This is a genomic window from Streptomyces daliensis, from assembly GCF_054782395.1.
Window position 1 is genome coordinate 50211 of sequence record NZ_BAAGSO010000054.1, and the last position, 57671, is coordinate 107881.

40 protein-coding genes and 1 riboswitch (1 of these 41 only partly in view) are annotated in these 57671 nt (G+C 72.2%); of the genes, 10 read left to right on the top strand and 30 right to left on the bottom strand.

Annotated features, from left to right (window positions below; all coding sequences use genetic code 11):
- Positions 1–15: 15 nt before the first annotated feature.
- From ACYVOO_RS11195 to ACYVOO_RS11205, 3 genes are read right to left on the bottom strand one after another with little or no spacing between them, the layout of a single operon-like run.
- A complete protein-coding gene (locus ACYVOO_RS11195; protein WP_461015500.1) occupies positions 16–1245 on the bottom strand; it encodes an alkaline phosphatase family protein in 1230 nt (409 codons plus the stop codon).
- Between the two features lie 23 nt (positions 1246–1268).
- Positions 1269–1871, bottom strand: a complete 603-nt coding sequence (locus tag ACYVOO_RS11200; protein ID WP_453346677.1) for a DUF5998 family protein — start codon at positions 1869–1871, stop codon at positions 1269–1271.
- A 28-nt stretch (positions 1872–1899) separates the two neighbouring features.
- Entirely contained in the window at positions 1900–4905 is a 3006-nt protein-coding gene (locus tag ACYVOO_RS11205) for a bifunctional acetate--CoA ligase family protein/GNAT family N-acetyltransferase (RefSeq protein WP_461015501.1), read from the bottom strand.
- A gap of 142 nt (positions 4906–5047) precedes the next feature.
- On the opposite strand from ACYVOO_RS11205, the gene ACYVOO_RS11210 reads away from it, so the two are divergent.
- Positions 5048–5332, top strand: coding sequence for an HPr family phosphocarrier protein (locus tag ACYVOO_RS11210; protein ID WP_453346679.1), 285 nt, complete (start codon positions 5048–5050; stop codon positions 5330–5332).
- A gap of 102 nt (positions 5333–5434) precedes the next feature.
- Here the strand turns inward: ACYVOO_RS11210 and ACYVOO_RS11215 are convergent, their stop codons facing one another.
- The 4 genes from ACYVOO_RS11215 to ACYVOO_RS11230 all read right to left on the bottom strand — a co-directional run bounded on the left by ACYVOO_RS11215 (position 5435) and on the right by ACYVOO_RS11230 (position 10360).
- On the bottom strand, positions 5435–6136 hold the full coding sequence (locus ACYVOO_RS11215) for a GntR family transcriptional regulator (RefSeq protein WP_461015502.1): 702 nt from the start codon (positions 6134–6136) through the stop codon (positions 5435–5437).
- A 187-nt stretch (positions 6137–6323) separates the two neighbouring features.
- The gene (locus tag ACYVOO_RS11220) at positions 6324–7148 is read right to left on the bottom strand and encodes a M23 family metallopeptidase (RefSeq protein WP_461015503.1); all 825 of its coding nucleotides are present in this window, start codon (positions 7146–7148) and stop codon (positions 6324–6326) included.
- 15 nt (positions 7149–7163) lie between these two features.
- A riboswitch (cyclic di-AMP (ydaO/yuaA leader) is annotated at positions 7164–7321 on the bottom strand.
- Between the two features lie 256 nt (positions 7322–7577).
- Complete coding sequence (locus ACYVOO_RS11225) at positions 7578–8948, bottom strand: M16 family metallopeptidase (RefSeq protein ID WP_461015564.1); 1371 nt, start codon at positions 8946–8948, stop codon at positions 7578–7580.
- A 41-nt stretch (positions 8949–8989) separates the two neighbouring features.
- Complete coding sequence (locus ACYVOO_RS11230; protein ID WP_461015504.1) at positions 8990–10360, bottom strand: M16 family metallopeptidase; 1371 nt, start codon at positions 10358–10360, stop codon at positions 8990–8992.
- A 258-nt stretch (positions 10361–10618) separates the two neighbouring features.
- On the opposite strand from ACYVOO_RS11230, the gene ACYVOO_RS11235 reads away from it, so the two are divergent.
- Positions 10619–13069, top strand: a complete 2451-nt coding sequence (locus ACYVOO_RS11235; protein WP_461015505.1) for a DNA gyrase/topoisomerase IV subunit A — start codon at positions 10619–10621, stop codon at positions 13067–13069.
- A gap of 233 nt (positions 13070–13302) precedes the next feature.
- Here the strand turns inward: ACYVOO_RS11235 and ACYVOO_RS11240 are convergent, their stop codons facing one another.
- On the bottom strand, positions 13303–14538 hold the full coding sequence (locus tag ACYVOO_RS11240) for a CobW family GTP-binding protein (RefSeq protein WP_461015506.1): 1236 nt from the start codon (positions 14536–14538) through the stop codon (positions 13303–13305).
- A gap of 186 nt (positions 14539–14724) precedes the next feature.
- Between ACYVOO_RS11240 and ACYVOO_RS11245 the strand changes: the two genes are divergently transcribed.
- The 3 genes from ACYVOO_RS11245 to ACYVOO_RS11255 all read left to right on the top strand — a co-directional run bounded on the left by ACYVOO_RS11245 (position 14725) and on the right by ACYVOO_RS11255 (position 18305).
- Complete coding sequence (locus ACYVOO_RS11245; RefSeq protein WP_461015507.1) at positions 14725–15774, top strand: sucrase ferredoxin; 1050 nt, start codon at positions 14725–14727, stop codon at positions 15772–15774.
- A 362-nt stretch (positions 15775–16136) separates the two neighbouring features.
- On the top strand, positions 16137–17852 hold the full coding sequence (locus ACYVOO_RS11250; RefSeq protein ID WP_461015565.1) for an ATP-binding protein: 1716 nt from the start codon (positions 16137–16139) through the stop codon (positions 17850–17852).
- A 210-nt stretch (positions 17853–18062) separates the two neighbouring features.
- Entirely contained in the window at positions 18063–18305 is a 243-nt protein-coding gene (locus ACYVOO_RS11255; protein ID WP_461015508.1) for a DUF6411 family protein, read from the top strand.
- 125 nt (positions 18306–18430) lie between these two features.
- Here ACYVOO_RS11255 and ACYVOO_RS11260 read toward each other — a convergent pair whose 3' ends face one another.
- The 3 genes from ACYVOO_RS11260 to ACYVOO_RS11270 all read right to left on the bottom strand — a co-directional run bounded on the left by ACYVOO_RS11260 (position 18431) and on the right by ACYVOO_RS11270 (position 23328).
- On the bottom strand, positions 18431–20029 hold the full coding sequence (locus tag ACYVOO_RS11260) for a solute symporter family protein (protein ID WP_461015509.1): 1599 nt from the start codon (positions 20027–20029) through the stop codon (positions 18431–18433).
- On the bottom strand, positions 20026–20475 hold the full coding sequence (locus ACYVOO_RS11265; RefSeq protein ID WP_461015510.1) for a DUF485 domain-containing protein: 450 nt from the start codon (positions 20473–20475) through the stop codon (positions 20026–20028). The genes ACYVOO_RS11260 and ACYVOO_RS11265 overlap by 4 nt, the downstream gene beginning before the upstream one ends.
- Before the next feature lie 729 nt (positions 20476–21204).
- Complete coding sequence (locus ACYVOO_RS11270; RefSeq protein ID WP_461015511.1) at positions 21205–23328, bottom strand: DNA gyrase/topoisomerase IV subunit B; 2124 nt, start codon at positions 23326–23328, stop codon at positions 21205–21207.
- A 450-nt stretch (positions 23329–23778) separates the two neighbouring features.
- On the opposite strand from ACYVOO_RS11270, the gene ACYVOO_RS11275 reads away from it, so the two are divergent.
- Positions 23779–24009 carry a DUF7455 domain-containing protein gene (locus ACYVOO_RS11275; protein WP_461015512.1) on the top strand — a complete coding sequence of 77 codons (231 nt, stop codon included), beginning with the start codon at positions 23779–23781 and terminating at the stop codon, positions 24007–24009.
- 288 nt (positions 24010–24297) lie between these two features.
- On the opposite strand, the gene ACYVOO_RS11280 is transcribed toward ACYVOO_RS11275, so the two are convergent.
- The 7 genes from ACYVOO_RS11280 to ACYVOO_RS11310 all read right to left on the bottom strand — a co-directional run bounded on the left by ACYVOO_RS11280 (position 24298) and on the right by ACYVOO_RS11310 (position 35806).
- Positions 24298–25128, bottom strand: coding sequence for a S1 family peptidase (locus ACYVOO_RS11280; protein WP_461015513.1), 831 nt, complete (start codon positions 25126–25128; stop codon positions 24298–24300).
- 239 nt (positions 25129–25367) lie between these two features.
- Entirely contained in the window at positions 25368–26972 is a 1605-nt protein-coding gene (locus ACYVOO_RS11285) for an RNA polymerase sigma factor (RefSeq protein WP_453346691.1), read from the bottom strand.
- Between the two features lie 837 nt (positions 26973–27809).
- On the bottom strand, positions 27810–28799 hold the full coding sequence (locus ACYVOO_RS11290; RefSeq protein WP_453346692.1) for a FadR/GntR family transcriptional regulator: 990 nt from the start codon (positions 28797–28799) through the stop codon (positions 27810–27812).
- A 210-nt stretch (positions 28800–29009) separates the two neighbouring features.
- Positions 29010–31244 carry an ABC transporter ATP-binding protein gene (locus ACYVOO_RS11295; RefSeq protein ID WP_461015514.1) on the bottom strand — a complete coding sequence of 745 codons (2235 nt, stop codon included), beginning with the start codon at positions 31242–31244 and terminating at the stop codon, positions 29010–29012.
- 176 nt (positions 31245–31420) lie between these two features.
- On the bottom strand, positions 31421–32176 hold the full coding sequence (locus ACYVOO_RS11300; RefSeq protein WP_453346694.1) for an NUDIX hydrolase: 756 nt from the start codon (positions 32174–32176) through the stop codon (positions 31421–31423).
- Positions 32177–32339: 163 nt separating this feature from the next.
- Positions 32340–34532 (bottom strand): glycogen debranching N-terminal domain-containing protein, encoded by a 2193-nt coding sequence (locus tag ACYVOO_RS11305; protein WP_461015515.1) that lies wholly within the window; start codon positions 34530–34532, stop codon positions 32340–32342.
- Between the two features lie 113 nt (positions 34533–34645).
- The gene (locus ACYVOO_RS11310; RefSeq protein WP_461015516.1) at positions 34646–35806 is read right to left on the bottom strand and encodes a DUF4192 domain-containing protein; all 1161 of its coding nucleotides are present in this window, start codon (positions 35804–35806) and stop codon (positions 34646–34648) included.
- Between the two features lie 478 nt (positions 35807–36284).
- Here ACYVOO_RS11310 and ACYVOO_RS11315 point away from each other — a divergent pair, with 478 nt between their 5' ends.
- On the top strand, positions 36285–38489 hold the full coding sequence (locus ACYVOO_RS11315; protein ID WP_461015517.1) for a RecQ family ATP-dependent DNA helicase: 2205 nt from the start codon (positions 36285–36287) through the stop codon (positions 38487–38489).
- A gap of 79 nt (positions 38490–38568) precedes the next feature.
- Positions 38569–39180, top strand: coding sequence for a hypothetical protein (locus ACYVOO_RS11320; protein ID WP_461015518.1), 612 nt, complete (start codon positions 38569–38571; stop codon positions 39178–39180).
- Between the two features lie 366 nt (positions 39181–39546).
- Here the strand turns inward: ACYVOO_RS11320 and ACYVOO_RS11325 are convergent, their stop codons facing one another.
- The 7 genes from ACYVOO_RS11325 to ACYVOO_RS11355 form a co-directional block, all read right to left on the bottom strand.
- Complete coding sequence (locus ACYVOO_RS11325) at positions 39547–40164, bottom strand: hypothetical protein (RefSeq protein ID WP_461015519.1); 618 nt, start codon at positions 40162–40164, stop codon at positions 39547–39549.
- Between the two features lie 89 nt (positions 40165–40253).
- Entirely contained in the window at positions 40254–40931 is a 678-nt protein-coding gene (locus tag ACYVOO_RS11330; RefSeq protein ID WP_461015520.1) for a ribonuclease HII, read from the bottom strand.
- 160 nt (positions 40932–41091) lie between these two features.
- Positions 41092–43056 (bottom strand): DUF4153 domain-containing protein, encoded by a 1965-nt coding sequence (locus tag ACYVOO_RS11335; RefSeq protein ID WP_461015521.1) that lies wholly within the window; start codon positions 43054–43056, stop codon positions 41092–41094.
- A 210-nt stretch (positions 43057–43266) separates the two neighbouring features.
- A complete protein-coding gene (locus ACYVOO_RS11340; RefSeq protein ID WP_461015522.1) occupies positions 43267–44322 on the bottom strand; it encodes an ADP-ribosylglycohydrolase family protein in 1056 nt (351 codons plus the stop codon).
- A gap of 38 nt (positions 44323–44360) precedes the next feature.
- Positions 44361–45020: a histidine phosphatase family protein gene (locus tag ACYVOO_RS11345; protein ID WP_453346703.1), complete on the bottom strand. Its 660-nt coding sequence runs from the start codon at positions 45018–45020 to the stop codon at positions 44361–44363.
- Between the two features lie 16 nt (positions 45021–45036).
- Positions 45037–45645, bottom strand: coding sequence for a YdbC family protein (locus ACYVOO_RS11350; RefSeq protein ID WP_453346704.1), 609 nt, complete (start codon positions 45643–45645; stop codon positions 45037–45039).
- A 111-nt stretch (positions 45646–45756) separates the two neighbouring features.
- Positions 45757–47238, bottom strand: a complete 1482-nt coding sequence (locus ACYVOO_RS11355) for an amidase (protein ID WP_461015523.1) — start codon at positions 47236–47238, stop codon at positions 45757–45759.
- A 137-nt stretch (positions 47239–47375) separates the two neighbouring features.
- On the opposite strand from ACYVOO_RS11355, the gene ACYVOO_RS11360 reads away from it, so the two are divergent.
- The gene (locus ACYVOO_RS11360; protein WP_461015524.1) at positions 47376–48062 is read left to right on the top strand and encodes a TetR/AcrR family transcriptional regulator; all 687 of its coding nucleotides are present in this window, start codon (positions 47376–47378) and stop codon (positions 48060–48062) included.
- Between the two features lie 191 nt (positions 48063–48253).
- Here the strand turns inward: ACYVOO_RS11360 and ACYVOO_RS11365 are convergent, their stop codons facing one another.
- Both ACYVOO_RS11365 and nrdR read right to left on the bottom strand, forming a co-directional pair.
- Entirely contained in the window at positions 48254–51142 is a 2889-nt protein-coding gene (locus ACYVOO_RS11365) for a vitamin B12-dependent ribonucleotide reductase (protein WP_461015525.1), read from the bottom strand.
- A gap of 132 nt (positions 51143–51274) precedes the next feature.
- Positions 51275–51820 carry a transcriptional regulator NrdR gene (nrdR, locus tag ACYVOO_RS11370; RefSeq protein WP_461015526.1) on the bottom strand — a complete coding sequence of 182 codons (546 nt, stop codon included), beginning with the start codon at positions 51818–51820 and terminating at the stop codon, positions 51275–51277.
- 472 nt (positions 51821–52292) lie between these two features.
- Here nrdR and lexA point away from each other — a divergent pair, with 472 nt between their 5' ends.
- On the top strand, positions 52293–53087 hold the full coding sequence (gene lexA, locus ACYVOO_RS11375) for a transcriptional repressor LexA (RefSeq protein WP_461015527.1): 795 nt from the start codon (positions 52293–52295) through the stop codon (positions 53085–53087).
- A gap of 153 nt (positions 53088–53240) precedes the next feature.
- On the opposite strand, the gene ACYVOO_RS11380 is transcribed toward lexA, so the two are convergent.
- The 3 genes from ACYVOO_RS11380 to ACYVOO_RS11390 form a co-directional block, all read right to left on the bottom strand.
- The gene (locus tag ACYVOO_RS11380; RefSeq protein ID WP_461015528.1) at positions 53241–55379 is read right to left on the bottom strand and encodes an ATP-dependent DNA helicase; all 2139 of its coding nucleotides are present in this window, start codon (positions 55377–55379) and stop codon (positions 53241–53243) included.
- Positions 55380–55525: 146 nt separating this feature from the next.
- Complete coding sequence (locus ACYVOO_RS11385) at positions 55526–57304, bottom strand: IucA/IucC family protein (protein ID WP_461015566.1); 1779 nt, start codon at positions 57302–57304, stop codon at positions 55526–55528.
- Positions 57305–57497: 193 nt separating this feature from the next.
- Positions 57498–57671, bottom strand: the end of a protein-coding gene (locus ACYVOO_RS11390; RefSeq protein WP_461015529.1) for a GNAT family N-acetyltransferase. 669 nt of this gene lie beyond the right edge of the window; the window shows 174 of its 843 coding nt (coding positions 670–843); its start codon lies beyond the right edge, outside the window; it ends in the stop codon at positions 57498–57500.

Here is a 57671-nt window from a genome sequence, read left to right on the forward strand (position 1 = left end):
TGGGGACGAGGGCGCCTACGTACGGACTTCGAGCAGCGGGACGAGCTGTTCCGCGGCCGTCGCCGAGCCGTGCATGCCGACGAGCGCCGACTCCTTGGGCTCCCGCTCGGTCGCCACGACGGCGGCGTCGCCGCTCATGGCGACGACCACGTCGCCGAGGCGCGCGTGCACGCGGTCGTCCACGTGCGGCCCGAACCAGCCGAGCGCGACGGCCTCCTCGCGCGTCGCCACCCACGCCTGGTCGGCCAGCACCTCGCGCCAGACCGTGTGCACGTCCCTGGCGGCGCCGGGAACCGCGTACAGGTGCCGCATCCGGCCCTCGCCGCCGAGCCGCGAGATGCCCGCGTTCAGCTCCCAGTCCGCGTCCACGTCGAAGCGGGCCTCGGGGGTGTCGGGGACGTCCACCATGCCGTGGTCGGCGGTGATGTAGAGCGCGGAGCGCGGCGGAAGCTGCTCGGCCAGCCGCTGCGCGAGCCGGTCGACGTACATGAGCTGGCCGCGCCAGGCGTCAGAGTCGACGCCGTGCCGGTGGCCGTTGCCGTCGAGGTCGGCGTAGTAGGTGTAGACGAGCGAGCGGTCGGCCGCACCGAGCCGTTCGGCCGCCAGGTCCATGCGGTCCTCGCCGCTGAGCCTGCCGTAGAAGGTGCCGCCCGACAGCGCGATCTGCGTCAGCGGGGTGTGCTGGAAGTGCGGCGCCGACACCTGGCAGGTCTCGATCCCGGCGGCGTCGGCGAGCTGGAAGACCGTGGGATACGGCTGCCACGCGTGCGGGTCCGTCCACGGCTGCCAGCGCAACTGGTTCATCAGCTCGCCGGTGGCCGGGTTCAGCGCCGTGTAGCCGGGCAGGCCGTGCACGCCGGGGGCCAGGCCCGTGCCGACGGAGGCGAGCGAGGCCGCCGTGGTCGAGGGGAAGCCCGAGGTGAGGGGGGTGCCGGTGCCGTTGACGGAGCCGGGGAGCAGCGAGGTGAGGAAGGGCGCCTCGTCCGGGTGCTGCCGCAGGATCTCCCAGCCCATGCCGTCCACGAGGAAGACGCAGACCCGGTCGGCCGGGGCGAGTGACAGCCCGGCCGTCATCCCGGGCACGCCCTGCCCCGCGGTGACCGCGGGCAGCAGATCGGCGAGGGAGCCCGCGCCGTAGCGGGGCACGGGGGCCGTGCGGGGGTCGAGCGGTGCGGGCTCGTCGTGATCGCCGGGCTTGTCGGGCTTGTCGGGCCAGGGGTGACCTGCTGTGGCGGGCTGTGCCATGTCCGGTGGGGTGTCCCCTCGTCTCACTGGGGCGGCCCGGCGCTGGTGGAGGCGGCCGTCGCCTCCGAGAGCGCCTGGGCGAAGGCAAGGGTCTGGCGGACGGTGTCGGGGCCGTCGGCCGCCTCGCTGACGCGCAGCGAGAGGTCGTCGGCCGTGGTCGAGCCCGTGTAGCCGTGGTCGGCCTCGCAGTTGGGGTCACCGCAGGTGGCGGGCTCCAGATCGAGGCGGGAGACGGCGCCCCAGCCGATGGTCAGCACGACCTCGCGGGGCAGGGTGCCCGGGGTGTACGACTCGGGGTTGGCCACGACGCGGGAGAGGACCACCGAGGAAATGCGCGACACCTTCACCGACTCGGTGGACGTCGTCGCGTACGGCGAGGGCGAGGTGCCGTCGGCCGGCTGCTCGTCGGTATGGCTGACGATGAAGCGGTTGCCGGTCAGTACGAGGACCGTGACATGGCGGCGTACCTCGTTGGAGTCGAACGTCGTCTCCTGGTGCACGAGGTAGGAGGCCACGGGCTCGCCGCCCACCGCGGCCTCGACGGCCTCGGCCACGAGAGCCGGGTAGTATCCGCTGCGCTCGATCGCCGAGCGCAGCCCCTTGGTCGTCGTACCGGTCTTCGCCATGAGTGCCATCCTACGGGGCCACGGGGCCTCAGTAGGCGGGCAGGCGGCGTGGCCCCTGGTCGCTGCGGCGCTGCGGCTCGGCCACGCGGACCGAGGCGCCGAGGACGGTGAGGCCGCGCGGGGCGACGACCACGGGTTCCAGGTCGACGGTGACGATCTCGGGATGGTCGTCCAGCAGCCGTGAGACGCGCAGCAGCAGCTCTTCCAGCGCGCCCGTGTCGACGGGCTGCGCGCCGCGCCAGCCGAACAGGATGGGGGCGGTGCGGATGGTCCGTATCAGCTCCGCCGCCTCCTTGTCGGTGACCGGGACGAGCCGGTGCGCGGTGTCGCCGAGCAGTTCGGAGGGCGGCCCGGCGAGGCCGAAGGAGAGCACGGCGCCGATGGCCGGGTCGACGGCCGCGCGGATCACGGTGTCCACGCCGCGCGGCGCCATGGCCTGGACGACGGGGCGCAGTTCCTCCGGCTTGCCGAGCGCTTCGGTCAGCTCGGCGTAGGCGCGGCGCAGCCCGTCCTCGCCCGCGATGTCGAGCCGAACGCCGCCCAGGTCGGCGCGGTGGCGCAAGTGCGGCGCCGTGGTCTTGAGCGCGACGGGGTAGCCGAGGTGCCGTGCGGCAGCCGCCGCGTCGTCCGGGGTGGGCGCGGGGCTCGTGGGGTGGACGGCGACGCCGTAGTACGCCAGCAGCGCGGCGGCGTCCTCCGCGCCGAGGGGCACGCTGCGGTGCCGCTCCTCGGTGGTGGCCGACACGGTGGTGGGCCGGGCCTCGCGGGGTCCGGCGGCGGGGAGGGCGTCGTCGGCGGGGACGGCGTGGGGGGCGGCGGGGTCCTCGCTGGAACCGGCGCCCGCGACGGGGGCGGGGGCCGTACCGGAACCCGCGACGGGTTCGGAGGCGGAGGCCGCCCCCGAACCGGGGACCGCGACGGAAGCGGAGCCGGAGACCGTACCCGAGCCGGGATCTGCGTCCGAACCGGAGCCCGGTTCGGAACCAGGGCGCGGCCCCGAACCGGAAGCGGCGCCGGCCCCGGGGCCCGCATCGTCCCGCGCGGCCGGTGCCGCGCTCCGGGCCGCCGCGCGGGCGATGAGCGCGGACGCCGCGGCCTCGTCCACCTCGTACTCCGGCACCCGCCCCGGCGCCGCCGCCTCCTCGCGCCAGCGCGCGTACCGCACCGCCTCGGACAGGGCGCGCGCCGCGCGTTCGGCCGCCGGGTAGCTGGGGATGCCGCGCTCCGCGAGTGCCGCGTCGAGGCCCTCGATGGCGAGGTGGACCACAGCGACGGGCTTGTCCGCGCCCTCGGCCGTCTCGCGCAGCGCGTCGGCCAGCTCCCCCACGGGCGTGTCCCCGACCCAGGGGATGGCCGTGACCACGACCGTGTCCGTGCCGGGGTCGGCGAGCGCGTCGGACAGGGCGCGGCGGAAGTCGTCGGGGGTGGCGGACGTCGTCAGGTCGCGGACGGGCAGCGGGCGCAGGTCGTCCGTCAGGCAGGCGTCGTAGGTGAGGAGCGCGAGGGACTCCGCGTTGCCGAGGATGGCGACGCGGGGCCCAGCGGGGAGGGGCTGGCTGACCAGGAGGATGCCCGCGTCGAGCAGTTCGGTGACCGTCTCGACCATGATCACTCCGGCCTGGCGCAGCAGCGAGGTGACGGTCGCGTCGGGGGTGCGGGAGGCGGGCGCCGCGTGTCCCGGCGGGGGCGCGCTGCCGCTGTGCCTGGCGCCCTTGACCACGACGACGGGCTTGCGCGCCGCGGTGCGCTTGGCGAGGCGGGTGAACTTGCGGGGGTTGCCGATGGATTCGAGGTAGAGCAGCGCGACGCCGGTGCCGGGGTCGTCGTCCCAGAACTGGAGCACGTCGTTCCCCGAGACGTCCGCTCTGTTGCCCGCCGAGACGAAGGAGGAGAGGCCCATGCCGCGCCGGTGCAGCCCGGTGAGCAGCGCGATGCCGATGGCGCCCGACTGGGTGAACAGGCCGATGCCGCCGCGCCGGGGCAGCTCGGGCGAGAGGCTCGCGTTGAGCCGGACGTCGGGCGCGGTGTTCATCAGCCCGAAGGCGTTGGGTCCGATGATGCGCATCCCGTACGAGCGGGCCAGCCGCACCAGTTCGCGCTGCTCGTCGCGCCCGAAGTCGGCGGAGAGCACGACCAGACCCTGGGTACCGTGCTCGCCGCAGTCCTTGACGACCTGGGTGACGGTGGCGGCGGGCACGGCGACGACGGCGAGGTCGACGGACTCGGGCAGCTCGCCCACCGAGCGGTACGCGGGGACGCCGCCGAGCTCCGTACGCCCCTCGGGCAGCGCGGTGTTGACCGCGTACGTGCGGCCCGCGTACCCGGCGGCGCGCAGGCTCTCCAGGACGGCGCGGCCCGCGCCGCCCGGGTTGCGGCCCGCGCCGATGACGGCGACACAGCCGGGTGCGAGCAGCCGTCCCACCGAGTGGGCCTCGGCGCGCTGCTCGCGGGCGCGCATCACGGCGAGGGAGCGCTCGGTCGGTTCGAGGTCGAAGGTGAGGTGGACGGAGCCGTCCTCGAAGCTGCGCTTCTGGGAGTAGCCCGCGTCGGTGAACACCTTGATCATCTTGTTGTTCGCCGGCAGCACCTCGGCGCTGAAGCGGCGGATGTCCCGCTCCTGGGCCACGGCCCCGATGTGCTCCAGCAGCGCGGAGGCCACGCCGCGGCCCTGGTGGTCGTCGCGCACGAGGAAGGCGACCTCGGCCTCGTCCGCTGGCGCGGAGGCGGGGCGTCCGGTGCCGTCGATGCGGTCGTAGCGGACGAGGCCGATGAACTCGCCGCCGACGGTGGCGGCCAGGCCGACGCGGTCGACGTAGTCGTGGTGGGTGAAGCGGTGCACGTCGCGGTCGGAGAGCCGGGGGTAGGGCGCGAAGAAGCGGTAGTACTTCGACTCGTCGGAGACCCGTTCGTAGAAGCTCACCAGCCGCTCGGCGTCGTCCGGTGCGATGGGCCTGATCCGGGCCGTGCCGCCGTCGCGCAGGACGACGTCGGCCTCCCAGTGGGTGGGGTAAGCGCGCTCCGACGGGCTCTGCATGGGGTCAGGGTAGGACCTGTGAGCCGGGCTCGCGCCCGTACGTGCGACAGTGCAGGCTGAGGGGGCACGGGAGCAGCTCGCACCGCGTGCGAGACTGGTCTAGACAACAGTTCACAAGCGTCACGATTCGAAGGGCTTCACCATGGTTGAGCGCCGCGTCACCGTCGGCTGGGCCGAGGGCCTGCACGCCCGCCCCGCCTCGATCTTCTGCCGCGCCGCGGCTGCTGCGGGCGTCCCGGTCACCGTGAAGAAGGGCGAGGACGGCACGCCGGTCAACGCCGCTTCCATGCTGGGCGTGCTGGGTCTCGGCGCGGAGGGCGGCGAGGAGATCGTGCTGGCTTCCGAGGCGGATGACGCGGAATCCGCGCTCGACCGTCTGGCGAAGCTCGTCTCCGAGGGCCTCGAAGAACTCCCGGAGACCGTCTGATTCGCACCGTCTGATTCTCTGCCCTCAGTGGCAGGAAAAGAGCAGGAGGAATTCACGGGCACACGCCTGTGAATTCCTCCTCTTCTTTGTATACGGGGAGTGTTAAAGAGAATCGCGCGCCGTGTTTACGGAAGGTTTCGTACTCCTCACGGCCGCTTTGCGCGCGACCCCTTTCGGTACCGGGCGGCGCAGCCTGTGGAGCACCGCGGAACGCTCCACGTGCTGGGCCGTCAGCGCGCGGGCCCGCTCGGCGTCGCCACGCGCCACCGCGTCGACGATGGCGCCGTACTCCTGCCAGACGGTGGCGGCCTGCGCGGGCACGTCCACCGCGTACACCCACGTGATCTTGCGCCGGAGCTGGGTGAGCAGCGTCGTCAGGCTGGGGCTGCCGGACGCCTGGGCCAGCGTCTCGTGGAACCAGTCGCCCAGGGAGCGCAGGTCGGAGAGGTGGCCGCGGTCCACGCGCTGCTGGCCGAGGCGCACGAGACCGCGCAGCACCTTGAGGTGTGCCTCGGTGCGCCGCTGCGCCGCGCGCGCCGCGCCCAGCGGCTCCAGCACCGCGCGGATCTCCAGCAGATCCGCCGCCTCCTGCTCCGTCGGCTCGGCCACGCAGGCGCCCGCGTGCCTGCGCGTCAGCACGAAACCCTCGGACTCCAGCGTGCGCAGCGCCTCGCGCACGGGGACCCGCGAGACTCCGTAACGCCGCGCGAGGAGTTCCTCGGTGAGCCGGGCGCCGGGCGGAAATGCCCCGCTGACGATGTCGTCGCGGATTGCCGTGCAGACCGCGTGCGCGGAAATTCGCATGACTCGAACTGTATTGCAGCCACGTCGAATTTCCGATGGCGAGAGTTCCCCTCACGTGAATACGGCGTGAAAAGGACCCCCGGCCATGTGTCGGCCGGGGGTCCTGATACTCACGGATGCCGCGCGGAGTCGGGTGCGGCACCGGATTGGGCGTCGGGTGCGGCGCCGGATTCAGATTCGGATTCGGTCAGATCTTGACGCCGTGCTGGCGCAGATAGGCGACCGGGTCCATGTCCGAGCCGTAGTCGGGGCCCGTACGGGCCTCGAAGTGGAGGTGCGGGCCCGAGGAGTTGCCGGTGGAGCCGGAGAGGGCGATCTGCTGGCCCGAGGTGACGGACTGGCCGACCGAGACGCCGATGGACGACAGGTGGCCGTACTGCGTGTACGTGCCGTCCTTGTGCTTGATCACGATGTTGTTGCCGTAGGCGCCGCCGTCGCCCGCCTCCACGACCTCACCGGCCGCGACGGACTTGACCGGGGTGCCCTGGGCCGCGTGGAAGTCGATGCCGGTGTGGCTGCCGGAGGACCACATGCCGCCGCCGGTCTGGTAGCCGGTGGAGACGTAGGAGTTGTCGACGGGGGCGACGTAGCCGTTGAGCGCGGCGCGCTTGGCCTCCGCCTTGCGGGCCGCGCGCTCCTTGGCCTCCTTGGCCTCGCGCTCGCGCTCCGCCTTCTCGGCCGCCGCCTTGCGCTTGGCCTCGTCGGCACGCTTCTTCGCCTCGGCCGCGGCCTTCTTGGCGGCGGCCTCGGCCCTGGCGCGCTCGGCCTCGGCCTGCTGGGCCTCGGCCTGGTCGCCGACGGTCGCGGCGAGGGAACCGCCCAGGTCGATGGCCTGGGTCAGACCGGTGTCGGTGACGGTGGACGCCTCGTCGTTGGCGGCGAGCGCCGGGGACGCGACGGAGCCCACGACGCCGACAGCGGCGAGGCCCGCTATGCCTGCGGCGTTGACGCCCGCACGGCGACGGGCACGACTCTGCCCACGATGCTTACCGGTGGCACGGATGAACGCCATGATCTGGCGTGACTCCTTTCCTTCCTTCTCGCCTACCGGGTTAGCTGACGGGTTCGGAGCAGGAAGGTCTCCTACGGGCGCCTCGTACGGGAGGCGTCCGATTCACCCCAAGGGACGTGTGGGTCCCCGGCTCCCCTGGCTCGCGCCGTACGGGGACTCGGCGATCACTGTCCGTCGGCCGCGGCGCGGTCACTTCTGACGAACAGCGGCCACGACGCTAAGACGGGCATCAGCACGGCGCCAAACAGATCCCGTCTTTTGTCGCGCATGCCACACCCAACACCGGGGCAACACCGGCCAAATCAGACAGGGAAAACGGACATGACGCCGCGACATGTGGAGGGCCCGTGAACAGTCGGCCGACTGTTCACGGGCCCTCCATCACATTCCGGGCGGCTCCGGCGGCGTAGCGCCGGGCGGCGCGGCGCCTCAGGTCCCGGAGACCACGCTCACCTCGCCGATGCCCAGCGCCCGCACCGGCTCCGCGATCTGCGAGGCGTCACCCACCAGGACGGTGACCAGGCGGTCGGCCGGGAAGGCGTTCACGACGGCCGCCGTGGCCTCCACGGTGCCCGTCTCGGCCAGCCGCGCGTACATCCGCGCCTGGAAGTCGTCCGGCAGATACTGCTCGACCTGATCGGCGAGGGTGCCCGCGACGGCGGCGGCCGTCTCGTAGCGCAGCGGGGCGACGCCCACGAGGTTCTGCACGGCGACGTCCCGCTCCTCGTCCGTGAGGCCCTCGGCCGCCAGGGTGCGCAGAACCTGCCACAGGTCCTCCAGCGCGGGCCCCGTCACCTCGGTGGCGACCGAGCCGGAGATGGCGAGCATGGCGGCGCCCGTGCCCTCGGGCGCTGAGCGCAGCACCTGGCCGAAGGCGCGCACCCCGTAGGTGTAGCCCTTCTCCTCGCGCAGCACGCGGTCCAGCCGGGAGGTGAGGGTGCCGCCGAGGCAGTACGTGCCCAGCACCTGCGCGGGCCAGACGCGGTCGTGCTTGTCCGCGCCGATGCGGCCGATCAGCAACTGCGTCTGCACGGCGCCCGGACGGTCCACGATGATCACGCGGCCCGTGTCGTCCGCGGTGACCGGCGGCACGGGGCGGGGCTCGGCCGTCGATCCGGTCCAGGTGCCGAGGGAGTCGGCCAGCGCCTCGTCCAGATCGACGCCTTCGAGGTCGCCGACGACGACGGCGGTGGCCGTCGCGGGGCGCACATGTGCCTCGTAGAAGGCACGGACCGAGGCGGCATCGATACGGGCGACCGACTCCTCGGTGCCCTGGCGCGGCCGGGACATGCGGGAGGCGGCGGGGAACAGCTGGTGGGAGAGCTCCTTGGCCGCGCGGCGGGCCGGGTTGGCCAGCTCGTGCGGGATCTCGTCCAGCCGGTTGTTGACCAGCCGCTCGACCTCGCCGTCGGGGAAGGCCGGTGCGCGCAGCGCGTCGGCGAGCAGACCGAGCGCCTTGGGCAGCCGGGAGGCGGGGACCTCCAGGGAGACGCGCACGCCCGGGTGGTCGGCGTGCGCGTCCAGGGTGGCGCCGCAGCGCTCCAGCTCGTAGGCGAACTCCTCGGCGTCGTGCTTGTCCGTGCCCTCGGACAGGGCGCGGGCCATGATCGTGGCCACGCCGTCAAGGCCCTCGGGCTCGGCCTCCAGGGGGGCCAGGAGGTTGACCTCCACGGCGACGACCTGCTGGCCCGGGCGGTGGCAGCGCAGCACCGTGAGCCCGTTGGGCAGCGTGCCGCGCTCGGGCGCGGGGAAGGCCCAGGGCCTGGGGCTGCCGCCCCGGGGCTGGGGGTGGAGATCCATGCTCGGGCCTGGCCTCTCTGCGGGGGTGGTCGCGGTGTCGCTCACTGGCCGGGCTCCTCGTCCTGTCCGTCCTCGGCGTTCTCGTTCTCGGCGTTCTCGGCGTTCTCGGTGGCGGGCGCGGTCGGCTCGTAGACCAGCGCGGCGCGGTTGTCCCTTTGCAGCCGCGCCGCCGCCACGGACCGCACCTCCTCCGGCGTGACCTCCAGGACGCGGCCCACGGCGCTCAGCGCGAGCTGGGGATCGCCGAACAGCACGGCGAACCGGCACAGTTCGTCGGCGCGCCCGCCGACCGTCGCGAGCCGGTCCAGCCACTCGCGCTCGAGCTGGGCCTGTGCCCGCTCCATCTCCTCTGGCGTCGGCCCCTCCTGCGCGAAGCGGCTCAGCTCCTCGTCCACCGCCGTCTCGATGGCGGAGATCTCCACGCCGCTCGACGCCTTGACGTCCAGCCAGCCCAGCGAGGGCGCCCCGGCCAGCCGCAGCAGCCCGAAGCCCGCGCCGACGGCCAGCCTGTCGCGCCGCACCAGGCGGTTGTGCAGGCGGGAGGACTCGCCGCCGCCGAGGACGGTCAGCGCGAGGTCGGCCGCGTCGCACTCGCGGGTGCCGTCGTGCGGCAGGCGGTAGGCCGCCATCAGCGCGCGCGAGGGCACCTCCTCCTCGACCACCTGCCGCTGGTCCCCGCCCAGCGTCTCGGGGAGGGAGCCGTCGCGCGGCGGCTGCTTGCCCTCGTGGCCGGGGATGGAGCCGAAGTACTTCTCGATCCAGGCCAGCGTCTGCTCCGGATCGATGTCCCCTACGACGGAGAGCACGGCGTTGTTCGGCGCGTAGTACGTACGGAAGAAGGCGCGCGCGTCCTCCAGGGAGGCCGCGTCCAGATCGGCCATGGAACCGATCGGGGTGTGGTGGTAAGGGTGGCCCTCGGGATAGACCATGGCGGCCAGCTTCTCGAAGGCGGTGCCGTAAGGCACGTTGTCGTACCGCTGGCGGCGCTCGTTCTTGACGACGTCACGCTGGTTCTCCAGCGATTCCTCGTCCAGCGCCGTGAGCAGGGAGCCCATGCGGTCGGCCTCCAGCCAGAGCGCCAGCTCCAGCTCGTGCGCCGGCATGGTCTCGAAATAGTTGGTGCGCTCGAAGCTGGTGGTGCCGTTCAGCGAGCCGCCGGCGCCCTGGACAAGCTCGAAGTGACCGTTGCCCGTCACCTGGGCCGAGCCTTGGAACATGAGGTGTTCGAAGAGGTGGGCCAGCCCTGTGCGGCCCCTCACCTCGTGGCGGGAACCGACGTCGTACCAGAGGCAGACAGCGGCGACCGGGGTGAGATGGTCCTCGGAGAGCACCACGCGCAGGCCGTTGGCCAGCCGGTGCTCGGTCGCTGTCAGCCCGCCGGTGGCAGGCGGGGGCGTGGCCATGTGACCCATGTGCCTGGAGTCCCTTCGCTCGCGGGAGTTCGTGTCGCGTCGTGTGAAGCGGTTCTGTCACTGTATGCAACCGCACGGACAAGGTGCGAAGTTCCCGTACCGTACGCCCATGAACTGGGCTCTCCCACCCGTCACCGCCGGGTCGGGGAGCCCGTTGTCAGCGGCGCGGTCCACAATGGTCGGCGTCGTATCCGCCAGGCCCACAGCGGGTGTCCTCACACCCCCTAGCCCGTACGTACCGAAGGAGCCGCAGCCGCGATGGCCCGCCGCAGTACGAAGACCCCGCAGCCGGACGACTTCGAGGAGCGGATCCTCGACATCGACGTCGTCGATGAGATGCAGGGCTCCTTCCTCGAGTACGCCTACTCGGTCATCTACTCTCGCGCCCTCCCGGACGCCCGTGACGGGATGAAGCCGGTGCACCGCCGCATCCTGTACCAGATGCACGAGATGGGGCTGCGCCCCGACCGCTCGTACGTCAAGTGCGCCCGGGTCGTCGGCGAGGTGATGGGTAAGCTCCACCCGCACGGTGACTCCGCGATCTATGACGCGCTGGTCCGCATGGCCCAGTCCTTCTCGATGCGGCTCCCGCTGGTCGACGGCCACGGCAACTTCGGTTCGCTGGGCAACGACGACCCTCCCGCCGCCATGCGGTACACCGAGTGCCGCTCGGCGCCCGCCGCCGGTCTGATGGTCGAGTCGATCGACGAGGAGACGGTCGATTTCGCGCCCAACTACGACGGCAGCGAGGAGGAGCCGGTAGCCCTCCCGGCCGCGTATCCGAACCTGCTGGTGAACGGCGCCTCGGGCATCGCCGTCGGCATGGCGACGAACATGGCGCCGCACAACCTCGGCGAAGTCATCGCCGCGGCACGGCATCTGATCAAGCACCCGGGCGCCGATCTGGAGACGCTGATGCGCTTCGTGCCGGGGCCCGACCTGCCCACGGGCGGCCGGATCGTCGGCGTCGAGGGCATCAAGGACGCGTACGCGAACGGCCGTGGCTCCTTCAAGATGCGCGCCACGGCGACGGTGGAGCAGGTCACGCCCCGCCGCAAGGGCCTGGTCGTCACCGAGCTGCCCTTCACCGTCGGCCCCGAGAAGGTCGTCTCCAAGATCAAAGACCTGGTCAACGCGAAGAAGCTCCAGGGCATCGCGGACGTCAAGGACCTCACCGACCGCGAGCACGGACTGCGCCTCGTGATCGAGATCAAGAACGGCTTCCACCCCGAGGCCGTGCTGGAGCAGCTCTACAAGCTGACGCCGATGGAGGAGTCCTTCGGCATCAACAACGTCGCGCTGGTGGACGGCCAGCCGCTCACGCTGGGCCTCAAGGAGCTGCTGGAGGTCTATGTAGACCACCGCTTCCAGGTGGTGCGGCGGCGCAGCGAGTTCCGGCGCACCAAGCGGCGGGACCGGCTGCACCTGGTCGAGGGCCTGCTGGTCGCGCTGCTCGACATCGACGAGGTCATCAGGATCATCCGGTCGAGTGAGAACGCGGCCGAGGCCAAGGCGTCCCTGATCTCCCGCTTCGGGCTCAGCGAGATCCAGACGCAGTACATCCTGGACACCCCGCTGCGGCGGCTCACGAAGTTCGACCGCCTGGAGCTGGAAAGCGAGCGCGACCGCCTCAAGGCCGAGATCGAGGAGCTGACCCGCATCCTCGACTCGGACGCGGAGCTGCGCAAGCTGGTCTCCTCCGAGCTGGCCGCCGTCTCCAAGAAGTACGCGACGCCGCGCCGCACCGAGCTGCTGGAGTCCGCCGGAGCCCCGGTGGCGTCCGTGCCGCTGGAGGTCTCGGACGACCCGTGCCGGGTGCTCCTCTCCTCGACGGGCCTGCTGGCGCGCACGGCGAACGGCGAGCCGTCCTTCGACGAGGCGGCCAAGCGCGTGAAGCACGATGTGATCGTCTCGGCCGTCCCCGCGACCACGCGCGGCGAGGTCGGCGCGGTGACCTCGGCCGGACGGCTGCTGCGGCTGACCGTCGTGGACCTGCCCCAGCTCCCCGAGAGCGCCGCGTCCCCGAACCTGTCGGGCGGGGCGCAGATCGCGGAGTTCCTCACCCTGGAGGCGGACGAGAAGGTCGTCTGCCTCACCACGCTCGACGAGTCCTCTCCCGGCCTGGCCATCGGCACCGAGCAGGGCGTGGTCAAGCGGGTGGTGCCCGACTATCCGTCCCACAAGGAGGAGTTGGAGGTCATCACCCTCAAGGACGGCGATCGCATCGTCGGCGCCGTCGAGCTGCGCACGGGCGAGGAGGACCTGGTCTTCATCACCGACGAGGCGCAGCTTCTGCGCTATCAGGCGGGCCAGGTCAGGCCGCAGGGCCGCGCGGCGGGCGGCATGACCGGCATCAAGCTGACCGGCGAGGCCAAGGTCATCTCCTTCACCGCCGTGGACCCCGCCGCGGACGCGATGGTCTTCACCGTCGCCGGTTCGCGCGGCGCCTTCGCCGGGCTCACGGAGGCCACGGCCAAGCTGACGCCCTTCGACCAGTACCCGAGGAAGGGCCGGGCCACGGGCGGGGTGCGGTGCCAGCGGTTCCTGAAGGGCGAGGACTGCCTGACCCTGGCCTGGGCGGGGCCCACTCCCGCGCGGGCCGCCTCGAAGGCCGGCGTCCCCGTGGAGCTGCCCGAGGTGGACCCGCGCCGCGACGGCTCGGGCATGCCGCTGGCCAAGGCGGTGGCCGTGGTGGCGGGACCGGTGTAGTCCCGTCCGGGCCTCCGGTCCGGGTTCCGGTCGCGGGCCGGGGCCGGGGCGGGGGCCGGGGCCGGTGATGTGACGGGCCGGTGATGTGACGGGGTCGCGCGGGGCGGGTTCGCACGCGTGACGGGGCCGGGGGCGCGCTGTTCGGGTGCGCCCCCGACGCGTGCGGGGGCGGCCTGTGCGGGCGCGGTGCTCCGGGGGCCGGGGCCGGTTCGGCGACGGGCCGGTATCAGCAGTCAGTAGGAGGACGGGTCGTCCGGGTCCGCGATGGAGGGCACGTCGTCGTCCGCGTCCGGCGCGTCGGTGTCCGGCGCGGCGTCCTCTCCGTCGGCGCCGGGGCCCGTGCCGCCGTACGGGTCCTCGCCCTGTGGGTCCGGTGCTTCGACGGGCTCCGTGTCGACGTAGCGCAGGACGCCCCACATCGCCTGGGGATCGGCGCCGTCAGCCTCCGTGCCCACGTCCGCGCACAGCGCCAGCTCCTTCCGCAGCGCCTCCGCGTCCACGCCGGAGCCGATCATCACGAGCTGCGTCAGCCGCTCCTCGTCCCGCTCCCACTCCGAGGGGGCGAACCGCAGGAAGCCGCCGACGGCGTGCACCGTGTACTTGCGGCCCGGGTCGGCCGCGCCGAAGTCGACAAAGCCCTTGATCCGGTAGAGGCCGGAGGGGCGGCTGTCGAGGAAGGCCAGCAGACGGCGGGGGTCCATCGGTGCGGCCGAGCTGAACTCCACGCTCTCGTACGCCGCGTGCAGGTGCCCGGAGTGGTCGACGTGACCGGTCCCCTCCCCGGACGCTTCCGCTTCTGCTTCCGCTTCCTCGTCGACGGCCCCGTAGAGCAGCTCGTCGAAGGAAAGCTGCTCCACGGGAGGACGCTCGCGCCGCGCCGGTTCGAAGAGCAGCGCGGGGTCGACGCGCCCGTAAGCGGCGGAGACCACGGGCGTCCCCGGACTCAGCTCCTCCAGCGTCTCCGAGAGGGCGCGGCGCTCCTCGTCGGCGATCCGGTCCGCCTTGTTCAGCACCACCAGATCGGCGGCGCGTACGTGACGGTCCAGTTCCGGATGGCGCTCACGGGTGCTGTGGAACTCCGCCGCGTCGACGACCTCGACCAGCCCGCCGTAGACGATGTGCTCGCTCCCGCTCGCGAGGATCATGCGGATCAGCGTCTCCGGCTCGGCCAGCCCGCTCGCCTCCACGACGACGACGTCCATGCCGACCGAGGGCCGGGCCAGGCGCTCCAGCACCTCGTCCATGTCGCTGGTGTCGACGGCGCAGCACAGGCAGCCGTCGCCGAGCGACACCATGGAGTCGACCTGTCCCGCCACGGTCATCGCGTCGATCTCGATGCTGCCGAAGTCGTTGACGATCGCACCGATACGGGTGCCGCGGCTGTTCCGGAGCAGGTGGTTCAGCAAGGTGGTCTTGCCCGAGCCGAGGAATCCCGCAAGGACGATGACCGGAATCCGCCGTGTGGCCAAAGTGCCTCTCCTCGCTACTGCCCCTGGCTGCTGTTCCTCTGTTCCTCGCCGCTGGAACGGCTGTCGATCGTAGCGGAACGGGCAGCGCGCTGTGCTCCGGGCCGCACGTCTGACCGGGGACGACGCCGCGACACCCCCGTCCCGGATCGCGGAGGAAGCGGGGTCGCGGAGGTTAGGCTCACCTGCGTGAGTACGTGCGCGACCGCCTCCCGGGACCTCGCCGAACCGGTGGCGGCGACCGCCGCCACAGCCCGCACCTGGCTGCTGATCGAACAACCGGGCCCGTGGGGCGGCAAAGCGCTCACCGAGAGCCGTCTCGACCCCACGCTGGGCGGCGGGCTCGAAGCGGCGGCGGGGGCGCACGGGGCGCGGGTGGCGCTCATCCGGCGACCGGGCCGGCACGCCGACCGGCCGGGCGGCCGGCGCCGGGTCTTCCTCGCCCACACCTCCCCCGGCAACTCCTGGGTGCGGACGGCCCTCGTCGGACAGCACGGCGCGGGTGCCCGTACGCGCGCCGACGGGCCGGGGGCGGCGGAGGAGACGGACGCGGACGCGGAGACGGGCACGGACACGGGCATCGACACAGGCAAGGGGGTGGGCGTGGACATGGCGGCGGCCCTGCGCGGACTGGACTTCGCGGCCCTCTCCGCCGGGGAGCACGGCGGCCTGTGGGCCCCGTACACCGGCGATCCCCTGGCCCTCGTGTGCACCAACGGCAAGCGCGACCGCTGCTGCGCCCTGCTGGGCCGCCCCCTGGCCGCCGAGCTGGCGGCCTCGGGCCTGGGCGACGTCTGGGAGATCACCCACATCGGCGGCCACCGCTTCGCGCCGACGCTGCTGGTGCTGCCGTACGGATACGCGTACGCCCGTGCCAGCGCCCGTACCGTCAAGGGCGTCCTCGGCGCCGTACGCGACGGGCGGGTGGTGACCGAGGGCTGCCGGGGGCGCTCGGCCTGGGACAGGCCGGGGCAGGCGGCCGACCTCGCCGTACGGGAGCACGCGGGCGAGCCCAGTGCGGACGCGCTCACCGTGCTGCGGACGCGGGGCGACGCGCCGCGCTGGAACGTCACCGTCGGACACACCGACGGGCGCGTCTGGCGGGTCGCCGTGGCCGCCATGGACGACGGTCTGCCCGTGCCCGCGGCCTGCGGCGCCGCGCCCGGGGCTCCGGAACGTATGCACGTCGAGGACATCACCCTGGTAGCGGGCCAGGTCACAGCGCGGCCCCCGGTCTGAGGGTTACGGTTCCCCGCACCCACGAGACCTCTACACCGCTCACGTCCTCTCACAGCGCACGGCACGTCCCTGTACGCCGCCCGGGGCGCCCGCCCCCCTCCCCTTGCCCCCTCGCCCCTCCCCACCGCCTCCGTGAGGAAGCCCGTGACCGCTTCAGCCTCGGACGGGCCCGCCCCCGTCGCCGTCCCCGTCGCCAGTACGCAGCGCCGACTTCCCGGCCGCCGGGCCGTGGCCCGCACCGTTTCCGGGCGGCGCGGGTGACGCGGCAGCCGCTCCGGTGGAACCGGCTGCTCCGGTGGGCCAGGACCGCCCGGCTGCCCCGGATCCGGTGGCCGCAGCGCGTCTTCTCGCAGGTGCTGCTGATGCAGCTCGCCATCGCCACGGGCGTGACCGCCGTCGCCACCGGCCTCTTCCTCGCCCCCCTCAGCTCCGAACTGGACGACCAGGCGATGGACCGCGCCCTGGCCATCGCGCAGACGACCGCCGTACAGCCCGGCCTCGCCCACGACCTGACGTCCTCCCCCGGGCCCTCGCCAGACGGCCCCGTACAGCGCAAAGCGGAACGCATCCGCAAGGCGACGGGCGCGGGCTACGTCGTCGTGGTGGACGAACGCGGCATCCGGTGGTCGCACGCCGAACCGGAACGCGTCGGCGAACCCGTTTCCACCGACCCCAGCCGCGCGCTCGCAGGACAGGAGGTCCGGCAGATCGACAAGGGCACCCTCGGACGCTCCGCGCGCGGCAAGGTGCCGCTGCGCGACGCGGACGGCGAGGTGGTCGGCGCGGTGTCCGTCGGCATCGCGTACGACAGCGTCCGCGATCGGCTGCTGGGCCAGGTGCCGGAACTGCTGGCGTACGCGGGAGGCGCGCTCGGAGTCGGCGTCCTCGCGGCGCTCCTCGTCTCGCGCAGGCTCCAGCGGCAGACCCATGACCTGGCGTTCTCCGATATCTCCGCCCTGCTGGCCGAGCGCGAGGCGATGCTGCACGGCATCCGCGAGGGCGTCGTCGCGCTGGACCACCGGGGCAGGATCCGGCTCGTCAACGACGAGGCCCAACGGCTGCTGGAGCTGCGTCCCGAGGACACCGGGCGGCCCCTGGAGGAGGCCCTGGGGCACGGCCGTACGGCGGACGTGCTGGCGGGGCGCGCGACGGGCACGGACCTGCTGGCCGTCAGGGGCGGCCGGGTGCTGCTCGCGAACCGGATGCCGACCGACGACGGCGGCGCCGTCGCCACCCTCCGCGACCGCACCGAACTGGAACTCCTCGGCCGCGAACTCGACGGCTCCCGCGGCCTCATCGACGCCCTGCGCGCCCAGGACCACGAGCACGCCAACCGGATGCACATCCTGCTCGGCCTGCTCGAACTCGGCCTGCACGACGAGGCGCTGGACTACCTCAGCGAGGCCGTCGGGGTGCGCAGGGCGACGGCGGAGCAGATCGCGGAGCGCGTGCACGACCCGCTGCTGGCAGCGCTGCTGGTGGGCAAGGCGACGGTCGCGGCGGAGCGCGGGGTCGCCCTGCGGATCGCGCCGGACAGCGCGCTGCCCGACCGTCTGGTGGACCCGCGCGAGCTGGCCTCCGTGGTCGGCAACCTCGTCGACAACGCGCTGGACGCGGCGGCAGGAGCGCGCGACCACGGCCACGAACCGTGGGTGGAGGTGGAGCTGCGCGCGTGCGACGTCACGGAGGCGGGCGTCCCCGTGCCGGTGCCGGTGCCGGTGCCCGTGCCGGTGCCGGTGCCCGGGGAGGAGGGTGGGCCCGCTGATGGGCCGGCGGGGGCGGACGCGGCCCCGGACGGTGCGGCCACCGGTGTGACGCTGCGGGTCGCCGACAGCGGCCCCGGCGTCCCCCTCGAACGCCGCGAACTCGTCTTCGCGGAGGGCTGGTCCACCAAAGACCCGCCCGCACACCGTCAGCGCGGGCTGGGACTCGCCCTGGTGCGCAGGCTCGCCGAGCGGCACGGCGGCAGCGCGCACGTGGGCGAAGCGCCCGGCGGCGGGGCCGAGTTCACGGTGGTACTGCCCCAGGCCCTCCAGCCCCCGCGCCCCCCGGAGACCGAGGCCGAGACCGAGGGCTGACGCCGGAGACCGCGGACCGGCAAGGGCACCGGCACGGACCACGGGGCCGACGGGCCGGGCCCGTTGGCCGTTTCCCTCACGGACCCGGCGCGGCCCCGCACTCCGTTCTCCGCGCCCCACCGCGCGCCCCGTACACCGTCACGCGCGGACTGGAAGACGCGCCCATGGGTACCCGAACGGCCCGAACCCACCCGAAACGAGGGAATCCCTGTGATTGTCGTCGGGATCGTCGCCGTTTGTATCGTCCTCGCCGTACTCGCCTTCCTTCTGCCCCGCCTCTCCCGCCATCCGGAGCGTGGCACTCAGCGCTCGCTCGGATTCGGCACGCGGGCGGCCAGCAAGGCGCCAGGCCCTGCGGGGCGCCTGCTCAGCAAGCCCTTCCGTACCAGCTCACGGGCCGTCAGCCGCAGCGGTTCCGCGGGCCGCCGGGCGCGCTGGCGCCTGCACCGCTGACACGCGGCGCGCCTCGATGCCCACCGCACGACGACGGCCCGGGCGGGGAACCGGACCACACCGGCTCCCCGCCCGGGCCGCGTAACGTCGCCCGTCACACCGCCGCCCATCGCACGCCGCACCCGTCACACCGCACCCGCGCCCGTCAGCGCCCGCACCTCCGTCTCGGCGTACCGCGCCTCGTCGGCGCGCTCCCGCGAGGTGACCGTGCCGATCCAGCCCGCGAGGAAGCCGAGCGGGATGGAGACCAGGCCGGGGTTCTCCAGCGGGAAGAGCGCGAAGTCGAGCCCGGGGAACAGCGCACCGGGCCCGCCGGAGACGACGGGTGAGAGCACGACCAGCGCGATCGCCGGCACCAGCCCGCCGTAGACCGACCAGACAGCACCCCGCGTGGTGAAGCGGCGCCAGAAGAGCGCGTACAGCAGCACCGGCAGGTTCGCCGACGCCGCGACGGCGAAGGCGAGCCCCACCAGGAACGCCACGTTCAGCTCCTGCGCCAGCAGTCCCAGCCCGATCGCGACGGCCCCGATACCGACGGACGCCACACGCGCCACCCCGACCTCGCGGTACGCGCCACGCCTGCCGCGCTTGCTCAGCGAGGCGTACAGGTCGTGCGCGACGGAGGCCGAGGACGCCAGCGTGATGCCCGCGACGACGGCCAGGATCGTCGCGAAGGCCACCGCTGCCACCAGCGCGAACAGCGCCGCGCCACCCGACGAGCCCGCGCCCCCGCCCAGTTCCATGGCCAGCAGCGGCACGGCGGTGTTGCCCGCCGCGTTGGACATACGGACCGCGTCAGGCCCCACCAGCGCGGCGGCACCGAACCCGAGGACGATGGTCATCAGATAGAAGCCGCCGATCAGTCCGACCGACCAGACGACGGAGCGGCGCGCGGCCCGGGCCGTCGGCACCGTGTAGAAGCGGGAGAGGATGTGCGGCAGCCCGGCCGTGCCCAGCACGAGGGCGAGGCCGAGGCTCATGAAGTCGAGGCGGTGCGTCCAATCGCCGCCGTACCGCAGTCCCGGCGCGAGGAAGTCCCGCCCGTGGCCGCTGCGTTCGGCGGCGCTGGACAGCATGGCGCCGGGATCGCCACCGAAGCGGACAAGGACGAGCGCCGTGAGGGCGAGCGCGCCGCCCATGAGCAGCACTGCCTTGACGATCTGGATCCAGGTCGTCGCTCGCATGCCGCCGCACGAGACATAGACGACCATGAGCGCACCCACTCCGACCACGGTCCAGGAGCTGGCCACACTGCTCGTACCGCCGCCCAGCAGCAGCGCCACCAGACTGCCCGCGCCGACCATCTGAGCGACCAGATAGAGCACCGAGACGGTGACGGAGGAGAACCCGGCGGCGATGCGCACGGGGCGCTCGCGCATGCGGGCCGCGACGACGTCCGCCAGGGTGAAACGCCCGCAGTTGCGCACGAGTTCCGCGACGAGCAGCAGCACGACCAGCCACGCGACGAGAAACCCCACGGAGTAGAGCATGCCGTCGTAGCCGAAGAGGGCGATGAGGCCGGAGATGCCGAGGAAGGAGGCCGCCGACATGTAGTCACCGGCGATGGCGAATCCGTTCTCCATCGGCGAGAAGAGCCGCCCCCCTGCGTAGAACTCCTCGGCCGTGCCGTGCCTTCTGCGTCCGGCCCAGCTCGTGATGGCCAGGGTGACGGCGACGACGGCGCTGAAGAGCAGCAGCGTCAGAGTCTGGTGGCTGCCGCTCAACGCTCCTCCCCCGTGGTGCTCGTGTGACGTGCCATGTCCTGGGTCTCCCACCGCAGTTCGAGCGCGAGCTGATCGCGCCGCAGCCGGGCGTGCCGGGCGTAGGCCCAGGTCAGCAGGAAGGTGGACGCGAACTGCGCGAGCCCCGCCACCATCGCGACGTTCAGCACCCCCGACACCGGACGGGCCATCAGCCCCGGCGCCACCGTCGCGGCAATCACGTACGCGAAGTACCAGACGAGGAAGGCGGCGGTGGCGGGCCACACGAAGCGCCGGTAGCGACCGCGCACCTGCTGGAAGGCGGCACTGCGCTGGACGGTGAGATAGACGGCCACGCCCGGATCGTGCGCGGTCCCCTGACCGGACACGGTGTACGGGCCGTCTCCCCCGTACCCGTCGCCGCTCGGGCCTCTGCCGTCGCCGCTGTCGCTGCCCTCCCGCTCCGTCAAGTGACCGTTTCTGCGGGCCCGCCGGACGGAGCGCGGCCCGTGCCGCCCCGCCTGGTCACGGCCACGCTCAGGGCCCGGGGCGGGAGCTGTGACGGGACCGGGGACGACCGGCGTGGTCTGCTCACCCCGCTCACCCCGCTCATATCGCTGAGCGTATGACCGCCCACTGGGCTGTTCGTGGGGTTGTTCGTAGGGCTGCGGTCGCTCGTACTGATGCCGTTGCGCCTTTACGGCGAGGGGGGTCGTGTCGTGCTCGCCCGGCCCGGAGGCGAGGGCGTCGTACCAGGGGTCGTCGGTGCGCATGCCCCAGGATGGCCAGAGGGGCAAGATCACAGACGGGGCATTCCGGACCCTTCACCCCTTCAGGTGAAGCGGCCCGCAAGACCGTGCTGATACGCGCACCACACCATCCGCGCACCACGGATGCGGCCCGCCGGCCCGGCGCGTCCCCGCCCATACGCTGCGGCCTCATCCGCCGCGCGACCGCGAGGGCGACGACAGCAAGGACCACCGCCCATTCGAGTGCACCCTTCATGACACGCGCCTCCGTCCGCTTCGGGAACGGGGAGCCGTGGGCCCGGCTCCCCCTGCTCCGACAACGCTACGGAGTGGAGGACCCCGGGCGGATCAGCCTGGGGACGGACCTCGGACGGGCCTCTGTCCGCGCCTGCCTCCACCTGTGGGTGGACCATCCTGGGGTGGAGGCGGGCGGCCGGATGAGGCAGGCGGTCAGATGTCGATGCGGGAGCGGTCCAGCGTGGACGCCGAGGAGCTGATGAACTCCCTGCGCGGGGCCACCTCGCTGCCCATCAGCAGGGCGAACGCTTCCTCGGCCGCCTCCAGATCGCTGATGTTGATCCGGCGCAGGGTGCGGTGCCGCGGGTCCATCGTCGTCTCCGCGAGCTGGTCGGCGTCCATCTCACCGAGACCCTTGTAGCGCTGGATCGACTCCTTGTAGCGCGTCTTGGTGCGCTCCAGCTCCAGCAGAGTCTGCCGCAGCTCGTTGTCGGAGTAGGTGTAGATGTACTTGTCGGTCCCCTTCTTGGGGTTGATCAGCTCGATCCTGTGCAGCGGCGGCACCGCCGAGAAGACCCGGCCCTGCTCCACCATCGGCCGCATATAGCGCTGGAACAGCGTCAGCAGCAGACAGCGGATGTGCGCGCCGTCCACATCGGCGTCGGCCAGGAAGATCACCTTGCCGTAGCGCGCCTGGTCGATGTCGAAGGTCCGCCCGGACCCGGCTCCTATGACCTGGATGATCGAGCCGCACTCGGCGTTCTTGAGCATGTCCGAGACGGACGACTTCTGGACATTGAGAATCTTGCCCCGGATCGGCAGCAGCGCCTGGAACTCCGAGTTCCGGGCCAGCTTCGCCGTGCCGAGGGCCGAGTCCCCCTCGACGATGAACAGCTCGCTGCGGTCCACGTCGTCGCTGCGGCAGTCGGCGAGCTTCGCGGGCAGCGACGAGGACTCCAGCGCGGTCTTGCGCCGCTGGGCCTCCTTGTGCTGCCGGGCCGCGATACGCGTGCGGGCCGCCGCGACGACCTTCTCCAGGACGGACCTCGCCTGCTGCTTGGCGTCCCGCTTGGTGGAGGTCAGGAACGCCTTCAGCTCCTTGGCCACGATCTGCGCGACGATCCGCGAGGCGGCCGAGGTGCCCAACACCTCCTTGGTCTGCCCCTCGAACTGCGGCTCGGCCAGCCGCACCGTCACGACCGCGGTCATGCCCTCCATGGCGTCATCCTTGACGACGTCGTCCTCGGCGACGCGCAGCAGCTTGGTGGCCCGCAGCGCCTCGTTGACGGTCTTGGCGACCGACCGCTCGAACCCGGAGACATGGGTGCCGCCCTTGGGGGTGGCGATGATGTTGACGAAGGACTTCACCGTGGTGTCGTAGCCCGTGCCCCAGCGCAGGGCGATGTCGACACCCAGCTCCCGCTGCACCTCGGTGGGGATCATGTGCCCGCGGTCGTCCAAGACCGGCACGGTCTCCTTGAAGCTGCCCTTGCCCTGGAGCCGCACCACGTCGCAGACGGGCTTGTCCTGCGCCAGGTACTCGCAGAACTCGCTGATCCCGCCGTCGTAGCGGAAGGTCTCCTCGGTCTTCCCCTCGCCGTCGAGACCGCGCTCGTCACGGACGACGATCGTGAGCCCGGGCACCAGGAACGCGGTCTGCCGGGCCCGCGCGTACAGCGTCTCCAGGGAGAGCTTGGCGTCCTTGAGGAAGATCTGCCGGTCCGCCCAGTACCGCACGCGGGTACCCATGCGGTTCTTGGGGACCTTCTTGTTCTTGAGGAGCCCGGCCGAGGGATCGAACGGGGCCTCGGGACCGGACTCGGTGAAGATCCCGGGAACGCCCCTGCGGAAGCTGAGGCTGTGCGTACGGCCGTTGCGGTCGACCTCGACGTCGAGCCGGGAGGAGAGCGCGTTGACCACGGAGGCACCGACGCCGTGCAGGCCGCCCGAGGCGGCGTAGGAGCCGCCGCCGAACTTGCCTCCGGCGTGGAGCTTGGTCATCACGACCTCGATGCCCGAGAGGCCGGTCTTCGGCTCCACGTCCACGGGAATGCCGCGCCCGTTGTCCTTGACCTCGACGGACCCGTCTTCGTAGAGGACCACCTCGATGTGGTCGCAATAGCCACCAAGGGCCTCGTCGACCGAGTTGTCGATGATCTCCCAGAGGCAGTGCATCAGGCCCCGGCTGTCGGTGGACCCGATATACATGCCGGGGCGCTTGCGGACCGCCTCCAGTCCTTCGAGGACGAGCAGGTGCCGCGCGGTGTAGTTGGAGCCCCCATCCCGGTCTGCCCCGGTCAGCAGTGCGGTGGAAGGCACGGACGTCTCGGCGGTCACGCGGTTCGCTCCTCGCTGAATTCTGCTTGTGATGGCTGGATTGCCGGATCAGAGGGTACCGAGGCCCAGGAGAGAGAGTGTTAACGCCACCCAGCTAGGGCCACCAGCAGCTACACCAGGAGCGCTATGCTAGCCCATACTCGTCCATACGTTCGATAACACATCTGGGTGACGCGTACATCACGTTCACATCCAGGCATGAACCATTTAGGCTCCGGGCACGTCCTCTTGAACGAAGCGTGATGATGGCTTCACCAGGAGAACGGGACAAGCGCGACAACAACGTGAATACAACGCAAACCAAGTAATACGGCTCATTCGCCGCCACCCGGCAACGTCCGGCCGCCTCGCAGAGAAATTTTCTGAGGAAACGCCGAGAGCGGGAACGTTTTCGGCCTGGTTGGATGTTGACCCTGGTACGACAGCTCGTCGAGCTAGAGAAGAGGCGACGTGACTACTGTTCTGACCCCCGCGACCCCGTTGACGGCCGCCGATCGCTGCGACCGCTGCAACGCCCAGGCGTACCTGCGCGTCGTTCTGCTCAGCGGCGGAGAGCTGCTGTTCTGCGCCCACCACGGCCGTAAGTTCGAGCCGGAGCTCAAGAAGATCGCCGCGGAGATACAGGACGAGACGGAGAAGCTCACGGCTACTCCCGCTACCGCAGGTGAGGACGAACACTGATTCGCTGACCTGACGCATCGCGTCCCATCCGACGAGCTCGGACCGGCCCAGGGCCGGACGCGACGGGCGGCCACTCCCGGCACCAGACCGGGATGGCCGCCCGTTCTCGTCCCATCACGCCTGGCCGCCGCGTTCCGGGCCTCAGCCGGCGCCCAGAGGGCTGTGAGGCGGCCACGAAAAGGCCGGGTCGGGGTGTGCCGACCCGGCCCTGGGCCCGGCGCCCTTGCCGGGCCCGGCCGCCGCTGCATGGAGCGAGGGGCTCTTTTCGGCCCCATTCGCGTCCTCGCTTCAGCCGCCGCCGTGCTTCTGGACCATGTCCAGCACGGCCGAGACCCTCGTATAGACGCCGGGCCGACCCGCGTCCCCGCAGCCGGTGCCCCAGGAGACCAGGCCCACCAGGCGACCCCGGGAGACCAGCGGTCCGCCGCTGTCTCCCTGACAGGCGTCCCGGCCGCCCCTGGTCAGCCCAGCGCAGACCATCGATTTCCGGTCGAACTTTCCGTCAGAACTTCCCGGGTAAGCGCGTGCGCAGACGGTGTCCTTCAGCAGGCTCACCCATGCGGCGCGCAGCCCGGAGGCGTAACTTCCGTTCCCGGTCGTGTCTCCCCAGCCGAAGACCCTGACCCTGGTCCCGGGCCGGTACGAGGGGCTCCCCGCCTTCGCCATGGGCACCGCGGACGCCTTGGGCAGGGACCTGGAGAGGGTCAGGACCGCGATGTCGCCCGCGTTGGTCCGGCTGTCGTAGTCCGGATTGACCCAGACCTTGCGGAGCGGCAGCTCGCGGCCCGTATTGCTGTTGAGGTCACCGCGCCCGGCGAGCACGCGCAGGTCCTTGACGTTGCGGTAGTCGGTCCCCAGAACGGGCTTGCTGAGGCAGTGCGCGGCGGTGATGACCGTACGCTTCCCCACCAGCGCGCCCCCGCAGTACTGCCCCGAGCGGGCACTGCCGAAGCGGTCACGGCTGGCGAGGGCGACCACCCAGGGGTGGTCCTCCACCCGTACCGCATCACCGCCCACGATGACGCGGTCACGGGCGAAAGCCTGGGGCACGAGCAGGGCGGCCATGAGGCCGCTGAGCAGCAGAGGTGTGAGGCAGCGGAGGGCACGAAGGGAACGCATACAGCCTCCTGACCGTACGGGACTCCGGAACCACCCAGCGTGATCCGCCGAAGCGGTGTTCGCATCCGGAGCGTCACGCGGACGGGCGGTCGGGGGGCGCACGACGAAGGCCGGTGCCCCCTGCGTGAGGGGGCACCGGCCTTCGGTCTGCCGTGGCCGATTCCTGACCGGAGCCGGATCCGGAGCCTGAGCCAGCGTCGGCTCAGCGGCTCGGGCCCAGGGCTCAGCGGCCCGGGAGCTCAGTCCAGGTAGTCGCGGAGGACCTGGGAGCGGGACGGGTGGCGCAGCTTCGACATCGTCTTGGACTCGATCTGACGGATGCGCTCACGCGTCACCCCGTAGACCTTGCCGATCTCGTCGAGCGTCTTCGGCTGGCCGTCCGTGAGACCGAAGCGCATCGAGACCACGCCCGCCTCACGCTCGCTGAGCGTGTCCAGGACCGAGTGCAGCTGCTCCTGGAGGAGGGTGAAGCTGACCGCGTCGGCCGGAACGACCGCCTCGGAGTCCTCGATCAGGTCACCGAACTCGCTGTCGCCGTCCTCACCGAGGGGGGTGTGCAGGGAGATCGGCTCGCGACCGTACTTCTGGACCTCGACGACCTTCTCCGGGGTCATGTCGAGTTCCTTGGCCAGCTCCTCCGGGGTGGGCTCACGGCCCAGGTCCTGGAGCATCTGGCGCTGGACGCGCGCAAGCTTGTTGATGACCTCGACCATGTGCACCGGGATACGGATGGTGCGGGCCTGGTCGGCCATCGCGCGGGTGATGGCCTGACGGATCCACCACGTCGCGTACGTCGAGAACTTGTAGCCCTTGGTGTAGTCGAACTTCTCGACCGCGCGGATCAGACCGAGGTTGCCCTCCTGGATCAGGTCCAGGAAGAGCATGCCGCGCCCTGTGTAGCGCTTGGCCAGGGAGACCACGAGGCGGAGGTTGGCCTCCAGCAGGTGGTTCTTGGCCCGGCGGCCGTCCTCGGCGATGATCTCCAGCTCGCGCTTGAGCTTCGGCGCGAGCTTGTCGGCGGCGGCCAGCTTGTCCTCGGCGAACAGACCCGCCTCGATGCGCTTCGCCAGCTCCACCTCCTGCTCGGCGTTGAGCAGCGGGACCTTGCCGATCTGCTTGAGGTAGTCCTTGACCGGGTCGGCGGTGGCGCCCGCGGCGGCGACCTGCTGGGCCGGCGCGTCGTCCTCGTCGTCGTCCGAGAGGACGAAGCCCTCGTTCTCGTTCTTGACCTCGGCCGTCGGGCCGTCGTCGGCACCCGGCTTGTTGGCCGGCTTGGCCGGAAGCTCCTCGACCAGCTCGTCGTCGCCTTCGAGCAGCTCGTCGACAACCGACTTCTTGGCGGCCGTCTTCTTGGGAGCGGCGGTCTTCTTGGCGGCGGCAGCCGTCGTGGTCTTCTTCGCCACCGTCTTCTTGGCGGCGGCCTTCTTGGCTGCGGGCTTCCTGCCGGAGTCCGCCGCCGTGTCCCCGGCGACGTCGTCAGCGGAGGGGGTGCGGGTGTCCGGGGCTCCGGGGCGCGGAGCTTCCCTCTTGGTGGTGGCGGGCTTGGCGGCGACCGTCTTGGTGGCGGTGCGCTTGGCCGGGGTCTTCGCTGCGACGCTCTTACGGGTGCGCTTGGGCGCCTCCGCGGCACTCACCATCAGCGTCACACCCTCCTCGTCGAGGATCTGGTTGAGGCTGCGCAGAACGTTCTTCCACTGGGTTGGCGGAATCTGGTCAGCCTCGAAGGCCCGACGCACGTCATCGCCGGCGATCTGCCCCTCAGCCTTTCCCCGCTCAATGAGCGCCATCACAGATTCGGACTCGGCGATCTCCGCAGGGAGCGTACGGGATGTGCTGGCCGACACGAACAACCTCTCGGAACGATGGATACGGCGGACCGCCGGCGGAGAGACCGACGGCGCGGGCTGAGCAGTGGTGGAAAACGGTGCCTTGCGTGAGCGCCACGCACGGTGTCCGTATTCCCTCCTCGGCTGTCACCTCTTTGAGTCATCGCGCTGGAGCGAGAAGCGTTACGCCCCATCCGCGTGGTCCGAGTCACACCATGTATCCGGGTGTATGCGGTGAGAACCGGACGAATTGACCCTGCTTCTGGGCTCGTACACCCTCCGTCCCGTCTGCCGCACGCTCACACCGCGCCGCTTCCGGCGTGCCGGGCGTGTGCGGACACGCGGACGGACGGAACTCTCCGGCGCTTTCAGGTACCCACACGGACCGGGCTGACACCGGCGGGTCCGCCGCGCGGGGGCCGCTTCGTGCGGGCCCGTCTCCCCCAGAGGCATCGTGGCGGGGTGCCCGGCAGGCCGGCGAGGTGGTCCGGCGACGCGGTGGGCGGGGCGGGCGGGCCCGGTGACCGGGGTGCGCCGGTCCGGGCCGGTGGGCGGACCAGGCGCGCCGACCGGTGGGTGAGCCCGGCGCACGGGCCGAGCGCCTGGATCAGGGCCAGGGTCAGGGCCGGGCACGGAACGGGGCGCTCCGGCATGGATACGGCCGTGTCGCCGGACGTCCGACGGCACGGCCGTATGCGCTGACGGCCACGGGAGGCGTCGCCGGGTTCGCCGGAACGGGGGTTGCCCGTGCGGCGAGTTGACCCGGTGACGAACCGGCCGGCGCCAAGGCGGGGGTGCGGGGGTGGCCGCACAACGCGCGCCTTACGCCATGGCCGGCCAGCGGTCCTCGTGGCCTCAGTGCTCGCGCGGCGCGGGGACCACATGATCGGCGCCGCTCGGAGCACCCTGCTGCGCGGCCGGGCGAGCCTCGCCGTCGGGCCCCGTCGAGAGGAGCTGGCGCATCGCGGACTCGGCGGCGTTGGCTTCCCCCGCGCCGAGTGCCTCGACGACCCGGCGGTGGTGCGCGACGGACGCCTCCGTGGGCCGCTCGCAGCCGGTGGCGGGGCCGCCGGAGACCTGGAGGGCCGAGGAAACGATTCCCGCGAGGTGCTCGAGCATGCGATTGCCTGCCGACTGCACCAGCAGTCCGTGGAATTCGGCGTCCGCGCGGGAGAAGGTGATCGTGTCACCCTGCGCGAGGGCGTGGGTCATGATCTCGACCATGTCGGCGAGGCGCTGCTGCACCTCCTCCCGGCCCTGGCCCACGGCGAGCCGGGCGGCGAGGGGCTCGATCGTGCAGCGCAGCTCGCTCAGTTCACGGCGCTGGTCCTCCCGCTGCGGTCCGAAGGCCCGCCACTCGATGATGTCGGGGTCGAGGAGGTTCCAGTCGCTGACGGGGCGGACGCGGGTGCCGACGTTGGGACGGGCGCTGACGAGGCCCTTGGCCTCAAGCACGCGGAGGGACTCACGGACGACGGTGCGCGAGACTTCGAAGCGCTGCCCGATCTCCTCGGGCACGAGCGGACGGTCGGCGCCCAGGTCGCCGGAGACGATCATCTGGCCGAGCTGCTGGACGAGTTGGCCGTGCAGGCCACGCCCGCGGCTGCCAGCGGCGCGACGGCCGACCCGGCTCATGTCGGCTTCCGGACCTTCCCAGGCAGGGGCGTTGGTGGTCGTGCGTGCCGCTCCGGAGGACTCGGGGTACGCGTAGCGGTCCAGCTCGCCAGGACCGGCGAATCCGGCTTCGGCCGAGCGGGCCGCGGTCATCATGGTGTGCGCAAGGGTAGTCACGCATCCTTTGTCGGCGGCGCTCAGGACCGCCTTGAGGGCTTTGGTGAAAAGCACACGAAAGGGTGATCGCTGACTTCCTCACAATTGACGCCTTATCGGAAAGAAATGGACACTCTTTTCATCTCCGTTGTTCTACGCGGCGGTTGGGGATTTCCCCGGCGCGCCGGGGGCGGGGTGCGGAAGACGCGGCACGGCGGTCGTCGGTTCCCGGCACCGGGCGGGGACGGGGCCTCGATGGGCTCTCCGGGAGGGGACGGGCCGGGGTCAGCGCGCTCTGCTGCGCAGCGACGTGAAGACGTACGCGCACAACAGTGCGGTCAGCGACAACGCGAGCGCCCTTCCGACGGGTTGTGAGGCGAAGTGCAGTGCGATCACCATCCAGTGCTCCAGCCCTGGGGGCACCGGCACGAGAACCGCCGCCTCCAGCCGCTCGGGCAGCCCGTCGAGGGATCTGCCCGCCGGTCCGCTGAGCAGCGTCCGCATCCCGGGGGCGACCAGCAACGGCACCGCCGCTACCGCGAGGACCCCCGCGGTGACGGAACGGAAGACCCCGGCGGCCAGCAGCCCCGCCCACGCGCATCCGACGGCGAGGGCGACGATCGCCATGGCCTGGACCTCCCAGCCGACCGCGCCCGCGAAGTGGACGGGGGCGACCGGGCCGGAAGCGGGAGCGAGAACGTCGCGGCCGAAGGCGAGGGTGAGCGTCGCCGCGTTGACGACGGCGGTCACCACGCACAGCAGGGCCGCGGTCGCCGCGGACACGCCGAGTTTGGCGACGAGCATGCCCAGGCGGCGCGGGACCGGGGCCTGCGCGGGGGCCAGGGCCGGGTAGCGGAACTCGTGCCCGAAGGCGAGCGCCCCGAGCACGCCCGCCGCGAGTGCCGAGGGTGGAAGGAAGAAGCCGGTCACGGCGGGCCAGCCGATGAGCAGCCGGAAGACCGGCGCGAGGGCCCCGCCCGCGAACGCGGGAGAAGCGCCGTCCGCACCGCTTCCGGTGCGGGCGAGGAGCATCGCCGACGCCCAGGCCGTCACGAGCGCCATCGCGAGGACGACCCAGGTGATACGCACACCGAAGAGACGGCGCAGCTCGTAGCGGAGGGGCGCCACGGGGCCCGGGCGGGGCACAGCCGGGGTACGCGGCGGGAGCTGAACCAGCTGACCGGACGAGCCCGCCCTGGGCCGCGACGGGAAGCCTTCTCTGGCCGGGGACCCCGCCCCTCGCTCCTCGGGGGCCTCGGGGGCCTCGGGGGCCTCGAGAGTTTCCGGTGAGGCGGAGGCCCGGCCGTCGTCGGAGGGGGAGTTACCGCCCGGGGACCGGCCGGTGTCGGCGGCGACGGCGCCGGGGCGGGGGGCGACAGCAGTGCCTCGTGCGGCGCGGTGACCCGAGTCGGGGGAGGCCGAGGGACGGTCGACCAAGGACGAGAGGACCGCGGACACGGCGTGAGGCACGATCGGCCTGCTGGGAACCGGCACCTCGGCCTCCCGAGGCCCCGAGGCCGCCGGGGCTTCGGGGGTCGCGGGAGTCGCGGAGGCCGCCAGGTTCACGGGCACGGCCCCTCGCGCGTGGCGACCGTCGGCCCTGGCCAGGAGCGGTGTGGGCGAGACGTCCCCGGCGTCGCCGATCTCGTCGGCGAGCTGGTGCACGAGAATCCCGTGCCGGTATGCGGCCTCCCCCACCTCGGCACAGGTGCTGCCGTAGACGGAGATGCGACTCCCGCCCTCGCGCACCACCTCCATGCGTCCGCCCGCCCCGGTCGTACGGTCCGCCCGGCGCGCCTCCTGCGAGAGGACCGTGGCCAGCCGCTCGGCATGCGGGGTGTGAACGGCCACGCGAGGGCGCAACCGTGTACGGGCGAAGTCAGCGACCTCCTGGTCCGCCACGAGACGGCCCTCGTCCAGGGTGACCACGCGGTGGGCGAGCCGTGCGGCCTCCCGTGGGTCGCGGGAGGTGACGAGCACGGCTCCCCCCTGCTCCGCGTAGCCGCGCAGCAGGCCGTGCAGCCAGCCCGCCTCCCGGGGCGAGAGCCCGTGGGCGGGTTCGTCGAGGACGAGGGTGTGCGGGTCCGCGAGGAGCGCCGCGGCGACGCCCAGCCGACGGTCCATCCCGAGCGAGAACGCCCCGAGCTTCTGGTCGGCCAACCCGCTCAGACCGACCACGTCGAGCACATCGTCGGCCCGGCCCACCGGAACTCCCGCGACCGCGGTCAGCATGCGCAGGTGCCCGCGCGCCGTGCGCGACGGGTGGCCCGGGACGTCGCCGAGGAGCACACCGATCTCGCGTGCCGGATACGGGATCCGGTGCATGGGGCGCCCGCGGAAGAGGGCCACGCCACGGCCCGGGTCGAGTTGGAGCATCATCCGCAGCGCGCTCGTCTTGCCCGCACCCTCGGGCCCGAGCAGCACGGTGACGCGTCCGGCGCGCGCCTCGAAGGTGAGATCGTCGACAGCCGGCTGCTCGTGGCGGCGGGGCACGCTGGTGAGTCCGATGGCCTGGATCATCGCTTCTCCCGCAGAACACATGGGGGATGCACCCATGAAAGATAACGCGATATGTCCGACTTTCTACGCGACGCGCCCCGCCCCTCGCCTCTCCTCCCCTCCAGCGGACCCATTCCCTGGTCGCGCCTCCCGGACATCGGCGGCCCCGGCCGGGGTCCGGCCCTGGGACCCGGCCGTCAGACCTCGGGGCGGAGCATCGGCGGGTTGAGCAGTGTCGCGCCTCCCGCGGTGAACAACTGCGCGGGCCGACCGCCCTGACGGGTCGTCGTCCCCCCGGTCGGCACCAGGAACCCCGGGGTTCCCGTCACCTTCCTGTGGAAGTTCCGGGGGTCGAGGGCCACACCCCATACCGCCTCGTACACCCTCCGCAGCTCCCCCACCGTGAACTCGGGCGGGCAGAAGGCGGTGGCGAGCGAGGAATACTCGATCTTCGAACGCGCCCGCTCCACCCCGTCGGCGAGGATCTGGTCATGGTCGAAGGCGAGCGGCGCGGCCTGGTCGGCGTCACGGGCCAGTCCGTCGTTGACCCCGAGCAGGGTCTCGACGGGGGCCCAGCGCGCGCTGTGCGCATCGCCGCCCGCTGTGGGTGACGGCAGGTCAGGGGCGAGCGCGAGGTGGGCGACACTGACCACGCGCATGCGCGGATCCCGCTGCGGATCGCCGTACGTCGCGAGCTGTTCGAGATGCGCGACAGGATTCTGGCCGACCGGATCGTGGGCGCGCAGCCCTGTCTCCTCGGTGAGTTCGCGTGCCGCCGCCGTCGAGAGATCCTCGTCCGCCCGTACGAACCCCCCGGGCAACGCCCATCGCCCCTGGTAGGGCGACTCGCCACGCCGGACGGCCAGGGCGCACAGCGCATGCCTGCGTACCGTGAGCACGACCAGATCGACGGTGACGGCGAAGGGCGGGAAGGCCGACGGATCGTAGGGCATGGCGCGATCATAGTCGTCTCCCTGACGATAAACAGTCCGTTCTCCCGCACCTTCTCCACCTCTTCTGCCACCTCTTTCGCCACTCTTCTGCCCTCCCCTTGTGCGTCCGTCGTGGCATCGCGCTCCTTACCGAGGCGCCGGCCCGGGGCCGGCGCGGAAACACTCATCCCCGCAGGTGCAGCCCCTCCGCCACCTCCTCGACCAGGCCGAGGCCGAGTCTGCTGACCCGTACGGCGAACGGCTCCCCCGCCACCCTCAGCCCCGTGAACCGGACCGCCCCCAGCGGCGCCGTGGACAGTGGGCGCACCGCCACCGTCCCCGCCGGGACATCGGGGCGCACGCCCGCCAGCGTGGTGAGCAGCCGTACCGTCCCGGCGGCGGCGACAGCCGCAGGACGACAGGCGGACGGATGCGGCAGCGGCACGCTGCCCTCGGTGCGCTGCTCCGCCGCGTACATCTCCGGCAACCGGAATCCGAAGGTCTCCGCCGCGTCCACCACGCCTCGGAGCAGCGCCCCCGCCTCGTTCTCGTGCCCCGCGTTCGCCAGGCCCGCCACGGCCGTCACCGTCTCCTCGACCCGGACCGCTCCGCTGCGGTGGCCGAAGGGATTGTGGCGGGGTTCCTTCGCTCCGAGGCTGCGCAGGCCCCACCCGGAGTCGAGGGAAGGGCCGCCCAGGAGACGGGCCAGTTGCTGGGTCTGCGCCTTGTCGAGCAGTCCTTCGGCCTGGAGTCCGCCGACGGTGAGCCCGGTGTCCAGCAGCTCTGCGGCGGTGGAGCCGAGATACGGCGTGGTGGCGCCGTCGGCGGCGAGGAGCGACAGCGGTCGGCCACCGCCTCTGTTCTCGTGCCAGAAGTCCTGCCTGAACCGCTCCCTCAGCGCCGCCGCCCACTCGCGCAACTCCTCTCCCTCGTCGGCATCCTGAGCCTCCAGCAGGTCGGCGCCGAGCAGCGCCGCTCTGTGCGCGTGCGCCTGTGTTTCGCAGCGGAACGGGCCCTCCGGGGCGGGGTCGGGCAGATATCCGCCCGCCTTCGTGTGTGCGCGCAGCCATCCGAGGCAGCGCCTGGCCGCAGGAAGCAGCAGTTCCAGTTCGCGCGCGGGCAGGCCCCAGCGCCACGCCTCGGCGAGGACGGCGGGAAAGAGCAGGGTGGCCTCGGTCCCCGTACAGCGAGGGGGAGCGTGGGGGCCCGCGTTGCGGAGCGGGCCCGGGATCCTGCCCTGTTCCGGACCGGGCGCCGTGAGCTGGGTTCGCGCGAGGGTGCGGAGGGTCCCGGCCGCGAGGCGGGTGCCGAGCGGAAGGAGCATCCTCGCTGCCCGCAGGGTCTCCGCAGGGGCGAGTGAGCAGCGCCATGGCGCTCCCGCGGCCAGATGGAGGTCCGGCGGACAGGCGGCGTCACGAAGCAGTAGGCCGCCCAGATCGTCGAGAGAGGTGCGGAACAGTTCGCGCACTCTGCCGTCGTCTCCCTCCGCCCCGGCCGCGCCCCATGGGCGAGGGGGTCTCTCCGAACGCCGTGCCAGGCCGGCCGGCCCCTGTGCCGCCCGAAGAGGCTCCCTTCCGGAACGTGACGGCTCCAGCCGTGCGGTGAGCAGTACGGTGCGGGTGGCACCGGGAGCCAGCTCCCACTCCCAGCGGAGCAGTCCGGCCGAGGCCAGGGCGGTGTCGGGGGCGGGGTCGGCCGTGACGGTCGCCCGGAGGCTCCCCGAGGACCAGGACAGACCCGGCCCATGGACGTCGGCGGGGAGTTCGGGACTCCGCGCCCCGGCCGCGACGGCGCCCAATTCGGCGAGATCCGTTCCGAGCCGTACTTCGACGGGGAACCGCACTGTGCCCGCCGCCGCGCTGCGGAGCGTGATGCGTTCGGTCCCCTCAGCGGAGCGCAGCCGTTCGACGAGGATCTCCGGATCGGGCCCGGGCGACGTCGCCGTGCGTGCGGCGGCGACGAACCGGGCCTGGCCCGCGTCGATCATCCGGCCTTGGACGGGTGAAGGTTCCCGGCCGTCGACGCGCAGTTGGCAGCGTGCGATCACTCTGCGGCCGACGTGGAAGAACCCCTCCATGCCCGCGCCGGTCAACTGGCCGTGATCGGCGCTGATCACGAGCGAGGGCGCGGAGACGCCGATGAGGGAGGTGTGCGCGGGCTGGTACTCGGGCCTGGGTGGTGGCGCCACAGGCCGTGCTCCTGCCCGGGCACCTGGCGATGGTGCCTTGCCGGATCCGTCAGGCGTGTTCTGGCCAGGACCGGTGGGGACAGGGGCGGGGTGCGGGGCCCGGGGGTTCCGCACGGCCGGCAGCGCTGGTGGGGCGCCTGGTTGCGGGACGACGGGACGGGGTGGCGTTGGCCGTGGGGCCGGGGACATACGCGTTCCTCCGCTTCCTCTTCTCCAACCGGCCGGGGCCGGAAGTGTGGGACATGTGCGGTGTGCGACGACCGCCGTCCGCCATGGAGCAGAACGGCCGGCGCTGCCCCGGGTCACGGGCTGGTCCTGGGCCCGGAACCGGATCGTGCCCGGTTCTGCGCGGCGAGCCTGGCGGCCCGCTCGGCCCGCATACCGCGACGGAGAGGTTCCGGATCCAGGCCGTCGTTGCAGGCACGCTGGAGCAACTGGGCGAAGACGTATTCCGGATCCGTGTGCAGGGCGCGGCCCAGGGCGACGCGTGCCGTCGTCTCATCGCCTCCGGACCAGGCGACCCAGCCCGCCAGGGTGAGCGGGGCCGCTGCGTGTTCGATGTAGGGCCCGACGCAGCGCCGGGCGAGCGCCCGCCACAGCCGCAGCGCGGGAGCGACGTCCAACCCCTCCATCCACGTCGCCGCCTGATCGCGTGTCTTGCGGTCCTGGAGGCCGAGAATCATCGTCGCGGCCTCGGTGTCCGAGAGAAGGCCGTCGTCATGCGCGTCGGCTGTCGGCCAGTGCTCGGCATCGGGCACGGTGTCGCGGAAGCGCTCCATGAGCCGCCCGGCCAGTGCGAGCGTCTCGGCGCGTACGGCTCGGCGCCCCTCGCACACGAGCATCCGCGGGACGAGGGCCGCTCCCGCGGCGTCCAGTTCCCGTTGCTGGTGGCTGGCCTCAGGCGGACCGAGCGCCGTGAGACGCGCTTCCATGTCCCGCAGCGAGCCGCGCACCCGGAGGCCGGTATAGGCAGCCGCGGCTGCCATGGGCGAGGTGCCGGACATCGCGATGGGGTTGCCTTCCGGCGGGCAGCAGTGCGGATCGGGGCAGCAGTAGGAGCGGTAGCGCCCGTCGGCGAGACACAGCGCTTCGTAGACGGGCATCTCGCGCTCACCGCAGGCGGTGCGCAGCCGCTGGGCCAGCGGGCGCAGGCGCTCCATCACCGCACCGGCCGTCTCTCCCACGGCCGGGTCCTGGCACAGAAAGAGGAGCGCGCCGTCCGGCCGCTCGCCCCGGGAGGTGCAACTCGTCTCAAGGCAGGCCGCGACCTGGTCCGCGAGGGCGGGCCACTCCTCCGGCCTCGCCGGGATGCCGATCCGGATGCGTCCGCCGAAGCGCCCGCGCTCGCCGTGCAGGGCGACCACGACGACGGAGTCGTCCGGGTGGAACCCGAGGAGGTAGGGCAGTGCGTCGGCGAGTTGAGCCGGGCCGCGCAGGGCGACTTCCGCCACGTTGCCCGGCACGGGGTCCGTGCGGTGCGCGCTGTGCGCGGGACGGTCGGAGTCCGCGGGCCGGGGAGGCGCGTCAGGGGTCGATGAAATGTGGTGCCCATGAGGCGGGTGAGGGCCCGCGGGCGTACTGCTCGGCGCAGGATCTGCGGGATGTGCGGAGGCTGAGGCGTCCTTGTGCCCCGCGCGGTGGCGTCGGGTGCCGGAGCCCGGGGCCGGGGCCGGCCTCGTCGGCTCGCCTCCGCCCGCACCCGCCCCGTCCGGGCTCCGACCGGGACCTGGCTTCCCCTCTCGTCCGCCCGTTGCCCGGGAGAGGCCGTGCTCACGTCGAGATTCGTGCTCGTTGTCGCGCTGTGTCATGACTCGACCGTGGCCCGTGAGCGGCGGTCCGCGTCGAGCGTTGTCCACAGCACGCGGAGTTAGTCGTATTAATACGTGGTTATCCACAGGGGCGCGTTCGCCTGATGTCCGCGGCATCCGGTTGCATGGGGGCATGAGCGACACAGATTTGCGCCAGGCCGCGGACGCCGTCCTGTCCCGCCTCGTCGGTGACGACTCCGGTACCGCCCGCCTGCGAGAGGATCAGTGGCGGGCGATCGAAGCGCTCGTCGCCGACCGGCGGCGTGCGCTGGTGGTGCAGCGCACCGGCTGGGGCAAGTCCGCCGTGTACTTCGTGGCGACTGCGCTGCTGCGGGGGCAGGGCAGCGGACCGACCGTGATCATCTCGCCGCTGCTCGCGCTCATGCGCAACCAGGTGGAGGCGGCGGCACGTGCGGGCATCCGCGCACGCACGATCAACTCCGCGAACACGGAGGAGTGGGAGACGATCCAGGCGGAAGTCGCCTCGGGCGAGGTCGATGTGCTGCTCGTCAGCCCCGAACGGCTCAACAACCCGGATTTCCGCGATCAGGTGCTGCCCGCGCTCGCGGCGGCGACCGGCCTGCTCGTGGTGGACGAGGCGCACTGCATCTCCGACTGGGGCCATGATTTCCGGCCCGACTACCGCCGTCTGCGCACCATGCTCGCCGAGCTGCCTGCGGGAGTGCCCGTGCTCGCCACGACGGCGACGGCCAACTCACGGGTGACGGCCGATGTCGCCGAACAGCTCGGCACCGGCGGCCGGGCGGGAGAACCGGGAGGAAGAGAAGGAGCTGAGACGACGCGCACGGAGGCGCTGGTGCTGCGCGGGCCGCTGGACCGGGAGAGCCTCAGCCTCAGCGTGCTGCGGCTGCCGGACGCCGCCCGCCGCATGGCCTGGCTCGCGGACCAGTTGGAGAAGCTCCCGGGCTCCGGGATCATCTACACGCTCACGGTCGCGGCGGCCGAGGAGGTGACGGCGTTCCTGCGCCACCAGGGCCACACCGTCTCCTCCTACACGGGAAAAACCGAGAACGCCGACCGCGAAGCGGCGGAGGCCGACCTCCTGGCGAACCGCGTCAAGGCACTGGTCGCCACCTCGGCACTCGGCATGGGGTTCGACAAGCCCGACCTCGGTTTCGTCATCCACCTCGGCTCTCCCTCCTCCCCCATCGCCTACTACCAGCAGGTCGGCCGTGCGGGCCGTGGCGTGGAGCACGCAGAGGTGCTGCTGCTGCCCGGCCCCGAGGACGAGGCGATCTGGAAGTACTTCGCCTCACTCGCCTTTCCCCCCGAGGAGCAGGTGCGGCGAACCCTGGACGTCCTGGCCACGGCGGACCGCCCGCTCTCGCTCCCCGCCCTGGAACCGCTGGTGGAACTGCGCCGCTCCCGGCTGGAGATGATGCTCAAGGTCCTGGATGTCGACGGGGCCGTGCGCCGCGTCAAGGGCGGCTGGACCGCGACGGGGCAGCCGTGGTCCTACGACGGCGAGCGCTACGCGTGGGTGGCACGGCAGCGTGAGGCCGAGCAGCAGGCCATGCGGGAGTACGCGACGACCACCGGCTGCCGGATGGAGTTCCTGCGGCGCCAGCTGGACGACGAGGAGGCGGCGCCTTGCGGGCGCTGCGACAACTGCGCGGGGGCGCGCTTCACCGCCGATGTCGCGGGGACGACCCTGGAGGCCGCTCGCGGGGAGCTGGGCAGGCCGGGCGTGGAGGTCGAGCCCCGGCGGATGTGGCCCACCGGGCTGCCCGCGATCGGGGTCGATCTGAAGGGGCGCATCCCCGCTGGTCAGCAGGCCGGAACGGGCCGCGCGCTGGGGCGTCTCTCGGACATCGGGTGGGGCAACCGGCTCCGCCCGCTGCTCTCGCCGCAATCCGGTGACGGGCCGGTGCCCGGCGATGTGCTCGACGCGGCGGTGACCGTCCTGGCCGACTGGGCGAAGGGGCCCGGAGGGTGGGCATCCGGCGCTCCGGACGCGGTGGCACGGCCCGTCGGCGTGGTGACGGTCGATTCGCGTACACGGCCCGGGCTGGTGCGGTCCCTCGGGGAACGGATCGCGGAGGTCGGCCGCATGCCGCTGCTCGGCACCGTGGCCTACGCCGAGGACGCCCCGCCCCTCACGACGCCGCGCAGCAACAGCGCGCAACGGCTCCGTGCGCTGCACGGCGCGCTGACGGTTCCGCCCGGGCTGGCCGCCGCGGTGGCGGAGGGGGGCGGCCCCGTGCTGCTGGTGGACGACTTCACGGAGACCGGGTGGACGCTGGCGGTGGCGGCCAGGATGCTCCGTCAGGCAGGCGCGGAAGGGGTGTTGCCGCTGGTCCTCGCTGTGCAGGGCTGATCTTTTGACCCCTGAGCATTGCCGTGGAGGGAGTGAGCCGGAGAGAATTCAGTACGGTACGCCGGACGAGGGGAGGAACGTGACCTTCGGCTTTGCTCCGCCGCCCTCCACCGATTCCGCTTCCCGACTGGGCCGCACCCTGGAGACCGCGGAATGGTCCGCCGCGGGGATCCCCCTGCTGCGCAGTCCCCGCGAGATCGTCACCGGTCTCTACGAGCGTCACCTGCCGCGGCCCTGGACCGCCGTGGTCGCGGTGATCGGGCCCGGTGAACGGCTCACGGCCAGCGCTTCGTTCACGCAGCGCAGCGCGAACCCGGACGGCTGGGAGTTCCGGAACGCGCTGCTCGAACACCTGAGACGGGTGATCCCGCACGACCTGCGCCGCCGCTCGCCCGTCCGCACGGCAGTGCTGCTCTACTGCCGCGACGGGGAGCCCCGCTGGACGGAGGTGGACGGTGCCTGGATGTGGGGGTTGCGGGACGCGTGCACCCTGCACGGCCTGCGATGCGGCGCTTACATCACGCTGACCCGGAGCGGCTGGCAGGTGCTGGGGGAGGACCGCGGGGGACGACGGCCCCGCGCCACGTTCGCGACCGTGGCCGCGCGACCGCCCGCCCCGCGGCACGGGGCCACCCCGCATCGCGAGGCGGACGGCGTGGCGGAGATACCGGCGAGGGCCGTGGCGCTCTGACCGTACGGTCCCGTGCCTGTCCGTCCGGTCTGGGACCGGTACCGTCCGGTCCGGCCCGATCCGGTCCGGCGTGCCATTCCGTTCCGTACGGTCCCGTAGCGGACGGACAGGGACGGCACGCGGACCGTACGCGAAGGCCAAGAGCCGCACGGCCCGGTGCCGGACCGCGCGGCTGAAGTCACGGGGCACGCTCCCGCGACGGGAACGCGTCACGTGGAGCCGCGCTCCGGGCCACGGGAACGGCGTCACCTGGACGCACGCTCCCGGTGCCGCGTGAAACCCGCGCCGCTCCCCGCCCGGCGGCTCCGCCCCGCGAGCCGGGCCGGGCCGGGGCGCCGGGGAGGCTGGCGGTGCGGGCCGGGTGGGTCAGAGGAGGGAGCGCAGGCGCTGCGGGTCGCCGCAGACGATCAACTGGGTCTCCGCCTTCTCCAGCGCGGCGGGCAGCGCCACAGCGACCTCGGAGTCGGTGCCGCCGTTGACGGCGAGCACCACCACTGCGCGGCGGCCGATACGTCCCAGGGCGGAGGCGTGGGCGCAGAAGACGTCCTCGCCTTCGGCCAGTTGGCGCCAGTAGGCGTCCTCGCCGAAGGAGAGCTCGTGCTGGGCCCAGGGGTGCTCCTCGCCCGTGGTGATCACCAGGATGTCGCCGGGGGCACGGCCGTCGTCGAGGAGCTTGTCGACGGCCTCGTCGGCGGACTCCACGGCGGTCGCGTCGGTGGCGGCGGCCAGCTGGATCTGGGCGGTGGCGGCAGCGGGCGCCGGAGTGGAGCGCTGCGTCGGCGGAGCGCCCGCGCGTGCGGTGCCGGGCCGCCCCGGAGTGGGCCCCTTGCTGTCCGCTCGCGGCGGAGCGGGACGGGCCGAGGGGCGGGGTCCGGGAAGGGGTGCTGCGGGGCGGGATGCCTGCGGAGTTCGGGTGGTTCCCGCTGCGTTGCGCGGGCCCGGGACACTCTCGTGAATCTGTGGCTCCTCAGGGGTGAGAGGCATGAAGTGATGTCTATCAAACGCTGGTGCGGCACGCTTCAGCGGGTTCGAATCGGAACCCGCGCTTCCCGCCCAGCTCGATCAGAACTCGATCAGAAAAGGCCGATCTGTTCCGCCGGATCGCACCTGGTGCGCTTCAGGTGCTGCCAGCGGGGCAGCGCGTCCATGAAGGCCCAGGACAGCCGGTGGTGCGGAGTGGGACCCCGCTCCTCCAGCGCTGCCCGGTGCACCGGAGATGGGTATCCGGCGTTCTCCTCGAAGGCGAACTCGGCGTGCTCCGGGGCGAGTTCGGCCATCAGCGCGTCCCGGTGCACCTTGGCGATCACGGAAGCGGCGGCCACGGCGACGCAGGACTGGTCGCCTTTGATCACCGTCCGTACCCGCCACGGAGCTCCGAGGTAGTCGTGTTTGCCGTCGAGGATCACCGCGTCCGGCCGTACGGGCAGGGCCTCCAGCGCCCGTACAGCGGCCAGTCGCAGCGAGGCCGTCATCCCCAGCTCGTCGATCTCCTCCGAGGAGGCGTGACCGAGAGCGTGCGCGGTGACCCATCCGTTCAGCAGCTCCGCGAGCTCGTTGCGCCGCTTGACGCTGAGCAGCTTGGAGTCGGTGAGACCTTCAGGGGGCCTGCGCAGTCCGGTGACGGCCGCGCACACCGTGACGGGCCCGGCCCACGCTCCACGGCCGACTTCGTCGACTCCGGCGACGATCTTCGCTCCCGTGGTGGCGCGGAGGGAACGTTCGACGCGGTGGGTTGGGGGTTCGTACGGCATGGCAACAACAAGAGTAGCCGCCGTATCCCGCGCGGTCAGGGCCGGGGCGAGCGAAAACGGGACGGGCCGGGGAGGGACGGGCCCGCGGCCCTCTCACCCCCTCCCCCAGCCCCCCGGTGCTCCCCCAGCGCCCGCGGCCCGCCCCTCCCCTCAGCTCCCCTCAGCGGATGCCCGGCTCCGGCCCCTCGTCGAATTCGTGCTCGCCTCCGGAGTCGCCCCCGTACTCGTCGGACCGGCCGCACGGACCGTCGCCGAGCCGCAGCGGCCGGTCGACGAGGGCGGCGCGGGCACGGGACTCGCCGTAACTCGTCGCGTACCAGGGCTCGTCGTCCTCGGCCTTCAGGTCGAAGGAGATCTCCCGGAGGGCGCAGGAGCGCTGCGGTTCGGGGAGCCGGTCGAGGGCCGGGACGGCGTCGGCGGAGAGGCCCTGGAGGTACACCAGGTCGATCTTGCCGGTGCGCTCGTACCGCTTCACGTTCTGGTCCGCGATCAGCCCGTCCGGCGACAGGAGCCCGAAGGACAGCACCGCGACACCCCCGCTCGCCAGCACCGCGCGGGGCAGCCATCCGGCTCCCCTGCCACCCGATGACGAGACCGCACCACGGACTCCGGCGACCATGATCAGCACGATGACGACCCCGAGCAGCAGCTCCATCCCGAACACCGAGAGACGCAGCCGGGTCAGGCCGTAGGCGTCGACGTACAGGTCCATGCGCCGCAGGGCCGAGACGACCACGACGAGCGTCAGCAGGCACAACGTGCCCAGCACGCCCCGCACCAGGGCTCCGTCGCTCTGCCTGCCGCGAGGAGCCCAGCGCAGCGCGAAGGCGATCACCACAAGAGTGAGGAGCGTTGCCCAGAGAAGCTGCCAGAAGCCCTGACGCGCGTACTCCGCATAGCTCAGACCGGTCTCGCTGAGCACCTTGTCGTAGCCGCCGAAGAGGACGGTGAGCTGGACGAGGTTGAAGGCGGCGAACAGCACGTTCAGCACGATGAGCGGAAGCGCCCACTCCACGCGCCCCCGTGCCCGGCCCGGTGTCGTCTCGATGCGGTCCCAGCGGTAGGGGGCCACTGCCGTACGGGCGGCGGCGAGGGCGCCCAGCACGCCGACGACGAAGAGCAGGAACCGCAACGGGCCGTCCACGACGGACAGTTCCGGGATCAGGCCCCCGAGGAGGTCGGCGAACGCGGCGTCCGCGCCGGCGAACAGCGCGCCGAAGACCACCAGCAGCGCGACCGCGACGGCGGCCGTACGCACCACGGGCCACCACCGGTCACGGGAGCCCCCGGCCCGCTGCCGTACGCCCTTCCACCCCCAGCTCACCCCCGAAGGCACGGCTCCGATCAGGCCGACGGCTCCCAGCAGCGCGCCACGCCAGGTGTCCCCGCTCCCGTGGAGCGCGAGCGAGCCGAGAGCCAGGGCACCGAGTACGGCGAGCAGGCTGGGCCAGGTGGCGTCCCGCAGCGCGGGGACGACCAGCATGGCCACCGCGCCCACGCTCCATATGAGGGTCCACGGACGCGGGCGACGTCCCGCCGTCTGCGCGGCGAAGAAAGCGGCGAGGACGGCGGGAATGGCGATGATCACCAGGTTGACGCCCACCCCGTCGCCGAGGAGCAGGCCGGTGAGCAGGCCGGTGGCGACGACGGACCAGGCGGTCGCCGTGCGCATGGGTGCGACGGGTCCGTCCGGCTGGATGGCCTGCACCCAGGCGGGCGGCGGGGGCGGCTCGTAGACCGGCGGGCCGTAAGGGCCCGGGTAGGGAGGTCGGGCCGAGTGAGCCGTGTGGGCCGGGTGGGGCGTGTGGGGCGTATGGGCGGGGCCACGGGGCTGCACCGTGGGAGCGGCGTCCTCGGGCGGCGCCGGGTTCGGCCTGGGCTCCGGCTCCGGTTCCTGTACCGGCGCGGGTCCCAGTTCCGGGGCGGGTCCCTGTTCCGGGGCGGGCTCCTGCTCCGGTGCGGCTTCGCGGCCGTCTCCTTGGCCGCGTGCTTCGTCACCGGCTCCGTTCCGGCGCTCGGCCGGACCGTCACCGGCCCGGCCCGTGGCGGCATCCGGCCGGTCTGACCCGGTCTCCGCCTCCGGGCGTTGTTCCTCGCCGGGCTTCTTCTGCGAATCGTCGGACATGGTCCCCTCCCCGCCGCGACGATCGATGATCAGAGTCGCGGACTAGGCGACACCGTAGGCGCTGTTCCAGCGCTTCCGCGGAGCCGGAGGGGAGCTGTGACGCATCAGTGACACGACCACGTCAGGCCGACGCGCGCGCACCACGTCAGCCCGAGGCACGCACCGCGTCAGCCGACGCGCGCACCACGTCAGACCGGCACACGGGCCGCGTCAGGCCGACGACGGGCCCGCTCCCCCGGGCCGGGGCGTGGGGCCGTCGCCAGGGACGGCCTCGTCGGGGACACCGTCACCGGTGACGTCGCGTCCCGTCCGCATCCACGACGGAAGCCGTTCCGTGGAGCGCGCCCAGGCGCGCGGCGGGGCCCCTGCGGGCCCGGCCGAGGCGATGACGCCGCCGACGATCGCGCACGTCGTGTCGACGTCGCCGCCCGCCTGGGCCGTGGCCCAGAACGCCCCCTCGTAGTCACCGAGGTGCCGCGCCACGGCCCACAGGGTGAAGGGCACCGTGTCGTGCGCGCTCGTGCGTCGCCCGCAGCCCAGCACGGCGGCGACCGTGCCGACGTCGCCGTAGTCGAGCATGTCCCGCGCACGGCGGATCCCGGCCTGGACAGCGCTGCGGGGCACCAGGTCCCGCACCCGTTCCAGCAGCAGCGCCCCCGTCAGGGGCTCCCCGGCGTCCTCCGCACCCCCCGCGCTCCCCGTGCCCCCCGTACTTCCCGCCGCACCGGCCACCAGCGAAGCCGCCGCGGCCACCGCCATCGTGCCGGTGACCGCCTCACGGTGCTGATGGGTCACGAACGCGGAGCGTTCGGCCTCGCGCAGCGCGCTCTCCGGGTCGCCCGCGTACCAGGCGCCGAGGGGCGCGACGCGCATCGCCGCGCCGTTCCCCCACGAGCCGCGCCCGTCGAAGAGCGCCGAGGCGAGTTCCCGCCAGTCGCCGTTCTCCTGCCGGATCAGCCGCAGCATCCGGTTCACTGCGGGCCCGTACCCGCGGTCGAAGTCATGGTGCTCGGCGAAGGCCGAGGCCAGTGCGTCCTGGTCGATCCGGCCGTGCCCGGCCAGCACCTCGACCACCGAGCAGGCCATCTCGGTGTCGTCGGTCCACTGCCAGACGGCGGGCGGCAGTTCGCGCCGCTTCAGGAGGGGACGGTTGCCGGGGACGAAGAACTGCGAGCCGAGAGCGTCGCCCACCGCCAGCCCGCGCAGGCTGGCGAGGGCGCCGGAGACCCGCTTGCCGTGTGCGAGGTCATGGGGTTCAGCGCTCATGATCCGCGACTCTAACCGGAGGCCGGCCCCCAGGGCCCCTACCCGCACACTCCGTAGGGACGTGGCGTGCACCACTGCTCGAACGGGCGGTCCAGCTCGTAGCGCCCGTCGGCGCCGAGTTCCAGGCAGCGCATCTCGCCGTTGCCGGGGTTGGACAGCGACTCGAACTCCGCGACGGTCCAGTGCAGCCACCGCATGCAGAAGAGCCGCATCGTCAGCCCGTGGGTGACCAGCAGCACGTTGGGCGGGTGGTCCGGCGCCTGGAAGCTGCGCCAGAGGCTCTCCAGGAAGGCGCCCACGCGGTCGTAGACGTCGGCGCCGGACTCGCCCTGCGCGAAGCGGTAGAAGAAGTGGCCGTAGGCGTCGCGGTACGCCTTCTGCTTCTTCACGTCGTCCCGGTCCTGCCAGTTGCCCCAGTCCTGCTCGCGCAGCCGGGGCTCCTCCCGGACCCGCATCAGCCCGGGGTCGAGCCCGAGGGCGGCGAGCGTCTCGTGGGTGCGGCGGTACGGTGAGACGTAGGCGGAGACGCGCTCCTGCCCGAACACCTTCCGCAGCCGCTCGCCCGCGGCCTCGGCCTGGCGCAGGCCGCGCTCGGTGAGGGCGAGGGCGTGGTCCGGGACGCGCTCGTAGATGGTGTCGTCGAAGTTCCCCTCCGACTCTCCGTGCCGGATGAGGACAATACGATGGGGACGCGACATAAGCCTCACTCTAGGGTCATACGGTCCAGGACGGTTCGAGGTCGATCACGTCCCCGGCTATCGCCGTCACGTCCGCGCCCGTCTGGGCGCGCAGCGCGAGCCGCTCCACCCGCTCGGTGCGGTATTTGCCGTGCTCGGCGGCCGAGTCCCACATCGACAGCACCATGAACTCGTCCTCGGTGTGCGCCTGCGCGAACACGCCGCGCAGCATGCCGGGTGATCCGGCCATCGCCGGATTCCACACCTTCTCCTGCATGAGGGTGTAGTGCTCGATGCGGTCGCTGCGCACCCGGCAGTGCGCGACGCGGAGCAGGTCGGCGTCCGTGAAGACCGGTGTGAATCCGGTCTTCACGTCGAAGCGGTACTCGAAGAGCCGCACCCTCATGTCCTTGTAGGTGCCGATCTGCGCGGCGTGCAGGCGGTCGTGCGAGCGCGCCATGAAGGAGTCGTAGAAGGCCCTGCTCTCCCAGAAGCCGAAGAGGTGCACCACCCCTTCGCGGGCACGGCTCCAGCCGCCGCCCTGCCCCCGGAATCCAGGCTCGCCGAGCAGCCCCGCCCACTTCCGCTGACCCCGTTCAAAACCCCGACGGTCCACGACGGAACAGCGCATCCACTTGACCAGCACCGCGCCATGGTACGGCCATACCGGTGACGCGCCGTACGGGCTCAGGCCCAACTCGGCACCCGGAGGGACAACTTCGGATTCCCTACCGCGACAACTTCGGCGAAACCGGCGTCAGCCGCCCAGCACGACGCTCGACGCACCGCCCCACACCCGTCCGACGCGCCGTTCGATTTCGGCGGCGGCGTCCAGGCACAGGTCCTCGCGGAAGTTCCGCCCGATCACCTGGACGCCTTGGGGCAGCCCGCCGAAGACGCCGCCGGGGAGCGCCACGGCGGGCACCCCAACGAAGCTGGTCGCCGCGCACAGCCGCAGCGCCGTGGTGACCCTGCGGTGCCCCTCCTCGTCGCGCGACTCCAGCCCCGGCTCCATGGGCGGCTCGGTGAACACCGGCGCCAGCAGCAGCGGGTACTCCTCCTGGAACCGCGCCCAGTCCCGCTGGATGTTCAGCCGGAGTCCGACGAGCCGGAGGTACTCCGCCAGTTCGACGGGCCGCGTACGGGCCATGCCCAGCTCGATGTAACGGTGCCCCTCCTCCCCCAGGAGCGTCCTGACGACGGGCCAGGTCCCGCTGAACTCGGTCATCACCAGCCTGCCGTACGCGTCCAGCGTCTCCTCCAGCCGCGGCACGTCCGCGACCTCCTCGACCGCGTATCCCGCGTCCGAGAGCGCCCCGGCCGCCGCGTCGACGGCCGCGCGGACGTCGGGGTGCACGCCCATGCCGCCGGGGTCGGCGAGCACGCCGACGCGCGGGGGCCACGCGAGGGGCGCCAGCCGGGTCGGCACGGGCACCGCCCGGGGGTCGCGCGGATCGGCGCCGGGGCCCGCCAGCGCCTCGAAGGCGGCGCGGAGGTCCCCGACCGTACGGGCGAGAGGGCCGTCGACGACCAGCGTCTGGGAGGCGAACGGCGGGTCGTCGGGGCCGATGCGGTGGTCGGCGGGAATGCGGCCGGTCGTGGGTTTGAGCCCCGTCGCGCCGCAGAAGACGGCAGGGAGACGGACCGAGCCGCCGGAGTCGTTGCCGAGCCCCAGGGGTGCCATTCCGCTGGCGACGGCGGCGGCGTCGCCGCCGCTGGTGCCGCCCGGGGTCACGCGCGCGTCCCAGGGGTTGAGGGTGTCCCCGTACAGCTCGCTGCGCGTGTGGACACCGGCCAGGATCAGGGTGGGCATGTTCGTGTGGCCTACGGGGACGGCGCCGGCGGCGCGCAGCCGTGCCACACCGGGGGCGTCCTCCCGGGCCACGTGGTCCTTGAAACGCACCGCGCCGAAGGTCGTGGGGACGCCCTCGATGCCGGTGGTCTCCTTGACCGTGAACGGCACTCCGGCGAGCGGCCCGAGCGCCTCCCCCGCCGCGCGGCGCGCGTCGAGCGCCGCCGCCTCCTCCCTGGCCGGCGCGGCGAGCGGCTGGGTGACGGCGTTGACGCGCGGGTTCACCTCGGCGATGCGCGCGAGGTGGCTCTCCATCACCTCCGCCGCCGTCACCCGGCCCTCGCGGACGGCCGCGGCGAGAGCAGTGGCATCGCACTCCCACAGCCGCTCGCCCGCGCCCTCCTCGCCCGCTCGCTCCTCGCCCGTGACCTGCTCCCGTTCGCTCATGGCCCGCTCCTCCCGTTCGGTTCGGCTCCGTTCCGATGCGAGCGCATCGGAACGAGGGCACCGTAACCTGTTATCCGATACGAGCGCATCGGATAAACCGGAGAACCGGACAACTGGAAAAGGAGCGGGCCCGCCCCATGCCACGACAGATCGACCACGAAGGCCGCCGCCTCCGGATCGCCGACGCCGTCTGCCTGCTCGCCGACGAGCGCGGCCTGGAGGGCGTCACCCTGCGCGACGTCGCCGCCCGCGCGGACGTGTCCATGGGAGCGGTCCAGCGGTGCTTCCGTACCAAGGAGGAGATGCTGGTCTTCGCGCTGACGCACATCGGCGAACTGGTCGGCGCCCGCGTCCGCGCCCGCGTCGTGGAGTCCCCGGCGCAGTCGGCGCGCAGCACCCTCGGTCACACCGTCACCGAGGTCGCCCTCGTCCGGGAGGAGCACCGCGCGCAGGCGCGGGTGTGGCTGGCCTTCCTCGCGCAGGCCGCCGTGACCCCGTCACTGGCGGGGGTGCTGCGGGACAACTACGCGGGGCTGCACGCCGTCCTCGTACGCCTCATCGGGGAGGCCGTCGACGGTTCGGGCGACTCGGGCCCCGTCCCCGGAACGGAGTCCTCCGCCCGGGCGGGGCAGGGATCGGACCAGCGGCACACACGGGAAGCGCGGTACGCGCGGGAGGCGCGGGAGGCGCACACGCTGCTGGCCCTGGCCGACGGACTCACCGCGCACGTGCTGATCGGGCACCTGACACCCGAGGAGGCGCTGGGCGTGCTGGACGGCCACCTCGGCCGCCTGTGGCAGCACCCGGAAGCCCGACGCGACTGACGGGACCCACGTCCTCAACGGCCCCCGGCACCCCCGCCGGACGCACCCCGGACAAGGCGTCCAGGCCCCGCACACGACGAAGCGGTGGCCGATCACTCGGCCACCGCTTCGTCGGTGGTTCAGCCCGCCTGCCCGTCACACGTCACATGACAGGCACCGGACGTCAGGCATCAGGCGCTACGCGTCACCCGTCAGCTGCACCCGCTCGTGGACCCGCAGCCCTCGCAGAGGTAGCAGCTTCCCGCGCGGCGCATCTTCGTGCCGCAGGAGAAGCAGAGCGGGGCGTCGGCGTTCAGCCCGAGCTGCATCTCCAGCAGTTCGGTCGAGTTGTGCGCCTCGACCGGTGCCGGAGTCGCGGCCTGCGGCTCCGCCGCCGCCTCGGCCCCTGCCTCGGCCTTCGCCTTCTCCTTGGCCTCCTTGACCGTCTCCGCCTTGGGCGCAGACTGGGCCAGGCCCTCCACGTCCAGCTCGTCCTCGGACGGCTCGTACGAGCCGGTCTCCAGGTGGCGCTGACGCTCGGCGGCCGAGTGGATGCCGAGGGCCGAGCGGGTCTCGAAGGGCAGGAAGTCCAGCGCCAGGCGGCGGAAGATGTAGTCGACGATCGACTGCGCCATCCGCACGTCCGGGTCGTCCGTCATGCCCGCGGGCTCGAAGCGCATGTTGGTGAACTTCGAGACGTACGTCTCCAGCGGCACCCCGTACTGGAGGCCGACCGAGACGGCGATCGAGAAGGCGTCCATCATGCCCGCAAGGGTCGAGCCCTGCTTGGACATCTTGAGGAAGACCTCGCCGAGCCCGTCGTCCGGGTAGGAGTTCGCCGTCATGTAGCCCTCGGCGCCGCCCACCGTGAAGGAGGTGGTGATGCCGGGACGGCCCTTGGGGAGGCGGCGGCGGACGGGACGGTACTCGATGACCTTCTCGACCTCCGGCTCCTTCTTCTCCTCCTTCTGCTTGGCGGAGAGGGGCTGGCCGACCTTGGAGTTCTCGACGTAGACCGCGAGCGCCTTGGTGCCGAGCTTCCACCCCTGGAGGTAGATCTCCTCGACGTCCTCGACCGTGGAGCTGGCGGGCATGTTCACGGTCTTGGAGATGGCGCCGGACAGGAACGGCTGGGCCGCCGCCATCATCCGGACGTGGCCCATCGGCGAGATGGAACGCTCGCCCATGGCGCAGTCGAAGACCTCGTAGTGCTCAGGGCGCAGCCCGGGCGCGTCCACGACGTTGCCGTTCTCGGCGATGTACTCGACGACCGCCTCGATCTGCTCCGGCTGGTAGCCGAGCCGCTTCAGCGCCTTGGGGACCGTGTTGTTCACGATCTGCATGGAGCCGCCGCCGACGAGCTTCTTGAACTTCACCAGGGCCAGGTCGGGCTCGACGCCGGTGGTGTCGCAGTCCATCATCAGGCCGATGGTGCCGGTCGGGGCCAGCACGGACGCCTGCGCGTTGCGGAAGCCGCTCTTCTTGCCGAGCCGCAGCACGTCCTGCCACGCCTCGGTCGCCGCCGCCCAGACCGGGCTGTCCAGGTCGTCCATGCGCTTGGCCTCGGCGTTGGCGTCGGCGTGCTGCTGCATGACGCGCTTGTGCGCGTCGGCGTTGCGCGCGTAACCCTCGTACGGGCCGACGACCCCGGCCAGCTCGGCGGAGCGCTTGTAGGAGGTGCCGGTCATCAGCGAGGTGATGGAGCCCGCCAGGGCGCGGCCGCCGTCCGAGTCGTAGGCGTGGCCGGTCGCCATGAGCAGGGCGCCCAGGTTCGCGTAGCCGATGCCGAGCTGGCGGAAGGCGCGGGTGGTCTCGCCGATCTTCTCGGTCGGGAAGTCGGCGAAGCAGATGGAGATGTCCATCGCCGTGATGACCAGCTCGACGACCTTGGCGAAGCGCTCGGCCTCGAAGGACTGGTTGCCCTTGTCGTCGTCCCGCAGGAACTTCATGAGGTTGAGCGAGGCGAGGTTGCAGGACGAGTTGTCCAGGTGCATGTACTCGCTGCACGGGTTGGACGCGGTGATCCGGCCCGTCTCCGGCGAGGTGTGCCAGTGGTTGATGATGTCGTCGTACTGGATGCCGGGGTCGGCGCAGACGTGGGCGGCCTCGGCCATCTTGCGGAAGAGGTGCTTGGCGTCCACCTCCTCGACGGGCTCACCGGTCATCCGGCCGCGCAGGGCGAACTTGGAGCCGGACTCGACGGCCTTCATGAACTCGTCGTTCACGCGGACCGAGTTGTTGGCGTTCTGGTACTGGACGGACGTGATGTCGTCGCCGCCCAGGTCCATGTCGAAGCCCGCGTCGCGCAGGGCGCGGATCTTCTCCTCCTCCTTGACCTTCGTCTCGATGAACGCCTCGATGTCGGGATGGTCCACGTCCAGGACGACCATCTTGGCCGCGCGGCGGGTGGCGCCGCCCGACTTGATCGTTCCGGCGGAGGCGTCGGCGCCGCGCATGAAGGAGACGGGGCCCGAGGCGTTGCCGCCCGAGGAGAGCAGTTCCTTGGAGGAACGGATACGGGAGAGGTTGAGACCGGCACCCGAGCCGCCCTTGAAGATCATCCCCTCTTCCTTGTACCAGTCGAGGATCGACTCCATGGAGTCGTCGACGGAGAGGATGAAACAGGCGCTGACCTGCTGCGGCTGCTTGGTCCCCACGTTGAACCAGACCGGGGAGTTGAAGGCGAAGATCTGGTGGAGCACGGCGTAGGCCAGCTCGTGCTCGAAGATCTCGGCGTCCGCCTCGGAGGCGAAGTAACCGTTCTCCTCGCCCGCGCCGCGGTAGGTCTTCACGACGCGGTCGATGAGCTGCCGGAGGCTGCTCTCGCGCTGCGGGGTGCCGACGGCCCCGCGGAAGTACTTGCTGGTGACGATATTGACCGCGTTCACCGACCAGAAGTCGGGGAACTCGACGCCACGCTGCTCGAAGTTGACCGAGCCGTCGCGCCAATTGGTCATGACGACGTCCCGGCGCTCCCAGACCACCTCGTCGTACGGGTGCACTCCGGGCGTGGTGTGGATGCGCTCGATGCGCAGCCCCTTGCTCGCCTTGCTGCCCTTCGCGCGGGAGCCGCGTGCCGGGCCGCTCGTCGTCTCTGTCATTCCGCCTCCCTGTACCGGGCATAACGCCCCGATGTGCCCCGATTCTTCCCGGGGCACGATGTCTGTCTGATCGCCGGAGCACCGTGCGGGGCTCCGGTCGTGTCTGAAGGTCTTCGGCGCAGTCGGCAGTCGTCAGTCGACGGCGCTCTTGGGGGCAGGAACCCCCGGGCCCGCGCCCGCGGCGCCGTCGCCGCGGTCCTGCGGGTCCTGGTCCCCGTACTCCTGCGCGGGAGGCGGGGCGTCGCGGAGATCCGCGATGGCGGCCTCGAAGTCGTCCAGCGATTCGAACGCCTTGTAGACGGACGCGAACCGCAGATAGGCCACGAGGTCGAGGTCCTTGAGCGGACCGAGTATGGCGAGGCCGACGTCGTGAGCGGACAGCTCGGCGCTCCCCGTGGCCCGCACCGCCTCCTCGACCCGCTGGCCGAGCTGGGCGAGGGCGTCCTCGGTGACCGGCCGCCCCTGGCACGCCTTGCGGACGCCGGAGATCACCTTGTCCCTGCTGAAGGGCTCGGTGACCCCGCTCCGCTTGATCACCATGAGTGACGCGTTCTCCACCGTGGTGAAGCGGCGGGAGCAGTCGGGGCACTGGCGGCGACGCCTGATCGCGGCGCCGTCGTCGGTCGTGCGGCTGTCGACGACACGACTGTCGGGGTGTCGGCAGAAGGGACAGTGCATGGTTCCCCACCCTCCTTGAGCCATCGAAGCCCTGACCGTGCATGACTGATACGGCCTCTAGGGGCCGCCTTCGGCACGCCCCTCGAAGCTGACACCAGCATAGGCGACGTCCCTCCGCGTGAAGCACGGGGGACCACAACTTGTGGTGGCGTGCGCCCATCAAACCACTAGATCTGGTGCCGGGGCGCCAATGCCGCCTAAGCGTGTCGCGCCGTCGAGGGCAGTCCAGAGCCTACGTGAAGCGGGGCCGGAGAGGAGCGCTGGGGCGCGCCTGCGACACTGGGTGAACCCTTCGCGACGCTCGGACGTGTCAGCCGTGACGCACCGGCGTCGGGGCGACGGCGGCCCATACACCTGCGGACCTGATCAAGTCCGTTGAACTGGAAATTTTCACTCGAACGTGTGTTTGGCGCAACCTTTCGAAACCAACTACCGTTGTCCAACTAGGGAGAACCGCTCGAGAGGGGCCGACGTGACCACCACCGCAGACAGTGCCACCATCACCTCCCAGAACCGCTCCGCGCAGTCGCTCGACCAGATCCAGGCGATGGACGACGCCATGACCCCAGAGTCGCCAGACGGCCAGCAAACCAAGCGTGCGCTCCCAGGACGACCTCCCGGCATCAGGGCCGACAGTTCCGGGCTCACCGACCGCCAGCGCCGCGTGATCGAGGTGATCCGCGATTCCGTGCAGCGCCGGGGCTATCCGCCGTCCATGCGCGAGATCGGCCAGGCCGTCGGGCTCTCCAGCACCTCGTCCGTGGCGCATCAGCTCATGGCGCTGGAGCGCAAGGGCTTCCTGCGGCGCGATCCGCACCGCCCCCGCGCGTACGAGGTCCGTGGCTCCGACGCACCCAGCACCCAGGCAGCGGCCGACACCACGGGCAAGCCCTCCGCGTCGTACGTGCCGCTGGTCGGCCGCATCGCCGCGGGCGGGCCGATCCTCGCCGAGGAGTCCGTGGAGGACGTCTTCCCGCTGCCCCGCCAGCTGGTCGGGGACGGCGAGCTGTTCGTGCTGAAGGTCGTGGGCGATTCGATGGTCGACGCCGCGATCTGCGACGGCGACTGGGTGACCGTCCGCCGCCAGCCCGTCGCGGAGAACGGTGACATCGTCGCCGCCATGCTGGACGGCGAGGCCACCGTGAAGCGCTTCAAGCGCGAGGACGGCCATGTGTGGCTGCTGCCGCACAACGCCGCGTATCAGCCGATCCCGGGCGACGACGCGACGATCCTCGGCAAGGTGGTCGCGGTGCTGCGGCGGGTCTGAGCACCCCCGTCACCCCTGGACGGGCCGCCGGTTCCCTCTGCGCCGGGACCGGCGGCCCCGCTGTGCATCCGGGGGCCCGGCGCGTGTCCGGGGTTCCGGCGCGGGACCCGGGGCCCGGTGTGTGTCCGGGCCCCGCTTGGCCTCTCCGGGGTGCTACGCCTTCTTGGCCGCCGCGTCGATCGCGGCGAGGGAGCGGCGGACCTGGTTGCGGTCCGTCGTGTACCAGAAGTCCGGCATGGAGGCGCGCAGGAAGCCTCCATAGCGCGCCCGCTCCAGCCGGGGGTCCAGCACCGCGACCACGCCGCGATCGCCCATCGCGCGCACGAGCCGGCCCGAGCCCTGGGCCATCAGCAGCGCGGCATGGGTGGCCGCCACGGCCATGAAGCCGTTTCCGCCCGCCTCCTCCACCGCCTTCTGGCGTGCGCTCATCAGCGGATCGTCGGGCCGGGGGAAGGGGATGCGGTCCATGACGACCAGTTGGCAGCTCGCGCCCGGCACGTCCACGCCCTGCCACAGCGACAGAGTGCCGAACAGACACGTCTCCGGGTCGTCCGCGAAGCGCCGGATCAGCTCGCCCAGCGTCTCCTCGCCCTGGAGGAGGATGGGTACATCCAGCCTGCCCCGCAGCTCCTCGGCCGCCGCCTGGGCGCCGCGCATGGAGGAGAAGAGCCCGAGCGTCCGTCCGCCCGCGGCCTCCACCAGTTCGGCCAGCTCGTCCATCATGTCCCCGCGCGAGCCCTCGCGGCCGGGGGGCGAGAGGTGCTTGGCCACATACAGGATGCCCTGCTTGCGGTAGTCGAACGGGGAGCCGACATCGAGCCCTCGCCAGCGCGGGCCCGTCTCCTCCGTGGCCGCCGGGCCGCCGGAGGAGCCGTCTGAGCCGCTCGCGCCATCAGCGCCGGGCTCCGTCTCCCCCTCCGTTCCGGAGACCCCGGACGCCCCGGGTGCCCCGGAGGCGGCGTCCGTGCTCCCGCCCGCAGCGGCGACGCCGCCCGGCTGGTCCACCGCGTCCGCCTCGTCCCGAGCGCCCTCGGGCCGCAGGCCGAGGGAGGCCCCCACGCCGTAGAAATCGCCGCCCAGCTTGAGCGTGGCCGAGGTGAGGACGACGGAGCGGTCCTCGAAGAGGTTCTCGCGCAGCAGGCCCGAGACGGAGAGGGGCGCGACGCGCAGGGAGGCGCCGTAGCGGTCATGGCGCTCGTACCAGATCACGTCGTACTCCGAGCCCTCCACGATGCGCTCGGCCACGTCGTGGATGTTCTCGATGGAGGCCATGGCCTGCTTGCGGACGGCGTCCTCGTCCTGGACGGACTTGTCCCGCGTGTTGCCCAGCGCCGTGATGCAGGCCCGCGCGGCGTCGCGCAGGGCCATCAGCGCGTACCCCAGGTCCTCGGGGACCTCCTCCAGGCGCCCCGGCAGGGCCAGCTCCATCAGCCGCTCAAAGGTCTCGGAGGCGGTCTGGAGCTGATCGGCCGCCTTCTCGTCGACGAGCTTGGCGCAGCGGCGCACCGCGCGGTTGACGCCACCCGGGGTCAGCTCGCCGGTGGCGACACCGGTCACCCTGGAGACCAGCTCGTGCGCCTCGTCGACGATCAGGACCTCGTGCCCGGGGAGCACGGGGGCGCCCTCGATGGCGTCGATGGCGAGGAGGGCGTGGTTGGTGACGATCACCTCGGCGAGCTTGGCGCGCTCGCGGGCCGCCTCGGCGAAGCACTCGGCGCCGTAGGCGCACTTCGTGGCGCCCAGGCACTCGCGGGCCGAGACCGAGACCTGGGACCAGGCGCGGTCCGAGACGCCGGGCGTCATGTCGTCGCGATCGCCGGTCTCCGTCTCGTCCGACCAGTCCCGCAGCCGCAGCAGGTCCTTGCCGAGCCGTGAGGTGGGCGCGGCGGCCTCGAAGGGGTCAAAGAGGCCGTCCTCTTCCTCCTGGGGCACGCCCTCGTGGAGGCGGTGCAGGCACAGGTAGTTGGACCGGCCCTTGAGCATGGCGAACTCGGGGCGGCGGCGCAGCAGTGGGTGCAGCGCGTCGACCGTGCGGGGCAGATCGCGCTCGACGAGCTGGCGCTGGAGGGCGAGGGTGGCCGTGGCGACGACGACGCGCTCGCCGTGCGCCAGGGCCGGGACCAGATAGCCGAGGGATTTTCCGGTGCCGGTGCCCGCCTGGATGAGCAGGTGGGTGCCGTCCTCGACGGCCTCGGCGACGGCTTGCGCCATGGCCACCTGGCCGGGGCGCTCCGTGCCTCCGACAGAGGTGACGGCGGCATGGAGGAGTTCGGTGAGGGCGGGCTTGCTCATAGGTCCGACACCTTACGCGCCGCCACTGACAACCCGTCCTTCCCCGGCCACGGCCCAGGTCAGGCGCATGACAGACCGGGGCCGGGGCGGCCGGGAAGGAACGGAACGGGCCCCCGGTGGGGGCGGGACCGACGCGTAACGTCAGGTCACGGCCCGTGCAGCGGGTTGGGCACCTCGCCGTGGACGGCGGCGTGCGGGCGCTGCGGGCGGTCGCGGTAGCCGTCGAGGTGGAGGCGGTTGCGGTTGAGGCAGAGCCTGTCGATGCGCGGGGGCAGCAGGTCGAAGGTCTCGAAGCGGGGCTTCAGCTCGGGGAAGCGCTCCTGGTAGCGGTCGATCTCCGCCCGTACGAGTGACCAGAAATCCCCCTCCGGCACGCCGAGTTGCTCCTCGCACAGCGGGCCGAGATGGCGGAAGACGCCGACGAACAGGCCCGAGTGGAGGAACTGGGTGAGGAACCCGGGCGGCTCGCTCAGCAGCACGGCACGCACCTCGTCCGGCATGTCAGCCAGTTCCGGGACGGGCCGCGCCGAGACGTTGACGTCGTCCACGAAGTCCTTTATCGCCAGGCGCACGGGCACGTCGCGCTCGTCGAAGACGACGATGGCGTTCTCGCCGTGCGGGGAGAAGACGGTGCCGTAGCGGTAGAGGAAGTGCAGCAGCGGGGGCAGCAGCGCCGCGAACAGATGGCGCAGCCACACGCGCGGCTCCAGCCCCGAGCGCTCGACCAGCTCAGCGGTGAAGGCCCGCCCCTGTGCGTCGGTGTGGATGAGGGAGGCGAGCGTACGGGCGCGCTCCCCCGGGTCGAGGAACCGGCAGAGCGGCTCGCGCCAGATGCAGCCGAGCAGCTCCCTGTACTGGTACGGGACCTGCGGCAGCGCGTCGTAGAGCGGGTGGCGCACGGTGATCGAGGCGACCTCGCCGAGGAGGATCACCCGGCACTCCTCGGACAGGTAGGCGTCCGCGTCGCGCAGTCCCTGCACCCAGCGGGTGACGGCGGGCGCGGCGACGGTCCGCTCCGTCGGCAGCCCCCGCCACACCAGGGTGTTGAGGACCGACAGGGGGAGCTTGACCGTGTGACGGTCGGGGCGCGAGGTGTTGAGGAAGGTGCGGATGGACTGCTGGGGCAGCCGCAGATCGCCGTCCGTGCCCAGTGGGACGATGTCGTCGGCCGCGAGGGCGGGGGCGAAGAGGGGGGCGATGGTCTCGTCCCACTGCCAGGGGTGGACGGGGAGGAAGAGGTAGTCGGCGCCGGAGAGCCCCCGCGCGCGCAGGGTCTCCTGGAAGCCGAGGAGGGCGTCCGGGCTGAGTTCTCGCCCGTAGAGGCGGTGCGGTTCGGCGAGCGAGGGCACGCCGCTGTAGACGGCGAGCGAGCGGCGTACGGCGATCCACGGGAGGCGCTGGTGGCGGCGTCCCTCGGGCGCCCAGAGCGTGGCGTCGGAGGCGGAGAAGCCGAGCCTGCCCTTGCTGGCGACGAGCCAGGGGTGGCCGGTCTGGTGGCCCTCCAGGTCCGCGTAGCCGAGGTCGGCGAGCCGGGCGGCGGGCAGTTCGCGGGAGGCGAGGTGCACGTCGGCCGTGAGGGTCGCGGTCAGCTCGCGGATGAGGTGCCCCAAGGTGTCCCCGCTGAGGCCGAGGACCGTGTCGTGGGCTCTGGCGAGGAAGTCGAGGGCGCCGGTGTCGCGGGGGGTGAGGGAGTCGGGAGCGATGGTCCAGTGGCCGTAGGCGCCGCGACGGGCCAGGAAGCGGAAGGTGAGGTCAGCTCCGACGGGGAGGCGGTACGCGGCGTAGGCGGGGCCAGGGGCGGGGGCGGCGCCGGGGCGGCCGGAACCGGAATCCGGGCCGGGGGCGGGGTGGGGGTTGGCTGCGGGGGGCGTCCCGGGTTCCCGCTCGGGCTCGATGATCCCCTCGTAGGCGAACTCGGCGAGCATCTTGACGAGCAGCCTCCTGCCCGCGCGGGCCCAGTTGTCCGGGTCCAGGCCAGGGGGGACGTGCAGCGGTACGGGACTGTCCTGTTCGTGGGGGCTTCCTGCCACGGAGGGTTGTGACACCACATTGGCTCCTTGTTCGGGATCGGGTTCGAAGAAGGCGCGTGGGGGGTGGAGCGGAGGGACCCGGTGGCGTTCAGAGGGCGGTGCGCAGCTCGCGGTCGCGGACCATCAGGGCCGCCCGTTTCTCGGGCAGCTCGACCTCGGCGGAGAAGCGGAAGCCCGCGCTCAGGAACGCGGAGATGGAGGCGGTGTTGCGCAGGTCGGGCTCGGCCAGCACCCGGCCGCAGCCGGGGCGCTGATCGAGCAC

Coding starts and splice junctions, on each gene's coding strand:
- ACYVOO_RS11195 (WP_461015500.1), bottom strand. CDS start 1,245: ATGGCACAGCCCGCCACAGCAGGTCACCCCTGGCCCGACAAGCCCGAC.
- ACYVOO_RS11200 (WP_453346677.1), bottom strand. CDS start 1,871: ATGGCGAAGACCGGTACGACGACCAAGGGGCTGCGCTCGGCGATCGAG.
- ACYVOO_RS11205 (WP_461015501.1), bottom strand. CDS start 4,905: ATGCAGAGCCCGTCGGAGCGCGCTTACCCCACCCACTGGGAGGCCGAC.
- ACYVOO_RS11210 (WP_453346679.1), top strand. CDS start 5,048: ATGGTTGAGCGCCGCGTCACCGTCGGCTGGGCCGAGGGCCTGCACGCC.
- ACYVOO_RS11215 (WP_461015502.1), bottom strand. CDS start 6,136: ATGCGAATTTCCGCGCACGCGGTCTGCACGGCAATCCGCGACGACATC.
- ACYVOO_RS11220 (WP_461015503.1), bottom strand. CDS start 7,148: ATGGCGTTCATCCGTGCCACCGGTAAGCATCGTGGGCAGAGTCGTGCC.
- ACYVOO_RS11225 (WP_461015564.1), bottom strand. CDS start 8,948: ATGGATCTCCACCCCCAGCCCCGGGGCGGCAGCCCCAGGCCCTGGGCC.
- ACYVOO_RS11230 (WP_461015504.1), bottom strand. CDS start 10,360: ATGGGTCACATGGCCACGCCCCCGCCTGCCACCGGCGGGCTGACAGCG.
- ACYVOO_RS11235 (WP_461015505.1), top strand. CDS start 10,619: ATGGCCCGCCGCAGTACGAAGACCCCGCAGCCGGACGACTTCGAGGAG.
- ACYVOO_RS11250 (WP_461015565.1), top strand. CDS start 16,137: ATGCAGCTCGCCATCGCCACGGGCGTGACCGCCGTCGCCACCGGCCTC.
- ACYVOO_RS11280 (WP_461015513.1), bottom strand. CDS start 25,128: ATGCGTTCCCTTCGTGCCCTCCGCTGCCTCACACCTCTGCTGCTCAGC.
- ACYVOO_RS11295 (WP_461015514.1), bottom strand. CDS start 31,244: ATGATCCAGGCCATCGGACTCACCAGCGTGCCCCGCCGCCACGAGCAG.
- ACYVOO_RS11300 (WP_453346694.1), bottom strand. CDS start 32,176: ATGCCCTACGATCCGTCGGCCTTCCCGCCCTTCGCCGTCACCGTCGAT.
- ACYVOO_RS11305 (WP_461015515.1), bottom strand. CDS start 34,532: ATGTCCCCGGCCCCACGGCCAACGCCACCCCGTCCCGTCGTCCCGCAA.
- ACYVOO_RS11315 (WP_461015517.1), top strand. CDS start 36,285: ATGAGCGACACAGATTTGCGCCAGGCCGCGGACGCCGTCCTGTCCCGC.
- ACYVOO_RS11325 (WP_461015519.1), bottom strand. CDS start 40,164: ATGCCTCTCACCCCTGAGGAGCCACAGATTCACGAGAGTGTCCCGGGC.
- ACYVOO_RS11330 (WP_461015520.1), bottom strand. CDS start 40,931: ATGCCGTACGAACCCCCAACCCACCGCGTCGAACGTTCCCTCCGCGCC.
- ACYVOO_RS11335 (WP_461015521.1), bottom strand. CDS start 43,056: ATGTCCGACGATTCGCAGAAGAAGCCCGGCGAGGAACAACGCCCGGAG.
- ACYVOO_RS11340 (WP_461015522.1), bottom strand. CDS start 44,322: ATGAGCGCTGAACCCCATGACCTCGCACACGGCAAGCGGGTCTCCGGC.
- ACYVOO_RS11345 (WP_453346703.1), bottom strand. CDS start 45,020: ATGTCGCGTCCCCATCGTATTGTCCTCATCCGGCACGGAGAGTCGGAG.
- ACYVOO_RS11355 (WP_461015523.1), bottom strand. CDS start 47,238: ATGAGCGAACGGGAGCAGGTCACGGGCGAGGAGCGAGCGGGCGAGGAG.
- ACYVOO_RS11360 (WP_461015524.1), top strand. CDS start 47,376: ATGCCACGACAGATCGACCACGAAGGCCGCCGCCTCCGGATCGCCGAC.
- ACYVOO_RS11365 (WP_461015525.1), bottom strand. CDS start 51,142: ATGACAGAGACGACGAGCGGCCCGGCACGCGGCTCCCGCGCGAAGGGC.
- nrdR (WP_461015526.1), bottom strand. CDS start 51,820: ATGCACTGTCCCTTCTGCCGACACCCCGACAGTCGTGTCGTCGACAGC.
- ACYVOO_RS11380 (WP_461015528.1), bottom strand. CDS start 55,379: ATGAGCAAGCCCGCCCTCACCGAACTCCTCCATGCCGCCGTCACCTCT.
- ACYVOO_RS11385 (WP_461015566.1), bottom strand. CDS start 57,304: ATGCTCGCCGAGTTCGCCTACGAGGGGATCATCGAGCCCGAGCGGGAA.